The sequence below is a fragment of the Legionella feeleii genome (assembly GCF_001467625.1).
Classification (GTDB): Bacteria; Pseudomonadota; Gammaproteobacteria; order Legionellales; family Legionellaceae; genus Tatlockia; species Tatlockia feeleii.
Map to the genome: position 1 here is coordinate 231,776 of NZ_LNYB01000085.1, position 57,671 is coordinate 289,446.

Consider the following 57,671-nt stretch of genomic DNA (forward strand, 5'->3'; position numbering starts at 1 on the left):
TCTAAAGAAGCAAAACGCTGTGCATCAGTACTAATTGCCTTCGTTAACAAGTCAGTTAAATTGATTACTGGCAGCATGGTGGGATGTTTTTGTCTTTTAAGATGTTTTATCAATACAGCGAGATTATGTTGTGTGGTTTTAACAGCCGTCTCCAAATGCACCTTATCCTCACTAGTTAAATAACAAGCCAACCAGCGATAAGCCTCGGTTAAACCAGCAACGTACTGGGTAGAGAAAGCCATGTGCATCAGTAGGGAATTAAACTCCTGTCGACTAAGACGATGAAAAAGTACTTCGTAGCGAATTGCAATTGCTTGCTTGCGGATAGTTTGAAAATCAGCATACAGATTTTGATTACTGATTACTGGGCTGCTTTGCTGTTGGCTAGTAAAAGTCAATGTTAATGCAGCATTCATTTTTTCCAGATAACCAATGAAAATATCGATTATATTGGTTCTTACTGGTAAAAAAATACAGCCAACAAAAATAGCGATTAACGCACCCAAAACCGTATCTAAAATACGCTCCCTCAGTAAAAACAGTGTCCAATCACTAAGTAATGCAAAAAGAAATACCACAAACCCGGTTAATGTAAACACGCCAAGAAGATGATTAATTGGCAATATGTATACAGTAAAAAATACAAAGGTTAAAAGTAAAACCAGAATGAGTGTGTCGTTAGCAGGCAATAAAAAATATAATCCCGTTCCACAAAGACCACCTAAAATCGTCATACTAACCCGCTCAATAGAGCGCTTAATACTTTCCCCCCAAGTCTGCGTCGTTAGAGCCATCGCCGTTAAAATAATCCAATAGCCACGCTCCATCTGAAAATACCAATTTATAACTTCAGCAATCGAGATGGCCATCGCTGCTTGAAAGGCCATTTTTGTTGTATTTCTAATCTGCATTCTCACCCCGCTGTAAACGCAGTATATTTTCATGCAGCAAATTAAAACTAAGCTTTAGATTGAGAAAAACCATCACTAAAGCAGGATCCGTTAGCGGTTCCTGACTTAGTTTTTCCGTAATTTTTGCCATCGAAATTCGACAAGTTTTCGCCGTAACAGAATAATCTTTGTTCATCGTTAATGACGTCAACAACGCTGCAAACTGCCTGTTTATTGAACTCAAAGCAAGGCGTTTCGAGGGCGACAATTGATAATTTTTTACCAGAATAGTCTTATAAGAATCCACCATCATATTAAAAGCATGGATTAATGCATATTCCTGAATCATTATCCCATCAATTAACTTCTCACGCTCATTGATTGCCAGGCCTTGCACTATGGTCTGATTACTGTCTAATAGGCGATGCAACATGTCTCGTACCCGTACAAAAGAAAGCCGGGCAATGTTTCGCGGCGGAACCGGAAACAAAATAGGTCGTCGGCAGGCATTCATGCCTCGCGCTAACGCTTTAAATAATCGATTAGAGTTATTAATAAACAGTTTGGAGTAATTTTCAGGGAAAACAAAAAGAAGAGTCAGTGCACCTGCCACTAAACCAATAATAAATCCATAAATATGCGTCCACCACTCTTTTGTTTGCAACGGTATAACAATAGCCAAAAAACAAAGCGTCCACACTTTCATTGGCGCAACACTGTTACTTAAACCAAAACGCCGCATGTAATTGACTGTAAAACCAAGAACCACTAAAACTATTGGGCATAAATGAGGAAAATCCCGTACCCATAGGCCCATGATAAACGCTGTAAAAAAAGCCAGATCAAACAGGATCACTTGCACAACGCGCGAAATAAACGATTTAGCTATCATCCCTTGCATAGACATACCGCAGGCCAAACCAGTCATTGCTTTGGTAAAATGAGTTTCATCACGGACAAACCATAATGCAATGACAATGGCTAAAACCGTTTTAAAGGCATGCTTCACCCGAAAATAGCCAGGATCAATGTTCCAAAAGAAAATTTGCAGTCGTTTAAAATGATTCACGCTTTTACAAGTACTTTGCTGTGGCAGGTGATTTCGTATTATCCTAGGCTATTTCTTGAAATGATCGCAATCATGACCAAGGTAAAACCTGCAAGCCAATTTATCTTTAACGAAGAAAACCATAGCTATCAATGCGAAGGCTCTTGGTCAGTTCTCCATTTGGATGGATTGGTTGACCGTTTTAAACAAACACCACTGCCCAAGGTAGAAAAAATTACCGTTAGTGGCAGCGAGCTTACCCAATTTGATAGCGCAGGTGCCTTAGCCTTACTCCAGTGTGTGGAGATCCTGAAATCCGATGGTAAGGAAGTAGAACTCGTAAAATTTGCCAAAGAACAAGATTCACTAATAAAGCTCGTGGCTGAAAAGAAAACCAGTCTGGATTACAAACCACCAACCCCGAAGAAAAAAAATATACTGGCGCGACTTGGTGAAGAAACTGTTCATAAATTGCGCCAGGCCGATGGATTCGTCATTTTAATTGGCGACTTAAGCTCCAAACTTTTTGAAGCCTTCGGCTATTGGAAACGTTTTCAATTACCCAGTATTGCTTCCAATGTTGCTTCTGCTGGCATTCAAGCTCTGCCGATTCTTGCTTTGCTGTCTTTCCTAATCGGTATTGTTCTCGCTTATCAGATGGGTTTACAACTACAAACCTATGGAGCCAATATTTTTATTGCTTATTTATCAGGCATGGCTATCTTTCGTGAATTTGCTCCGCTCATTACAGCGATCATTGTGGCAGGAAGGACTAGTTCCGCATTCACCGCCCAGATTGGCAGCATGCAAATCAATGAAGAAGTGGATGCCCTTAAAACAATGGGGCTATCCCCTACAGAATTATTAGTCTTGCCTAAGGTTCTTGGCTTGCTGCTTGTTTTTCCACTGCTAATTTTCTGGGCAGACGTTTTTAGTATCATCGGTGCTATGCTCATGTCCAAATGGATATTGAATGTCGGTTACTTTGATTTCATGGCTCGTTTGAAAGATTCCGTGGGATTAGATCAGCTCCTGTTAGGTTTGTATAAAGCCCCTGCTTTTGCCATTTTGATTGCTCTGGTAGGCTGTTTTCAAGGATTTAGAGTAGAAGCAGATACCATTGGCAGCCAAACCACAAGAAGCGTTGTCCAGTCGTTATTTTTAATTATTGTTGCTGATGCGGCATTCTCCGTTGTTTATAGCTGGATGGGGCTTTAAAAATGAGTGAGCCAGTCATTGAAATTAAAGGATTAAAAAATTATCTCGGTGGGCAGTGGGTGCATTCAGATGTTAATCTCACGGTGAAAAAAGGTGAAATCTTAGCGATTATCGGCGGCAGTGGTAGCGGTAAAACAACCATTTTGCGCAGTCTTCTTATGTTGTTAAAACCTACAGAGGGTTCTCTAAAAGTTTTTGGCCAAGATATTGCAAATTTAACCAATGCAAAGGCAGATGCACTCCGTCGGCGATGGGGCATGTTGTTTCAACACAGTGCTCTTTTCTCGGCAATGACCGTGTTAGAAAATATTGTTTTTCCTATGCAAGAATTCACCACCCTTGACACAAAATTTATGGAACATCTCGCCATGCTTAAGATTTCCTTGGTAGGATTACCTAAAGAGGCTGCCGGAAAATATCCCTCTGAATTAAGTGGTGGAATGCAGCGGCGTGCGGCAGCAGCACGCGCAATTGCCATGGATCCAGAATTATTATTCCTGGATGAGCCCACAACAGGACTTGACCCCCGCAGTGCCAGACAATTTGATGAGCTGATTCTTTTTTTAAGAGACTCGTTGGATCTGACTATTGTGATGATTAGTCATGACGTGGAGTCAATAAAACGAACTACAGATCGAGTCGCCTTTATCGGTGAAGGAAAAATATTAGCTGTCGAGCCAATAGAAGAATTGATAAAAAATCCGCATCCTTTGATTGCCGAATACTTCAGTACCTTTTAAACTGTTTGAGAACGAAAGAATAGGAGTATGTTTATTGGAAGCAAAAACCAACTACACAATAGTCGGCCTGGCAGTGCTAATCCTTCTCGGAGGGCTTATCGCGGCTGGTCTATGGCTATCTGTTGGCTTTGATCAAAAACAATACCGTCTTTATGTGGTTTATATTCATGAAGCAGTTTCAGGATTAAGTGAAGAATCACCTGTTAAATATAATGGTGTGAAGGTTGGCTTTGTAAGAAAAATTACCCTCAATCGCCGCGATCCACAACAAGTTAAAATTCTGCTTAATATTGAAGAAGGAACACCTATCACCACCAGCACCTCGGCTACTTTAATTTCCCAAGGAATTACAGGAACAACTTATGTAGGACTGTCAGCAAGTTCTTCCGATTTAACGCCTTTGGAAAAATTGCCCAGTGAACCTTATCCAATTATTCCAGCTAAACCTTCTCTTTTTAATCAACTCGACAAAGCACTGAAGGATGTATCCGAGAATGTGAATAAAGTAAGTTTGGAAATTAGTCGGATTTTTGATCGTGAAAATGCAAAGTACATCAAAAAGACCTTGGCAAATTTAGAGAGTTTTAGTGGCGTTATCGCCAAGAATGGTAAACACATTGACCAAAGCCTGGAAAATGCCGATATCCTCATAAGAAATCTTACTGACGCAAGTCATCAACTGCCTGAGGTCGTTAGAGATTTAAAGGTTACTGTGAATGCGATGACCAAGGCCGGAGATAAGGTATCCTCCGCAATGGATGCAGGTAAAACAACAATTAACCAAATTTCACAGCAAGCCTTGCCACCCACTATAACACTCATACGTCGTCTTGATACAATTGCTGCTAATCTGGAAAAAGTTAGTAACCAAATGCGCCAAAATCCTGCTGTAGTAATCCGTGGTACAACACCACCTAAACCTGGACCAGGAGAATAATTTTGAACAAATTTGGTCTTATTCTTCTTTTCTGTGCTCACTGTTTACTGACAGCTTGCTCGCCGATTAAAACACCCATTACTAATCAATACAAATTGGCAGCTTTTAGTAATAAGCAATTAGCCGCGAATGCTGCTCATCAATCTATACTTGTTACTACTCCCGATGCCGTTGCAGGCTATCAAACTGAGCAAATGCTTTATATTCAGCAACCGTTTGAACTAGGTAGTTTCGCAAAGAATGCCTGGATTGATCCTCCAGCGGACATGTTGTTTCCACTCATTGTACAAAGTTTACAACGTAGTGGTTATTTTTATGCAGTCGCTTCAACACCGCATTCCGAACAAACCGATTATCGTTTGGACACACAACTCATTGCCTTACAACAAAATTTTTTAAGAAAGCCCAGTGTATTGGATTTAGTTGTTAAAGTAACATTAACCCATGTGAGTGATAATCGAGTGGTCGCATCAAAAGTTATTAGTCAACATGTCTGTTGCCCTATGGACACTCCCTATGGTGGTGTGATTGCCGCCAACCGAGCAACAGAAAATCTTACGGCTGAAGTAACCAATTTTGTTGTAAACCATGTGAAACAGGATCATAGCCATCGATAATTGGCTCATAAGCAGTAGAGACAATAGCGAAATAGACAAAACAATTGTACAATGAGCCGCCATTGCGGCGCTTTAATATTAGTAAACTACGAATAAAAAAAAGGAGATAAGAGGATGAAAGCCAGATCGTTTTTAAAAATGGGACTTGTTGCAGCAAGCATTGTGCTGCTCGCATCCTGTTCGAAAACACCAGGTAGTGCTGACGGTGCAGGTATGAACGGGGGCGCGTCTGCCCATGGTCTGGGACAATTAGGTCGTTTTGCTGGTCAAGAGCCTGGTGAATCCTATACTACTCAGGCACCTCATAACCAAGTTTATTTATTTTCTTATGACGACAGTAGTTTCAATCCTAAGTATACGGCTTCGCTCAACGCGCAATCTGAATACTTAAAAACACATCCAGGCGCACGTGTTCTGCTCGCCGGTCACACTGACGAACGTGGTAGCCGTGAATACAACGTAGCACTGGGTGAGCGTCGCGCTAGTACAGTCGCTGATTTGATGAGAATGGCAGGTGTCAGTAGAAGTCAAATCCGTGTCGTCAGCTATGGTAAAGAGCGGCCTGCAAATTTCGGCCACGACGAAGCTTCTCATATGCAAAACCGTCGTGTTGAATTCACTTACGAGGCTACACGATGATTAAATCCCATCGACTTCTATTAAGTTTGTGCTTTTCTTGTCTTTTGCCGTTACAAGCATTTGCAGAAGCACCTGTAGTTGATGACAGCGAAAATTTTGCAATTCTTGATGAACAACAGGCCGCCATAGAGCAGCCTGTTGCCAAAGCTCAGCTTGAAAATATTGACAATGAGGAAGAAGTTGCTCTCGCAAAAGATAACCGTGACAGCAATGACGATAATGCCGGATTGTTGGATAAAGTTCAGGGTTTGCAACAGGAAATCCAAGAGTTACGCGGTCAATTAGAAGTACAAGCCCATGATTTGAAATTATTACAACAACAACAATTAGCTTTCTATAAAGATTTAGATGCGCGTCTGCGCAATAATGGTTCCGTCAAGCCAGGCCAATCAGCCCAAGCTGAACAACCAAACCAACCAACCGAGTTATCACTTGGCTCGCAAGTAGCTACTCCTCCCAATAATGTGAGTGAAACACCTATAAAGGCTACCCAACAAGAAAAACCAGGCTCGAAAATTGCTGTAACGCCTACTGCTACTCCTGCCCGAACAAATCCCGCTGATGAGCAAATCAGCTACCTCGCGGCCTACGATCTGGTAAAAAACAAGCGCTTTGACGAAGCACTGACTGCGATGCAAGCCTTTGCCACACAATATCCCCAGGGTGGCTACACTGCAAATGCTCATTATTGGCTGGGTGAGCTTTATATGGTTAAAAATAATTATCCCAAAGCAATCGAGCATTTTGAAATCGTATTGCAGCAATTTCCCTCCTCAAGCAAAGCAGCTGCCAGCACGCTCAAAATTGGCTATGCACTGGCTGCCTCAGGTAAAACAGATGACGCAAGAGTGCGTTTACAACAAGTACTAAAAAACTACCCTGATACCCCTACCGCGCATTTGGCAATGAAAAAACTGGAGTTATTAGGCGTCTCATGAAGCAAGTTAGTTCTCAATTACGCATTACAGAAATCTTTTATTCTTTGCAAGGTGAATCAGTTACCGTGGGATTACCCACGGTATTCATTCGCCTCACAGGCTGTCCCCTTCGTTGCCAATACTGTGATACAGCCTATGCTTTTAGTGGTGGTGAGATGCAAAGTTTAACCTCTATCCTGGAGAAAGTGACTTCCTACAATTGTAAACAGGTTTGTGTAACCGGTGGAGAACCTTTGGCACAACCAGGTTGTATCGATTTATTACGTCAACTTTGCGACGCTGGTTTTAGTGTGTCTTTGGAAACAAGTGGGGCACGAGATATTGCTCAAGTTGATAAACGAGTCATGGTCATTATGGATTTGAAAACCCCGGACTCCGGGGAAAGCAAAAAAAACCTATTTGCCAATTTAGCTCATTTAAAGCAAAGTGATCAAATCAAATTTGTATTGTGTAGTCGCGAGGATTACGACTGGGCTTGCCAAATTATAATTGAACACAACCTGTCAGAGCGCGTACAGATTTTATTTTCACCCAGCTGGAATGAATTAAACTCGACTACTCTCGCTGACTGGATAGTAACAGACCGACTACCTGTGCGCTTTCAGCTGCAATTGCATAAAATTCTTTGGAATGATGCACCAGGCCACTAAATGTAAGGAGATTAGGCTATGCAATGGTTCGCCCAAGCACCTGCTAACATTGCCCTGATAAAATACATGGGTAAAAAAGACAATGAGAAAAACATACCGGATAATCCATCATTATCCTATACGCTAAACAACCTCTTAAGTAGTGTCGTACTTGAAAGTCATAGCGGAAAAAAAGATTTTTGGGAACCTTTAGATACCCCGGGCGCTACCCCCTTTGTTTTGTCCCCATTGGGGCAACAACGCTTTCTAGAGCATTTGGCGCGAGTGAAAGCTTACTTTGGTTATAAAGGTGCCTTTATTGTACGCTCAACCAATAATTTTCCACACAGTAGTGGCTTAGCCAGCTCTGCATCAAGTTTTGCAGCATTGACCAAATGTGCTGTACTTGCCTTAAGTGAACTTAGCAAGAAGCCTTTGCTTTCTGTTGAAGAACAAGCGCAATTAAGTCGCCTGGGTTCTGGTTCATCCTGCCGTTCTTTTTTCTCACCCTGGGCTCTTTGGGAAGGGGAAACTGTCGAAGCAATTAATTTGCCTTATACAGAGTTAATCCATCAAGTGATTGTGATCAGCCACGATGAAAAACCTGTGCCTTCCAGTGAAGCTCACGTTCGTGTGAAAAGTAGTAGCCATTACACAACGCGCTGTCAACGAGCGACAGAGAATTTAAAAGTTTTGCGTCATGCGTTAGAAACACAGGATTGGCCAAGTGCTTACCAAATTTGTTGGCGTGAGTTCCAGGATATGCATCAATTATTTACCAGTTGCAAGCAGCCTTTTTCGTATATAACGGAAAAATGTCAGGAAGCATTACGCAGCCTGCAAAACTTCTGGAACCATAACGGGGACGGTCCTATTGTTACGATGGATGCAGGGCCTAATATTCATTTACTCTATCGTCCAGATCAAAGCAAAATGGCACTGCAATTTCAACATGATCATTTAATTGGCAATTACGATGTCTTATGATTTTCAAACAACGACGTATGGCAAATGGATTTTAGCAGGAGAACATGCTGTTTTGCGCGGTCATGGCGCACTTGTTTTTCCTATTCAGGAAAAGAAGCTGACTCTCAGTTACAACTCATCCAACTCTGAACTTAGCGCTGACTATGAAGGTAGCAGTGGCTCAGATATGCACTTGTTGTTTTGGTCTGTACTTGAACAAGGACAGCAGCTGTTAGGTAAGTCACTTAACAGCCTCTCCGGCCATTTTCATTTATATAGTGATATACCCATTGGTGTAGGGATGGGGGCTTCGGCTGCACTTTGTGTGGCTGTAGCGCGCTGGTTTGAAGCGCAACAGGTATTGAGCACGCAATCCATTTATTCTTTTGCAAAAAATCTGGAAAATTTATTTCATGGTCAAAGTAGCGGCCTTGATATTGCGGGTGTTGCTACTGAGACTGGCGTTTATTTTCAGCAAGGGCTATTAAAGCCTATTAAACAGGCTTGGCACCCCCACTGGTTCTTATCCTCTTGCGGACAAATTGGCATCACTTCTCATTGTATCAATCAGGTGCGGGATTTGTGGCAAGCAGATGCCGCTTACGCTGCACAAATTGACAACAAGATGAATGCCAGCGTTATAAAAGCACAACTAGTCCTGGAGCAAGGCGGACCCAACGCCCTGGCAGACCTGGCGCAAGCTATACAACAAAGTGCCGATTGCTTCCGGCAATGGGGGCTTGTCAGTGAAACCTTACAACAACATATGCAGATGTTACTTGACTTAGGCGCCCTGGCTGTTAAACCGACTGGTTCGGGAGGCGGGGGTTATGTAGTGAGCTTATGGGATAAATTACCCCCCATTATGCCGACAGAATTAATTGCTGTTTAACCCTAGAACTCTATTTTCTCATCCTTCAAAGAGAGGGATGAGATCTAACGCATCTTGTAGAACGAGCCCTTAATCAACAAACTGATAATAAACTTCGTTATTCTTAACCATACCTAATTCAGAACGTGCCTGTTCCTCAAGAGCCTGATCACCGCTTTTTAACTCAAGAATATCTGCTTCAATCGCACGATTACGCGCGGCAAGCTTCTCATTTTCCTGCTCTTGGATAGCTAATTTTTTTTCTAAATTAATCCATTGCGATACGCTACCATCACCCAACCATAATTTATATTGCAGGCCGATTAACGCCAATATCAAAATAATAATGATAGATCGCATAGATTAACCAGAGAGAATTGTTTCTTTCCATTATTATATACCGGGCACGATTCGTTTTGCGAACTCTATCGTGCATACCCCATTAGAACTTATTCGGAAACTCCTGAATAACAAGGAGCTGCCGAAGGTAACCCAAGAGTATCAGACTCGTCGGGTTACCAAAACGAATTGACGCTTCAAGCTCGAACTAAAACTGCTTTTCCAGCATAAGGAAGAGCAGCCAACTCATTAATCCTTAATAATTGATTGTATTTGGCTATTCGATCTGTGCGACATAAAGAACCAGTCTTAATTTGACCACAACCGGTCGCAACAGCCAAATCAGCAATAAAAACATCTTCTGTCTCGCCTGAACGATGTGACATTACACAGCGGTAACCATTTGTCTGTGCCAAACGAATAGCCTGTCTGGTTTCGGTTAAAGTTCCAATTTGATTGGGTTTAATCAATATGGCATTTGCCATTTTTTGGCTTATACCTTCTTGTAAAATACGGGTATTCGTTACGAATAAATCATCACCGACTAATTGTATCCGCTCTTTTAGATCAGCAGTCAATTGCTGCCAACCCTGCCAATCATTTTCATCTAAACCATCTTCGATACTGACAATTGGGTAATTGGTTGCCAATTCACGATAATAAGCGATCATTTGCTCGCTACTAAGTATTTTGTTTTCAGAGGCCAGATGATATTGACCATCATGAAATAATTCAGAGGCTGCAACATCAAGAGCAAAAACAATGTCTCGCTTTAATTGATAACCTGTCTGTTCGACTGCCTGGGCTAATATATCAAGAGCCTGACGATTTGATTTAAGATCCGGTGCAAAACCACCTTCGTCACCAACCGCTGTATTTAATCCCTGCTTTTTCAGCACAGACTTCAAGACGTGAAAAATTTCTGTCCCCATCTTCAGCGCTGTCGCAAAATCTGGTGCCCCTACAGGCATCAGCATGAATTCTTGAATATTAACATTATTATCCGCATGTGCCCCACCATTTAAGACATTCATCATAGGCACAGGCATGGTCATCGCTTCGCCTTGATTGAGCGAAATAAATAAAGGTTGTTTACTCGCATTAGCATAAGCTCTGGCACAGGCTAAAGAAACAGCCAAAATTGCATTGGCACCCAGCCGGGACTTATTATCCGTTCCATCTAATTCACAAAGACGTTTATCAATTAATTCCTGTTCTTTGACCGAAGCGCCCTTTAAAGCCTGGTTAATCTCATGATTGATGTATCCCACTGCCCGAGAAACTCCTTTACCAGCATACCGAGTGCTGTCTTCATCACGAAGCTCACAGGCCTCACGACTACCCGTTGAGGCTCCAGAAGGAACACTGGCTCGTCCACATACACCACTTGTCAAAAACACATCGGCTTCAACAGTAGGATTTCCACGTGAATCAAGAATTTCACGCCCTTTAATACTGGCTATTTGCATTTTTTATCCTCAAGGCACTCTACCAACCTTGTTGGCAGAGTAATATTTAGAAAGGAGCTATTGTTTTGCTATAGAGAAGTGTTGTCAAGGTAATAGCCCATGAAGAGGCAAAAACCATCTCTTTATTCTTTATTAATACCGGAAGACTCTTTTTGTACAATCCGAACCTTAATGTATAAAGTAGAGTTTTGTGTATATTGGTTTCCAGCACGAATCACTATTGTATTGGAATCCGCAGGTGCATCCCCCTCTGCGCTAGCCAAAGGGACCCACTGATTTAGAGGCACCATGACCGTTGTATTAACCTGCTGTTCATCAAATTGCTGATTGACTACTTGATTATCTTGTTCGCGAACTCGGCGGACGGTTAATTTTACCCTCTGCCCCTGCAGCACAGGTTCTACTAGCAAACCATTTTGTACTAAACGGCGATCATAAGAAACACCCGTTCCCCAGAAACCGATACCAACAGAACTCAGTACAGGTTGATCTTCCCCTGTACTTACAAAAGCTGACTCGCCATTCATAACAGTGACCGATTGGCGACGGCGTTGCTGGCTCTGAGAAGACGTACTGATAACCATATCATTATCGTTCTGCTGGTTAAGCCAATCTGGATCACCTTGAAAAACTGTGATTTCAAACGTTACGGGTGGTTGATCGAGTTTGTGTAATACCGTACGTAATTGAGTTAAGGTTTGCGGTGTGACTTTTACAACCAAGGTCTGACCAGAACCGGTGATTTGCTCACCCTCTTGGAGAAGGGGTTGAACTAAGCGGATGACGTTATCGGCATTTTGGTAATTTAATTCAATGACTTTCGTGATCATTTGATCAGCCCAAACATTCATTGCTAAAAACAACAAACCAATAAACCATTTTTTCATGGCAACACTCCTTGTTAGCCGATCTTCATCATGAATACCAGACTTCTTTGAAAACTCGCTAGAGAGCGTTGTGCAAAGGAGACACGGAGCCCAGAACCGGCCTGCACGCATAACCAGCACCGTATCGACGAAGCAATTCCCCTCTGTAGTAGAGTTCCGAAGAAGTCTACTTTCAAGTGTAGCAGACTAACAATTGCAGGCTAAATTTTTAAAAAAATAATTTGAACAACAACTTATCAGACGTCTTTCGAAACACGCTGCAGTGAGAGCGGAGCGAGGGGAAATGCCGCGCAGAAATGCAGCGTACAGGCCAATACATGTGGATTCGAGCACTGCATCGGCAAAGCTATGCTCCAATGTAGTTAGAGTTTCGGGAGATGTCTATTTCAGGTTATTTTGCTGATTTTACTTCCTGACAGCAGGATAGCTTATGTAAAACAATTGTTTTGTTCCTGTAAAAGTTTAGTTATAATCGCCCTAATCTTTTTCAAAGATTCATACTTTATGGGTAGCATATTTAACATGTTCGGGCCCTCACCTATCAGGCCTATTGAACAACACATGCGTAAAACACATCAATGTGCAAAACAGCTCTATCCTTTTTTTGAGGCCGTTTTGCTACAAGATTGGGAAACAGCTAACGCCATTAAAGAAAAGATATCCAGCATTGAAAAAGAAGCGGATAGAATTAAGCGGGATTTGCGCTTGCATCTGCCAACTGGCTTGTTTCTACCAGTATCGCGTACTGATTTACTTGAATTGCTTAGTGCCCAGGATCGAATAGCCAATAAAGCAGAAGATATTGCCGGACTCATTATCAGCCGCACAATGGTTATCCCTGAAGCATTAACTGCTGTCTTTATGCCCTTTTTGAATCGTTGCCTGGATGCGTCCAAACAAGCTTGTAAAGCGATTAATGAACTCGATGAACTACTCGAAAGCGGCTTTCGTGGCAGCGAAGTAAAAATCGTTGAAGAAATGATTGTCACTCTAGATGAAATTGAACATGATAGTGACGACATGCTTGCTGATATCAGACATCGTATTTTTGAGCTGGAAAAGGATTTACCTGCCATTGAAGTAGTTTTTCTCTACAAACTGGTCCAATGGATTGGTGACTTGGCTGATCATGCCCAAACGGTGGGTGGTCGGCTACAAATTCTTATTGCTCGGTAGTAATTCCTATGGATTATCCTTTTATTCTGCTTCTCGTTGCCATCGCTTTCTGTTTTTTCATGACTTGGGGAGTTGGCGCAAACGATCTGGCCAATGTAATGAGCACAACGATGGGCTCCAAAGCCGTCACTGTACGGCAGGCAATGATTATTGCCATTGTCTTTGAGTTTGCCGGCGCCTTCCTTGGTGGCAGCGGCGTAACAGAAACCATGCGGGACGGCATTATTACTAGCAGCCAGCTATCAAACCAACCCTTAATTCTGATTGAGGGGATGTTAGGTGTTTTATTAGCCTGTACTGTGTGGATGAATCTTGCAAGTTATCTCGGTGTTCCTGTCTCCATTACAAATGCCCTTGTAGGTTCAATGGTGGGCTTCGGTTCTGTCGTCTTAGGTCCAGACTCGATTCAGTGGCGCCAGGTTTATCATATTGCCATTGGCTGGGTCACTTCCCCTCTGATTGCCGGATTTACTGCCTACGTGCTTTTTATTAGTATCCAACAAGCCATCTTTGTAAAAAGCGACCCCCTCGAAAAAGCAAAATGGTATGTGCCTATTTATCTTTTCATAGTTGGATCGGTTCTGTCTTTTATTACTGTTTTTAAGGGCTTAAATCATTTCGATATCCACCTTAATTTAAAGCAAGATTTAGCGGTTACCCTTGCAACCAGTATTACCATCACCATCATTGGTATGCTCTTTATAAAACGAATCCCTGAAATGCCCCGAATTAGGCGGCGTGAACGTTTTCTTCAAGTGGAGAAATATTTTGCTGTACTTATGGCCTTGACTGCTTGTGCAATGGTTTTCGCGCATGGTTCAAATGATGTTGCCTTGGCTGTAGGTCCATTGAGTATTATTTATACTCTGGTTATGCACGCTGATCAGCCTGTGAGTGCAGCTAATTATCCCGCCTGGATTATCTTACTTGGTTGTGCAGGGGTAGTGATTGGCTTTCTAATGTATGGTAGAAAAGTAATTGAAACGGTAGGTAGTGCAATCACTGCTTTAACACCAAGCCGTGCTTTCGCGGCTACTCTGGCTGCGGCAACCACCGTAGTCGTTGCAACCAGTACTGGTATCCCCGTTTCAGCTACACAAACCTTGGTTGGAGCAGTACTTGGAGTTGGATTAGCACGCGGTATCGGCGCGTTAAACCTCATCGTAATTCGCAATATTTTTATGTCGTGGGTATTAACATTACCGGCAGCCTCGTTGCTGACAATTATGGCTTATAAGGCCTTACATGCTTTTATAGGAATGTGAATCACCGTCAAGCTGATTGCTATGATCCTCCCGCAATTCTGCCAGTTTCATATCAGTCAGTAAGCATTTTAATTCAATAGGCTTTAAAGACACTACTTCATCAACGGTAATTAAGCCTTCACGCAATGCGGCCAGTCCTTTAGGGGTAAGTAAAAATTCCAGGTGGGAAGGAGTTAACATAGTGAGCTGTTCACTGGAAATTAGTTGCTCCCGCAAAGCCTGTAAACCATGCTCCGAAAATAACCATTGCAGATGCGAAAAATCGAGCAATACGATATCTTCGAAAGCAATTAATTTCTCGATAAATAAGGCAATAAACCCTTCCTTTGTACAGATATACTTAAAAAAATCTTCTGGGACAATTTCCAAGTCTACCTTTACAATGATCCCTTCTAAATAAAGAGCCAAGCCATAATTGGAGAACAGGTATTTAGTCAATTTTTCATCCATTTCATCGGTAAGCTCTTTTAATCCCTGACGCTCCTCTTGAGATAACGACCATATTTTATGGAGGCGTTCGGCAAGCTCCAGACCAATTCTCTCATTTAAAACAAACTCCCTTAGTTCTGGACAAAGCTCTTCGATTCTTTCTTTAAAATCCTCAAAAGAAGAGGCACCGGCCTCTTTCCACGTCTTTGCCGATAGACATATCCGCTGCCAATCCTTACAGACAGAAAATACTGTCAGGATATCTTTGCGTGGTAACCAATTGAATAGAGTTAAGGTAATTTCCTCAGGGAGTGGCATTGAACTGCATTAATGATTGAGTTTGTTCAACCATACTTCTTTTTTAAAGAAAGATGCATGGGTAAATTTACCCATAGCAATTCTAGAAATCTCTCACTCCCCGCTCGAAAAAATATTCAAGGAGAGAGGGAGAGAAGAATACACTCGTCTAATTCTGGCAGGAGTAATGAAATTCATGGGAATGTTTGCGGGGACAAACCCACAGATTTTAGAATCCCCCCCAAATTTCATCATCCTTCTCATCTCGTTTGGCATTATCACGCAAATAGGCAATACGCTGATGCTTTTTGATTTCTTTGAGCTGGGAGGTCGATTTTTTATGTTGAGCATCAAACTCAAAAAGGAATTTGTCGTAAGGGCTTACGTAAGCTTTATCAATATCATTCTGGCTCATGACTAGTCCTGGATAGCATATAATAAATAACAGATGGCTAATTTTATCGGTTTTTACACTAAGTTGCCATTAATCATTAGATTTCATTCGAAATTCGCTGAATTTCAATAAAGTCTATTATAGCAATGGAAAGGAACAACCATGAGCATACAAAAAGCCGAGCTGCACTCACATTTGGAAGGAACTATTACCCCAACTCTTGCCAAAAAACTCGCCAAGCGCAATAAGCTGCCGCTTCCCCAAACGCTACTTGCGAGCGATGGAAAAGGCTACGCTTACCATGATTTTCTCGATTTTTTAAAAGCTTACGATGCTATTGCTGCACTGATTAAAACACCAAGAGACTATTATGATATTACTTTTGATTATCTGAAAACCAACGCTCTAGAAAATACTGTTTATATAGAAATGATGTATTCTCCTGATCATGCTGAGCAAGCCAGTGGCATTCCCTCATCCGAACATTTGCAGGCGATACAACAGGCCATTGATGATGCCGAAAATCAATTTAATATTATAGGCAGGATCATCATAACAGCAGTAAGGCATTTTGGAGCGGACGCTGCGATCCGCGTAGCAAAACAAGCTATTAAAGAGCAAGTTCCTTGTATTGTGGGGCTGGGTCTTGGTGGTGATGAAATTCATTTCCCCCCTAAACTATTCAAGAAAGCCTACCAAATCGCTGCCGAAGCAGGGCTTCATTGTACGGTACATGCAGGTGAATTTGCTCCAGCAAGTGGCATGCTTGAAGCAATGGAGTATTTACCAATCGAACGCATCGGTCATGGTATCCAGGCAATTCATTCCGCAGAAACCATTGCCCAATTGAAAGATCGTAATATCGCACTGGAAATTTGTCCTTCCAGCAACGTCGCTCTTGGCCTTTTTAAAGATTTGGTGAGTCATCCCTTGCCCCATCTAATAGATGCCGGTATTAAAATCAGCCTCGGTTCAGATGATCCGCCTTTTTTTCGCACTAATTTAGCTAAGGAGTATGAGCGAGTACAAGAAACCTATCATTACTCTGACAAGCAAATGAAAATGTTTACACTCAATGCCATTGATTCAGCTTTTGCAGATGAGGTAACAAAATTGAAATTAAGAAAATTATTGACCAGCGATGAACAACCTTAGTCATTTATTTCAATTGCACAAGAACGCTTGGTATCTTAAACCGTTTCTTCCATGTATTGGCGAAGTTTTTTCATGGCATTCTTTTCAAGCTGACGCACTCGCTCTGCAGAAACACCATATTTATCAGCCAAATCATGCAATGTTGCTTTGTTATCAGCTAACCACCGCTGTTGTAAAATATCCTGACTACGTTCGTCAAGGCGCTCTAAAGCAACAAATAACTGTTCTCTGCCTTGTTCCCCGCTTACTTCTTTTTCAATTAAATGGGCCGGATCACTATTCGCATCATGTAAATAATGGGCAGGGGCTTTAAAAGCGTCATCCTCATCATCACACAGAGGGGCATCATAGGAGGCATCCATCGCATTCAGACGCTGCTCCATAACGAGCACGTCCTCACGGCTGACACCAAGATCATTGGCAACAGCATCGACTTCCTCACTGTTAAACCAGCCTAGGCGGGTCTTCATTTGACGCAGGTTAAAAAACAATTTCCGTTGGGCTTTGGTAGTGGCAATTTTGACTATACGCCAATTACGTAGCACAAACTCATGTATTTCTGCTTTAATCCAGTGGACAGCAAATGAAACAAGGCGAACACCCATTTTAGGGTCAAAACGCTTAACGGCCTTCATTAAACCAACATTACCTTCCTGGATTAAATCATTAAGAGGTAAACCATAGCCTAAATAGCCACGAGCAACTCGAACTACATAACGAAGATGAGCAAGAACTAAACGACGTGCGCTTTCAAGGTCGCCTTCAGTATGAAGGCGCTCGGCACACTCATATTCTTCTTCAGCAGAAAGCATCGGTATTTGATTGACACGATGAATATAAGCATCAAGACTACCAATAGGTAAATTTAATGACGCTAATTGCAACTGCTGACTCATACTGCTCCTCCAGTTACCCACACCATAACAATTACCAAACCAATTCAGTATTAACCTTAACTATAGCACCCGTATTATACATCAACTATAGGGCTCAATAGAAGCCAGTTGTTGTTTTACTGACAATCTGGCACCTAGCCACCCTAACATCGTAGAAACGATTACCAATAAATAAGCTTGTTTAACTGACAGCCCCATAATCGGATAATGCATTTGGTAGGCAGCTGCCAGCTGCTTAACGGCAACAGCAACGCTAAGCATGAAAATATTGACAAACAGCACAGCCATGATTGCACCGGCTAAACTATACCACATGCCAGTATATAAAAATGGACGAGCAATATAGGGATCAGTTGCCCCAATTAGTTTTAGTACCTGAATTTCCTCATGGCGATTATGAATAGCCAGACGCAAGGTATTGCCAATTATCAAAACTACAGCAGAAGCCAATAGAGCCATTAATGCGTGAGCTATTTTAGTTGCAAAACCCAGGATTGCATGCAGTTTGGTTATCCATTGCATATCAAGTTTAGCTTGCTCAACTTGCGGATAGGCCTTTAAGCGGGCAAACAATTGCTCCATTTGAGCCGGGGTATTAATAGCAAGAGCTGGAATAACATCAACCATTGCAGGGAGAGGGTTTTCTGGCAGATAACGCATAATGTCATGCATGCCTTCTTGTTGCTGCAATTCAGCCAGTCCATCCTCTGAAGATTTGAGTATCACGTTACCAACGCCCTCTGTCGCACGAACACGGGCTACAAAAGCAGCCTGCTCAGCCTCTGATAGAGGAGATTTTAAGTAGAGAGAAATATGGCCCCCACGTTGCCAATTGATAGTTAATTGCTCCAAATTATCGGTAAACACCCAAAAAAGTGTCGGTAACGTCAAAGCAATCGCGATGACAATCACCGTCATCATGGTAGCCAGTGGCTTACGGCAAAGCAAATTAAGACTACTATTAGCCGCTTGCAAATGATAAGCACTTAAAGTACGCAGATTTTTTAACACATCCGGCCTCCTTTAAGCATAACAATACGATGTTTCATCCCCGCAATAAGGGCAAGATCATGCGTGGCGATAAGAATACTTACTCCAACCTGGTTAAATTGATCAAAAAGTTTCATAATTTCTGCAGAAAGGCTGGGGTCAAGGTTACCTGTAGGTTCATCAGCAAGCAGCAAAGCTGGCTTGTGTACTACAGCCCTGGCAATGCCAACTCGCTGTTGTTCACCTGCAGATAGATGAACAGGCAACATTTTTTCCTTAGTTAACAAACCAACCATATCAAGAGCTGCGTGCACTCGCTTGGCAATCATAACAGGTGCAAATCCTTGAATTTGCAAAGGTAAAGCAACATTATCAAAGACGGTTCTATCATTAAGTAAATTAGGCGATTGGAAGGTAATCCCCAAACTACTGCGATAGGCAGCAATATCCCGCTTTTTTAATTGGTTTAAACGAATACCATTCACAGCGAGTTGCCCTGAAGAAGGTATTTCCAGCATGGCAATTAACTTTAGTAAAGTACTTTTTCCTGCTCCCGAATGACCGGTCAGAAAAACCATTTCCCCTTTTTGCAGCGAAAAATTAACCTGGCTTAAGGCTTCAAACCCTCCAGGATAGCGTTTACTTACTTGGTCAAATTTGATCATCATTAAAAATTGCTCTGACAAATTGCTGGGCATCAAAAGGACGTAGATCGTCAATTCCTTCACCAATTCCCAGATAACGGAATGGTATCTCTAATTCATTAGCAATAGCAAACAGTATTCCGCCTTTTGCAGTACCATCAAGCTTAGTCATAGTAATACCAGTCAATCCAATAGCCTTATGAAATTGCCGTGCCTGGTTGAGCGCATTTTGTCCTATACTGGCATCCAAAATCAACATGGTTTCATGAGGGGCATTAGCATCCAATTTCTGTATAACACGCTTCACTTTCTTTAACTCTTCCATTAAATTGCCTTGCGTATGTAAACGACCGGCCGTATCAGCAATCAAAACATCTATCCCTCTTGCTTTTGCTGCTTGCAAAGCATCATAAATAACGGACGCACTGTCAGCCCCAGTATGCTGTGCGATTACAGGGATCTGATTGCGCTCCCCCAAAATTTGTAATTGCTCCACTGCAGCAGCTCGGAAAGTATCACCTGCTGCCAGCATGACTTTTTTGCCTTGCTGTTGAAACTGCTTAGCCATTTTACCGATAGAGGTTGTTTTACCAGCGCCGTTCACCCCAACTGTTAAAATGACAAAAGGTAATTGATCCGCTGTTTCTACCTGTAATGGTTTCTCCCTGATTAGCAAAATAGTTTCCAAACGCTTTTTAAGGGCCTCAAAAACAGCATCACCATCGGTTAGTTGCTTTCTTGCCAAATCTTCACCTAGTTGCTTTAAAATCGCTTGTGAAGTTTCGATACCCAGATCCGCACTGAGGAGCAACGTTTCCAATTCTTCCAATAAAACTGCATCGATCTCTTTTTTTCCTAATAATAAACGCCCAATACCCTCGCCAAACTGCTGGCGTGTCTTGGTCAGACCGCGTTTAAAACGAGCAAAAAAACCTTGTTTAGGAAGATCATCACTCACCGGATCAGAAACTATCTCAGTCTGCTGAGCAGGCATTTCTGGCTCTTCAATAGACGTAGATATTGATTTTGTTTCATCCTGATTTTTTTTAAACCATTTAATCATAAGGTATACAAAGCGAAGGAAATGTGGAATTCTATCACTTTTTTTGCTTTGGAGTTAATCCATGCGTACAGTATTAATGATTTTCTTGGCTGTATTAACTTGCCAATCCTATAGCCAAACACAAGAATTCACTCTTCGAAATGGCTTAAAAGTGCTGGTAAAAGAAGATCATCGCGCCCCCATTGCTGTATCTATGATATGGTATAACGTTGGTTCTGCGGATGAACCGGGAGGGATCACAGGCGTTTCTCACGCACTGGAGCACCTAATGTTTAAAGGAACCTCTAAATATCCTTTAGGTGTTTTTTCAAAAACGATTGCTGCGGTTGGTGGACAAGAAAATGCCTTTACTAATTATGACTACACCGCCTATTTTGAGAAAATTGCTGCATCCAAATTGCCTATTAGCTTCCAACTGGAAGCCGATCGGATGCAAAATCTATTATTTGATAAAGAAGAATTTAATAGAGAAATCAAAGTAATTCGTGAAGAAAGACGTCTACGTACAGATGATAACCCACAAGCACTGACTTTCGAGCGTTATTTAGCTGCAGCGCATTTGACCGCTCCTTACCATCACCCGGTCATCGGTTGGATGAGTGATCTCTACCAAATGACTGTTGACGATGTCAAAACCTGGTATCAACGTTTTTATGCGCCTAATAATGCAACACTTGTCGTCGTTGGCGATGTCAACCCAGAAGAAGTCCATCAACTAGCAATAAAATATTTTGAACCCATTGGCAAGCACGCTAGTTACAGCCGCAAAGCCCAAATAGAACCACCTAACTTGGGCCCTAAATTCGTTGAAATTAACGCACCAGCCAAATTACCCATGTTGATGTTCGGCTATACTGTGCCCAGCGTCAAGACTGCTAAGACAGTTTGGGAGCCTTATGCCCTGGAAATCATCGCCAATATCCTCGATGCAGGGGAAAGTGCACGCTTTGCCAAGAATTTAGTCCGTGGCAGCCATCTCGCCAGTGGGATTGATGCTTACTACAATCTATACTCACGCTACCAGACTCAGTTTGTTGTTTTTGGCACTCCCACTGAAGCCCACTCTATTGACGAACTCAAAGCAGGTATGCTCAAAGAAATCAATCGATTGCAGAATGAGCTGGTCAGTCCAACCGAACTAAAACGGATAAAAACACAGATTATTGCCCAAAAAACTTTTGAAAAAGACTCTATTTTTGGTCAAGCCATGGAACTTGGATTACTAGAAACAACCGGTTTGGGCTGGCAAACTGCCGATACTTATACTGATCGTATTAATAGCATTACGCCCGAACAATTGCAGCAAGTAGCTCGGCTTTATTTTCAGGAAAATGCCTTAACAGAAGCCCGATTAATTCCAGTATTAGAAGAGGAACAACAATGAAAACATTGTTTACATTAATTCTTTTAAGTATCAGCTTCGTATCTAATCTACAAGCCAGTACTTTTAAAACGCAGCAATGGCATACAAAAAATGGTGCCAAAGTCGTTTTTTATCAAGCCATGGAAGTACCTATGCTAGATATCAGCATAGCCTTTGCAGCCGGTTCAGCCTATGATGGCAAGCAATTTGGCTTAAGTGCATTAACATCCGATCTGCTTGCCCAAGGTAATGCCGGTATGGATGCAACTCAAATTGCAGAGAGAATCGCTGATACTGGTGCCCAATTTAATAATGAAATCAGTCGCGATATGGCGGTTTTGAGCCTAAAGACTTTGACGAACGAAGATGCTCTTAAACGGGCAATCGACACCTTCGAACTTATTGTAAGCAAACCCGATTTCCCTCAAGATGCTTTCGAGAGAGAAAAAAATCAGCAGTTAATGGCTATTGCGCAAACGCAAGAATCTCCTGATGATGTTGCCAATCAAGTGTTCTTTAAAACGCTTTACCAAACGCACCCTTATGCTCATCCTGTTCATGGCACAAGAGAAGGTGTCAAAGCACTAAAGCTTGGCGATGTGCACCAATTTTACCAACAATATTTTGTTAGTTCCAATGCAGTTATCGTATTGGTAGGTGCCATCGATCAGAAAAAAGCCCAGCAAATCGCTGAACAATTAACCCAAAATTTACCGAAAGGAAAACCAGCCGCAACCATCCCTAAAGCAAACCCATTAAAAAACAAGGAAAAAGTCAGCATTGATTTCCCCTCATCGCAAACGATGTTGCGCCTGGGGCAAATTGGCATTGATCATCATAATCCGGACTATTTTCCATTGACAGTAGGAAATTATATTTTAGGAGGAGGCGCGCTGGTTTCTCGATTAGCTTATGAGGTGCGAGAAAAACGTGGCCTGAGTTACAGTGTCGTCAGCCAATTCATGCCCATGCCCGGTGACGGCCCCTTTATCATTAGCCTATCAACACACAGCAAACAAGCTGCGACAGCATTGAAAGTGACCGAGGATACGCTGAACAATTTTATCACTCAAGGCCCTAATGCGCAGGAATTACAGGATGCAAAACAATATTTAACAGGCAGTTTCCCTTTATCACTAGCTAGTAATAGTAGTATTGCTAATATGCTGTTGAGGATTGCTTTTTATCATTTGCCCGATAATTATCTAGATTCTTATGTGGCACGTATTAATGCAGTAACAACAGAAGATATAAAGAAGGCTTTTCATAATCAAGTGAATCCCAATAAAATGCTTCTTGTTTCAGTAGGTAAGTTGTGAAACAAACTGTACGTATAATTGGGGGAAAATACCGGGGCAAAAAACTTCATTTCCCTGATATGAACGGTTTGAGACCCACCCCTGATAGAGTTAAAGAAACACTCTTTAACTGGTTAATGCATGATATACGAGGAGCGCGCTGCCTTGACGCATTTGCAGGTAGCGGCGCACTTGGTTTCGAAGCCTTTTCACGAGGTGCTGCAAGAGTAGTTTTTGTTGAAACTGCCAATAAAGCCTATGACAACTTGCAACAGATTGCTTCATCACTCAATGAAAATAATCTATTAGTGGTTAATATGAAAGCAAAAGATTATATTCGTCAGACAACAGAATGTTTTGATCTTGTGTTTCTTGATCCACCTTTTGCAGGAAACTATATTCCAGAATGTATGGAGTTATTAGCTCAATCTAATATATTACCAGTCGGTGGTTTGGTTTACCTTGAAGCTCCGGAAAAATTACCTCTGGATCCTAAAGTTTGGCAAGAAAGGAAGTCCAAGCAAGCAGGACAAGTCGTTTATAGCCTCTATGAAAAATGCTAGGGTCGGCTTAAATACTACTTCCGCTTGACAAGGCGTCATGCTCCTGTTTCAATCAAGGCAGTACTTAATCGATTATAAAGCCCGAAGATGATCAACAAGTTTGTCATGCTTATTCTTGTATCTACTCTATTGACTGGATGCATTCATTCATTCAAAAAACCACCTACTAATGATCCTAGTGACGATGCAACGATTAAACTGGCAGAAGCTGCTACCTCAGTAAGCGACTCCATGTTGGAGATGGCACGAGTAGAGAAGGTCATTACCCCTCCTACTAAAGATAACACCCTAACCATTCCCAATGCTTATAATTTGCAAGCTCGAGCATCTGTCGATTGGTCCGGCCCTATTGAAGAATTAACAGAGCGCATTGCGAAAGCAGCACATTTTCGCTTACGTGTTCTTGGCAAGGAACCTGCCGTTCCTGTTTTAATTAGTCTTACCAGTAAAGATGAGAGTTTAGCTGAGATCCTGCGAGATATTGATTATCAAGCTGGGAGAAAAGCAGACATCCATGTTTATCCTAACAGTCAGGTTGTTGAATTGCGCTATGCCAAAATTTATTCGTAGTATTTTTATAGTTTGTGTGGCTCTTTTGGTTGCTTGTACGCCAACCAAAAATGTGCCGCCCGGGGATACGACTTCCCTTAAGGGTTTGAAAGCCATGGTGAACACCAAGCGCTCCAAAGCCACCAAACAAACTGTGAATAAGATGCGTGAGATGGCTTTGAAAGAGACGGCTCTTAGTGTAGGAGCACAATCAGGCTTAGCTTGGCGCGCCAGAGTCATTGATGATCAACTAACCAAGCAGGCACGTCATCTGGATACGGTTTATGATTTCAATTCATTGATCCTGGAACATAATATTTTACCGCCAGTTTTGCTGGAAGGGCGGAATACGTTAAATTTGGCAGATACACAAACGATTCGTATTTCCGACAGAACTTATAAAGTTGCCAAACAAGCTCAATTTGTTACCACCCCGCCTACCTGGAGACAGTACTTGTGGATGGACTATAAGGTGCCTGAAAGACCTGATATCTCCCTTCTGCCTAAAACCAAAGTAGAGAAACAACTTTGGTGTTATTACGTAGAAAAAGGATGGCAAAATGGGATCGAACAAGCCTCTACTATTCTCGAAGAGAGTATTGCTCGCATTAAGGAAGATTATATTGGCATGATTCTTTATCGTAAATTACTCGCTATGAATATGGTTTCGCCCCCTTTTGTCTCCCACACTGACTTAGGAGTAACGGGAGATTCTTCAGAAATTCATATTGATGACAGGGTATTACGAATCACAGCCTTACCAGCATTGAATATTAATGCCAATGAGTGGCGAGCTGCGGTTACCAAAGATGAAAATGCATTAGAACAATTTAAAAATATGGAAAAATTGGCACAAAACACTAAAATTATTATTACGAATAAAGCGTGGCAACCTGTGATTGCCCCAGTTAACTTAGCTAAGTAAGACCTATGAGTAATATTAATTTAATGCCAGATGAACCAACCCGTTTTTCTCCTGTCTTTATGGATAAAATGTTGGAGCATGCAGAAAGTCTGAATGCGTCTGATATTACCATCCAAACAGGAGAACCTATTTTTGCAGAAGTATATGGACGGTTACTCAAGATTACTAATCGCCGTCTGTCCAATACCGAGCTTGGGGATTTAATTAACTCCATATACGGACCCAATGCGACTACTCAACTCTTGTCTGGTAAAGATATTGATACACACTATGAATTCCGTCCCAACCGTGGTGTTCGCTATCGTTATAGGGTGAATGCTACTTCCTGTCTGGTTGAAGGACATGACGCTATCCAAATAACTCTGAGAACTATCCCCACTACCCCACCAAAATTGGAAACAATGGGTTTACCAGAGAATATAGTTGAAGCCATTGCGCCTCAAGAAGGTATTGTTTTTATAACTGGTGCAACCGGTTCGGGTAAATCCACCCTACTTGCCTCTATCATTCGCGATCTTATCGAGAAGGAGGACTCTAATCGTAAGGTCTTAACCTATGAAGCACCTATTGAATTCGTTTATGACGAAATCGATACCATTTCGGCTGTAGTTAGTCAATCAGAAATTCCACGCCATTTACCTGATTTTGCTGATGGCGTTCGTAATGCGTTGCGACGTAAACCACGATTAATCATGGTAGGTGAGTGCCGTGATGCTGAAACAATTAGTGCTGCACTGGAGGCCGCACTGACTGGACATCCTGTTTATACAACACTGCATACCTCGGGTGTGGCTGAAACAATGCGACGTCTAGTGACGTCTTTCTCTGGCGAAGAACGCCTGGGACGAACAATCGATATTTTAGAGACTATTAGACTTTGTATTTGGCAAAAACTAGTACCGACCGTTGATGGCAAACGGGTAGCCCTCCGGGAATATCTGGTGTTTGATGAGGAAGCACGGGATATTTTATTGGAAGGGGATCCCAATGACGTGACATCCACAACACGTAAGCTTGTGCGACAACGAGGGCAATTGATGACTGTTGATGCCAAAAATAAATTTGAGCAAGGCTTAATCAGTGAACGAGTCTACAAACTTATTATTGCTGGCACGAAAGAGTATCAAAGATAATTCTGATTCCCTTTCAGGCAAACTCGAAAGACATTAAAAGCGCCATTACTATCCTTAAAAATTTTTTTACCTCCTCAAGGTATTATTAAGTACTTCCAAGAGCTTGCTATTTGCTTTGCTCTTGGCTCATTCAGGAATTGGGAGCAAAGCAGCAGAGTTAATACCATACTCAAACAGGGATGACAGACTACTATGAACGAAAGTAATTTATTGTTTCTTGATGACATTCAAATTGGGCAAACTTTTATTAGTCATACCTATACACTCAATGAAGAGCAAATTAAGTTATTTGCACATGAATTTGATCCTCAGCCGTTTCATTTGGATGAAAACGCTGCTAAAAAAACAATTTTTCAAGGATTAATAGCAAGCGGTTGGCACACGGCGGCTATTACTATGCGTCTTTTAGTTAAGGGCATAGGACATCGTTTTGCAGGGGGAGTCATTGGTTTAGGAGGAGAAATCAGTTGGCCTAATCCGACACGTCCGATGGATACACTCTATGTTAGCTCAGAGGTAATAGAGGTTAATTCTTCTCAGTCCCAACCTGGACGTGGCATCGTTAAAATTCGTAATCACACCCTTAATCAAGAAAACAAAATTGTTCAAATTTTTATTGCCAACATTTTGGTAAACAAGAAAAATCGATAATCACCTACACCAGAGCACAGAGTAGCTATACCTATCTTAATGATTGTTACTATAAAAAAAGGAACAAGCTATTGTTAACTTGTTCCCTTTCCGAATTGTTAGGTTACTTGATAATTATTCAGGAGCCGCACCCTCCGGACCAGGGGTCGCATCGCCGCCATCAGAACCACGTTTACCACCGGAAGCCTTGGCTTCTGGTGCTGGCTGACTTTGACCTTTAAGTTTAGAAAGCCCTTTCTGAGCATAACCACCCAATTGTTGATCCATCTGTTGAGAGCCTTTAGTAGTCGCAGATCCACCTTCACTTACTTGTTTTTTGGCTTCCTCACCCCATTGGGCAGCTTCCTGGCCAATACTTTCAGGTTGACCACCAATCCAACGCAGTACCTTATCTGGCAGATACGTAATCAAAGTAAATGCTTTCTGCACCACAATCAGGTACATGGTGGTATAGATCAGGACAGAGAAGAAGAAGCCATAAATACCCGCCCAACCACTATAACCGGTACCCATTGAGCTCATATTACTTGCCTGTTGATAAGCGGATTGAGCGTCACCACTGTATGAATAATTCCAGTTCACACCACCACTGCCAGAAGTCGCCCCCTGGATAAACACTAGAGCATTCGCGAAACCAGAATTAATTATCCATACAGAAACGTAGGACAATGAAATAGCAGCAATATAACCAATAATCATCATTGCTGGTCTCAAAAAGACATTCAACAATATCATGATCGCATGTTCACCTTTACCAAAGGCCTCATTGCCTTCAGGATGAGTCACACCTAATGCAACAATGGGTGCGGCAACCATGGCTTCAATGACAACCATCAGCCAAGCGATTGATCCGAAAGTAAAGATCATATAGGGCAACATGGGAATGTAGTAAGCCGTAACAAACCCAATACTCACCATGACCCCTAACCAGGCAATAATGAGAGGGAGTACCAACATGATTAAGGCTACGACAAATATACCAAACCAGGGAATCATGATGGTAGTTACTGACAAACCAACCAAGGTTATCCATAATTCATTCGCATAGTTAATATAGGCAACCCCCATATTAGCTAAAGCAATAACAGGATTTACGGTGGGCTGTTGAATGATCGCCACACCCTCCCTAAAGATATTCGCCATACCATATAAAGGTGCCGCAAGGAAAGTCATTACGACCACATTGACAACCTGCGCCATCATATTGAGGAAGAAGTTAAAAATATTCTTCAAAATCAGGTTATAGAAAATATTCCCCATCAGTTCCCCTAAACAGAAACTGAAGAACATAATTTTAACTTTTCCGCAAGGAAAGTCTTGTGAAGGCAGATTAAACTGGCCAACTTGAATATTCATATTAAAATTCATTGCGAATTGGGGCGGTGTCATACCGGGCTGGCCGGGTAAATTGACGAGTATCGAGTTAGTAATAAATCCGTTTACTGTAGAAGAACCTGGCCCAGATATAGCAACTAACCCTGACGTATTGGGATCCACAGTCGGAGGAGAGTGTATTATCTCTTTAGAGGGTAGAAAAGTAGACCCATTAATCAAACCAATAACCGCTTTTATGGGAGAGGAATCGCCATCCAGCCACTCGCACAAAGTGGCATAAGTTCCAACACACGAGCCATTGCTGAAAGGAGTTAGTGGCAGATTTTCATCAAAACTACTCTCGTTTAAACCTGAACCGGTATCAACCAAATTCGAATTGGTTGCACTTGGATTCGATGAATTGTTAGCACTCGTATTGCCCTGATTTAGTTTTACTAAATTAATGAAATAACTTCCAGCCAAAATCCACCCATATTGATTTGCCTGTTGAATAAAGGCCCGGGCAGCGTTTGCAGCACTGGCATTCTGTGCTTGCTGAACCAAATTGAGTGTTGGCAACATAATCCCATTATAATCCGCAACTGCTCCCTGGAATTCGGTACCGTTAAACAAGGGCGCGGAGGTGTTGTTAGCCAGTGTCGTATCCTGTCCCCAGCTAACGCAAGCTGGCTGGGCAGTGGGGGACGTAGGTCCAGGACAAGCTACTCCAGTCGTTAAGTAAGGCACACCAAATTGTTGGGTAGCAACATCAGGTGCAGCGGGGGTTTGGTTATTCGAACTGTCTCCTGATGCCGCAGGAGGATTAAGCAATTTATAAGGATCATTACCTATCATCACTTGAGCAACCGCTGATAAATCAATATACATTTGCTGAATCGCTATTGCTCTCGACGATTGAGCGGTTTGTAACTCACTGGCAGTAATCGATGTGATTGACTTTTGTATATTATCAGCCCCAGTATAATCCACCCAATTAATAGTGCCACAAATACCATTGAGGAATTTATAGGGGCCATCCTTAAAATTGGGCATTGGGAGAGCATAAGGCGAGGGATTATGGTTTTGGTAATCGGTGGCGTTGACTGTACCTAGAAAATCAGGTACCGCCGTGTTACAGAAAGTTTGCACATTATCTGATGGTGAGCCAGCGCAAATACCACTATTCTTTTGTTTACTGTTGAGTGAATTAGTGCGCGTGTTTTCCAATACCGTTTGAATACCCAACATACAAACCTGGCCATTAAGAATGGCGGCGGCGCCTTTAGCAATCGCATCAGAATCGCTCCCCAATGATACACCTGGAGACATTTGTGCCTGGACAATCACCCCTCCACGATTCAGATAACTTAATGCAGCAGCCCATACCTTGTCCGCCGCCCCGACTCCCTGAACGACGATCCACATAACAAAAATCTGCATCAAGCAATAACCAGAGGTTTTGGGTATTAATAAAGCAAGACCCAGTGTTGAACGAAGTGGTACCCAAATAGAAGACCATTTTTGACCAAGCATTTGCCCTTCATGGGCTGTATTCATAGTTGACACTAGAAGGGTATATGTAATAACTATACCGCCAATAGCGAGAACAGCGGAGTTGAATACCTCGAACATGGCACCCATAATCTGGCTGCCAGTACCATGCAAAACCCCATCCACTACCCCAAAAATATTCCCCAAAAATACGACAGAAATATCGCTGGGTGGCGGTGCGAAACTCAAGCCAGGACCGCCGGTGGGATTATTGCTAGACGCAAATGCCAGAAGCGGGACCAACCAACCTAGTAATGCAAAAAATACTTTATTCATCTTTTTTCACCCATCAAGCCTTGCCTGTACCACTCACTGATTGAGCAGCCCAACTTTCGCTCTTTGATTTGGAAGTACCAAAAGTGATAACGAAATGCTAAAACTAAAGCAATCATCATGATTACCAGACTGACTATTACAGCTCTATAGCTGCCGTAAAAGAGGTGATAAACAGCGTAGGCAAAAATAAATAATGCTGCGCCGCACATCAAAATACTCAACCGGTGTAGTGCCGATTGTTTGGCAATTAAATCTTTTTCACTTAAATTTAAGCGTGCCATTGCATTCTCAAACGATTCGCCTTTGGCTTTTTCCTGAGGCACAAACATACGCTTAAAGCCATTCGCCAAATACAGAGTAAATGACTTTAAACGATCGTAGTCCAGCCACCAGCGAACATTGAAAATCCGTTTAAAAATGGTTACAAATCTTGATTTCGATTGTTTTTTCATAAAATTTACTTTTCGGGCAATAGACTTTTACTCTTCATACTATACTATAGTAATTATAGTGTGTGCCGTCTATCAATCAATTACACCGTAAAAAAAGAGTAAAAAATGCCCGATCTTAGTCACGAAGCCTCTTCGCAGTATTGGAATGATTACGTAGACCCGATGATTTATCGAGTAATTACCTTCATGGAAAGCGTTGAAGACTGGACCCTCGATGGGAATCCTGTGTTAGAGGAAGTCATTTCTCGCTTGGGTAAGGAGTTAGATGATATCGAAAAAATAGACATGGGAATGCTAGGTCAGGAGGATGTCTTTATTCGCTTGGTAGGCAATATAAAATCTGGCCGCGGCCTCCGCCTTTTGCAAGCCATCGATACAGTTCATCCTGGCAGTGCGTCACGAATATTAATTCATGCAGAAGAAACAAGTACAGGTAGTCATGATCCAGCTGGATTTTTTCTTAAAAGGAATATAGTGTTTGAAAGATTACGATTATTAGCTCGCGTTTTTTCTGAGTATCGCTTAAAACTTGTAGCTCGCGCTCTTGAAGGGGAAGAATGATGAAATTGATTAGTCGTGTTTTACCGGGCCTTTTACTTGCTGCAACTACCTCTACGTATGCATCAAGCACGGACAGTGACTCATTGAGTGAGATCGCAACCTATTTACTGAATTTAGGGCAATATCTTGGTTATAACGTTAATGTCAGCCCATCGGATCCCAATAATAATCCACCTGTTACCGTTAGCCAGACTTTGTTGAATGAATCAGGCCTGCAAGCATCCTATGTGGTTTTGTACGATACTTTTTTGGCCGCCATTCCAGTCAATTCCGCTAACCAAAATCCAGTGCTCCTGCTAGCGAATAACTTCCCGGGTGCCGGAACAATCAATACTTTCGCAAATCTTATTTATGCCGCGTACTCGTCTGTTGATTCAGCCACACAACCATCCGTCTCCAGGCTTATCGACCAACAGACCTATCAAAATGATCCGGTCAGCCAGGCTGTACTGAATATTTTAGGAACCCCTGATTACAGTTATTGTTTGAAAAATGATAATGTGACAGTTATCAATCCTTGTAATTATCCTTCTACTGTTTTTAACCAAAATCAAGTCATGGCCAACGTACTGGGTGGAACACCGGGAGCTATCGGCGATAGTAGTGGTATCCCTGATCCAGAAACCTTTTTTTCCTATGACTACAATCAACCATTTATATCTCAGCTCAATGCAAATAGTCTGATGGGTCCCTTAGTGTACTCCACTACCAACAGTGATAGTGCTTCTACTTCATCGGGTGAGGGCAATACACAGAATCAAGGCTTAACCGCAACGAACCAGGTTCAACAGGCAGCCAATTTCATTCGTTATGCAACAGGTGCCGTGGCTCCGGCATCCCTTCCTAACTATAGTCAGTATAGTTCGCTGTTTTCACAAGCCCAGGTTCCTCAAAACACAACTCCCAATCTCCAACAACTGCAAGCACAGTCTGCGTTGAGCTCTTATTTGATGAATCTGCGTATCTATGCTGCACAAACATCAGTGGGTATTAGCAATCTTTACTATATTCTCGGCAAAAGAATACAGCAAACGCCCCCAACTGCCACTGGAGGTTCTAACACCGCCCCAACCAGTCAGGCGCTCACTGAATTTAACATGGCTACTTGGCGCCTTTATAATCCTGATCAAAGCGTGAATACAATGTGGACAGCTCAGATTAGCAACGCATCTGCAGCGACAGTACAAAAAGAAATTGCCACATTATTGGCTGAAATCAATTATCAATTGTACCTGAGTCGTGTACAACAAGAGCGCATCCTGCTTACTAATACCATGTTGCTGATTCAAAATGCTCGTGCCGCTCAACCTTCATCATCCCTCAGCACCTCCGGCTCATCAACATCGGCAACAGACAATTAATCCTATTCCCGGGTAGTGATAGCAATCACTACCCTCTTCTCTTTGTCAGGACTTACAAAAAGTCCGGTATCTTCGTTAAAATTAAATTTTTTCTCGACCTCGGAGTTTGGTGAGTTCATCATGCATATAGATTTTTTGGCGAAGAATAAAAAGGCTCATTATCTGTCTATGTTATTAGTGAAAAATAAATTCAATATCTGTTAAAAAAAAGAAGCCTATACTCGCAAAAAAAACATTTTATTTCTGCCCCTATTTCACTAGAAGGAAAAGTAGAGCATCATTAAAAACTTTCTTAGTATTTGTATTGTTTAGTATCATTTACTCTGTATAAAAGTATGCATTATAGCGTATAGTAGAGAAGGCTATCTTGAATTGTATTCAAGTTAAAAAACTACGGAAAAATAAATATCTGCAGTCACTACAGACTTGTTTCTAAGAAGGAAAAACGGATGTTAAAACGCGATATCTCACGCACGAATGTTTTGATTGCCGCCGCAGGGGGCATGATTGGTTCTGGCTGGTTGTTTAGCCCTTTTATCAGCGCTCAAATGGCAGGAAGCAATGCTTTAATCAGCTGGATTATTGCAACAATTTTTATGTTATTTATTGCCCTGCCTCTCTGTGAATTGGGTGCAATGTTCCCCATTTCAGGCGGAATGACCAATTACCCTAGCTTTACTCATGGAAATGACGTGGGCTTTTTATTCGCCTGGACTTCTTGGTTATCTTATGTCGTCATGACACCCATCGAAATTCAAGCGATCCTGCAATATTCAAGTCATTTTTTTCCCAGTCTGCTTGTAAAAGATGCTATGACTTTTACGCTATCCGGTGTGGGTTATTTATTTGCAACCGGCATTATGCTGTTTGTCGTGTTGCTAAATTCCTATGGCATTCGAATATTGGCAGAATGCAACAAAGTGGCCAGTATTATCAAATTTCTTGTGCCTAGTATTGCCATTGTCTCCCTTTTATATACCGCACCGTCAATGAGTAATATCAATATCCATCTGACTGATAAAAATTCCTGGATACAAATATTTACAGCGCTTTCCGCAGGCGGGGTAGCCTTTGCTTTTACCGGATTTCAGAATGGCCTAATGTTGGCTGGCGAAGTACAAAATCCACAACGCAATATTCCTATTGCTATTTTAGGCGCTGTTTTAATTGGTTTTGTGTTGTACTTTATGTTGCAACTCAGTTTCCTGGTAGCCATTCCATCTTCTTATTTAACGCATGGTTGGCAAAATTTGAGTTTCCCTGGTGATAGCGGTCCTTTAGTAGGCCTGACCTTATTAGTTGGTTTGGGTGGTGTTGCTATGTTGTTAATGTTTGATGCTGCCTTTTCACCCTTTGGCACCACGCTTGTCTATACAGCAGCTACCTCTCGCATTTTATATGGCATGGCTTTAAATAATCATTTGCCTAAAGTATTTACCAAAGTCAACCGCCATAAAATCCCTTATATTACTCTCTACGCTAATTTTTTAGTGGGTCTTTTTTCTTTTCTACCTTTTCCCGGGTGGCAGAAAATGGTTGCGTTCCTGTCATCATGCAGTATTTTATCATACGGCATAGGGCCTATCTGCTTATTAGCCATGCGTAAACTGCAACCCAATCGTGAGAGACCCTTTAAACTGTCTGCTAGCCTGTTTTTTTGCCATGCTGCTTTTTATGCATGTAATTTAATGCTTTATTGGTGTGGTTTTGACATACTTTGGAAACTTGATTTAGCCCTCTTGATTGGTTTTGCTATCAATCTCATTTATCAAAGACGCCGAATCACCGATTGTAGTCCCAGCTTCTATTGGTTTGTCTTCTACATGAGTGCCATGTTGTTCCTATCCTACCTGGGCGCTTTTGGCGGTATCCACTTACTTCAATTCCCATTTGATATGGTTGTCATTCTGCCGCTAAGCATCATAGTACTTCATTTTTCACAACGTGTACTTGTTGACTCCAAAGCCCATGAAGAATTGACCGCACATATACTGGTTGCTGAAGTAATAGAGCAACCTGCTTTAGTAAGACAATAACTCTCTGTTTACCGCTGTAACTTTGATCTTGTTTTATCAAAGTTACGGCAACGCTTCTTAACGGCTAACTTTTAGAAGAAAACGCTTTACACTGTTGTAACCAATACCTTGCAATATCAATACGTCGCGTTATCCAAATATCAGGGAATTGTTTGAGATAACTTAAAAATTGCTTTAATGCTAGACAACGACCAGGATGTCCACTAAAACGTGGATGTAAACCTATCGTCATCATAGTCGTTCTATTTTCTTGATATAAGAAATCCAACGTATTTTTTAGATAGACGAAAAAATCATCAGCCTGACTAAAACCCGGTGAGGTACCAAACCGAAAATCATTACAATCTAGCGTATAGGGAATAATTAAATGATGGTGATTAGCAGCAAAATAGGGCAAGTCATCAGCATAACTGTCTGAATCGTAGACAAAACCACCTATTTCCAATAATAAATCACGCGTATACTCACTACGCCGTCCAGTATACCAGCCCAGAGGTCGTTGTCCTGTCAATGTTTCTATGGTATTGATACACAGAAGAATATGTTCCTTTTCTTCTTTCCGGGGCACTTGTGCATAATCTATCCAGCGCCACCCATGCCCAGCAGCTTCATGAGCTGATTTTTGCAAATACTGACTTAATTCTGCATTGAGGGTTAACGCTAAACCCGTTATGAAAAACGTGAGTGGAATTTGCTCTTGCTCAAATAAATGGATGAGACGCCATAAACCTGTACGGCTACCATATTCAAATAAAGATTCCATACTCAAACTACGCACTCCTTCCGGTTTAGCTGCCAAGGGAAACTCCCCGCCATAAATCTCGGAAGAAGCATCGCCATTGACTGGTGTTAATTCCGCTCCTTCTTCATAATTAATCACAAAATTGAGGGCTACTTTGGCCTGATTTGGCCATTGAATATCAGGAGGCTTTCTTCCATATCCAAGCATGTCTCGTAACATTGTTTATCCTAACTCAAAGGAAGTAATTCCATAAATATGTTCCATAGGTAAAGAAGGTGTCTCCCTTAAATACATGCGGGCAGTTTCAAAAACCCTTTCCAGCTGGTAACGCTGGACCAAGGCTTTAGCATAGGGATTGTTTTCAGGAATATCCAGGTAGATAGGCTTACCTTGGGCATAACTTGCCAAGGCAATAAACAGTTCATCAGCTATCGCCGCATTATCAGCAAACAGAGGACCAATTTTATATCCCTGCCGACAGGTTCTTATCACACCATAACCAGCAAGTTTACTATCGTCGTTAAGATAACCCACTCCAAGACTATCGGGTTGATTAATCCAACATCGCAAAAAAGCAGCACGCTCAGCAGGGAAGTGTTGGCGATCATAATGAAGCAACCAATTAAAATCTATTTCCTTTAACAGAACCATAGCCTGATTGCTTTTAACGATCGGATGAAATCCAGAACAACTATAACGAGCATTATTATGAGCAAATTTATATCCTAACTGCGCGTATTTATCGAGCATATTAGTCACACCATCAAGACCAACATTACGTTGCCCTATAGAAGCCAGGCGCGCTTTTGTGAGTGCCAGACCATAACCTTGCCCACGATAAATTTTATCAACAATATAGAAACCACAAAAAGCAAAACGCTCATCATAGATTACCGCAGAACCTACGGCGATGATCTTGCCATCCAACTTCCCAGCAAAAAAACCATGGGGATCTGCTTGGTAAAAACACTCTGCATCATGTAATCCTGGATTCCATCCTTCATTGGCGGCCCAGTCAATGGCAATATTAACCTCGTCTTTGTCCATCCGCTCAACAAGGTAATTCTTCTTCATGGTTAATCTCCTTAACATGATTGAAGAATGAAGCCATCGAAATATTGTCTTGTGCTTCCAGCTTGGCAAACTTACTTATAACTATTAACTTCCCACTACCTATTTTAGCCCGCAACAGGTAATTACCCATTGCGAGAGCCTTTTTAACCCGAGCCAGCTGTTTATTCCTCAGAAGTATTTGAAGCGGCTTTGTCAGATTTGACTTGAGGTGAACAAGCCGCTGCTATACTATTAATTTCGTCTGCGTATTGTTTATCAGTCATATTATCAGCTTCTTTAATGAGCCCCATCAATTTAGGCTTAGCACATTCACAATAAGCTTGAGTTGCCTTTTTGCCGTTCTCACTTAATTTGGGATAAACAAGATTCCAGCGATCAAGACAATATTCAGAGATATCATCGTCTGTTGCTTCGCTTAATCCTATTTCTTCTTCCAAAGAATCCATAGTATCGTGCAATAAAGTTTGTGACATACAAATCTGAATCGCCTTGTTCACAGCCTCATCTGAATCCAAAGGTTGAGTCGCAGCACATTCGCAATATTTTTCACCAAAATCTTTATAGTCTACTTTATCTTTTGCTTCATTTACCCGGTTCATCCAAGTATTAACACAGGTTGTTTGAAAAGATTCCGCGCTTTGACTTTCACTCTCAGCAGCACAAACAATCAGCGGAGAAAAACTAACTATCACAGCAGTTGCAATTGATTTTAAACAGAAATTCATAGTGCGTCACTCCATTGAATTGATAGGATGCCTTCACATTCAGCATAGCTTAAGCATAACAACTTCGCGAGTTGATATGAAGATAAAAGCCTCTTAACGCCGCATAAAATATTCCAAATGCTCATCTACTTACAATCGAATCGATCAAATAATAATCAAACTTATCAAATAACAGTCTAAAATAAAAAGGTACCGCTTTATTTGAGTTTCGCATGATTAAGAGCAGTGATATCAAAGCCTCAGCAACTGTAGCATCTGAGTTTAAAGGCCCTATCCTGCTGCACATGGTTGATCAAAATGGTTATGGTGATGTTTCTCTTGCTATCAAAGTAGCAAAATTTCTCTTTAAAAAATATCCGCAAGCCGTGATTTGGATTAGCGGTAAAATGGAATCTTTTGAAAAAATACAGGAAATTGATCCTGAATTTCTGGATCACAACCTTAATCCCCGCTTAGGGACTGTTCTATTTGAATCCAGTGCTTTTTTTACCCTGCGCGATGAAACCGATATACCATTGGAAATTGAGACAGCGATTTTTAATAATTCGTTGCGGAAAGCTAAACACCCACAAATTTTTATTGGTGAATACGGCTCCTATTTAACTACCCCTTATGCACTAATTAATCCTGACGTCATTGATATGAGTGGTAATCTAGGTAAAGAATACCCGGGAATACTTATTGAACAAGATTTAAAAAAATTTTCGCAATTAACCCCGAATGAAAAAATGCAGGCAAGGGCAAAAATCTTAGAAGGTAACGCTCTCGATAAAGATGACCAACTATTAAAAAAGCAACTCTTGCAGGATACAGATCCCACCAAATTTGTAGCACAAAACGGCTGTGCATTTGCTTATTACAACTGGCCAGTCTCCTATAAAAGAGCAGCAATAGTTTTTGCCGCAAGCAATGATAAAGATCATGCTAATTTTTTTGTCAGTGCAAATGATAAACAAAATAAAGCCCAATCAATTTTTACTATGTTAAAAGACAAAGATTTTCAATTAGCACTAAAAAACTTAGGCTATACAAAAATTCGCTTTTATGATGAGAAAGGGGAAGAAGATAGTATTGTATTAGACAATAACAAACCGAATGAAAGAGAGTTCAGGATTTTTCAACGAAGCAGGTTCCACCATGATTTGATGCTTGATCTCATGCGTTTATCTGATGTTTGCGGAGTAGCAGGTGACCAATCATTGACGGAAGCGATTTCACTAGGAGCGATACCAATACCGGAGGAATGGCATTGCCAAGTTACTATAATCGGACAAATGGCAGAAGAATATTACAATCACACCGTGATGGCAGGTTTTCACAATTGCTTATGGCAGGTAAGGCGAGAAACAGACATCGACAGATGGCTAGAAGCAGGAAAAATTTTAAAAACCCATCGCTCAGAAGCAACGGTCGTCATTAAGAAAATTCAAGAAGAAGCCAATCTCTATAATGCCCTGGACTACCGGCTAAATGGCCTATTCGACAAGGCACAACAGGAAAAAATCGATCATTACAATCAGTTATTCATTAAGGAATTAGAAGGTTATACATCGACCTTAAAAAAAGACAAGAAAGTTGTTTTTTCCCTCGCGACTGAGGTTGCCAAATATCTTTGTCAAACCAAGCCTAGTGAACCGTTAACAATGAATAAAATATTACTGATCCTGGATACCCATATTGGCAAAAGAATTGCTCATATCGATAGCATTCAGTACCACACTATAACGGCCAATGATACGCATTTGATAAGAGCGCAGCAAAGCCATAGTTTTATAAAGCGGAATATTTCTCATCAACCATCTGGCAATAGTGCCTTGGCAACGAGGTTACAAAACCTGTATCAAGAGTCTTTTAGTTCGGAAACTGAATCGTGGTTGACAGCAGAACAAAGTAATCCTGTCACTGCAAAAATACCTCAACAATAGTATTGCACTCTAAGCATGATGCAGCATTCTTAATTGTTCTTTTAATGCCCCAAAGGCAGACTCGATATTAATATAATTCTTTTTGGCCAGATAAAAGGATAAAGACCCATCATCAGTAGCGGAATTTGATTGCAAAGCAACGTTAAACTTTAGTTTCTTTAAACGTCTATATTCTTCTGATTTAGTAACAAAATAGAAATTTCTATAATTACTCTTGGCTCGATAATTGAGTGCTTTTATATCTTTTGCCAAAGGATGTTTAGGAAAATATTCTTTTATGGAATAAGTTCTATTATTATGGACTGCAACAACTGTCTCGTTTTTAGGTAGTAACCTTTTAATTTTATCGGCAAACTTTCTAACTTCGGTATGCGCTGCCGGCGAATAAGAACCGTATTGTTTCAGTGTCTTCTTAATCCCTCTATCTGTAAAAATACGATTTGGATCAAATTCATAACGCACCCGACGTAAATGAAAAACGATATTGCGTGTTCCTGAATGCCGCAGCGTTATTAAACTACCACCCTTCGCTTTAATAAAAGTTTTGGCTGCTGCTAATGCTGTTTTTTCATTCTCATGCAAGTGAACAAAGGTTTTTCCTTTCCCATGCTGTTTTATAATTTCCACCTTGGTATTACCCAGCATGACTGGATACGTTGCAGCATAAACCAGGCTATGGACTATGAGATAAAAAAAGATCAAATATTTCATTTTGAATATCAAAAACACAAAATTGCGTAAATTTTACCCTTTATCGGAGCTAAATTCATCCTTTTTATCTTCAGCACTCAGATAATCAAGATAATAAAATCCAATTAAACGGCTATTCTTAAAGAAGGAGGAAATAAAGCTAAATTTAGCCATCAGGTCTAAGGAGTATACTATGGCTACCTTAAGGGCAAAAAAAATTAGTGCCATTATTGATAGTGAACAAGAACTAGAAATCATTATTACGGAATTAAGTGAAGAAGTTGTAGGACGCCAGGATATTAGTGTTCAAGGAAGTCCAGGTGAGCTAGATGAACAGTATGGTACCCCTTTTCCAGATCCCGATATCCTGCAACATAGCGCTCATCCACCTAAAAAAGAGCCTTTCATGATAGATGACTTTGGCTGGGTACTGGGCTTTTCTCTTGCTATCCCAATTTTTATTTTTGTTACTATTGGCATTTTTCTCTTAGGCGATTTTCGCTCTCTGGAAGACAATTTATTTTTCGGGGGGATAGGAGTTATCGTAGGAGCTATTATTGGCGCAATCCTCGCGGGATTTCTTAAACTTTATCGCAATATGGTAATAAAAAAACAAGAAAAGAAAGGCGGTTTTGTTTTATGGGTCAATGCGACTTCGCAAAAGCAAATGAGTCAAATAATTCCTATTTTAGAAAAACATCATGCCAAACAAATTACCTTAGACTAGGAAAAATCTACTCCCTATAAAAAATGGCTTGAGCACTTATACCCTGATTTTTCGAGCATCGCAGCGGAGCATACATGTTGGTATGTGAGCAGCGAAGCGCAGAAAATCGAGGCATAAGTGACAAGATAGTAAAATACTAAGGGCTGTTTATCTTTCGCTAGCTTGAGTGTTTATGCCTCGATTTTTCGAGCATCGCAGCGGAGCATACATGTTAGTATGTGAGCAGCGAAGCGCAGAAAATCGAGGCATAAGTGACAAGATAGTAGAATACTTAGGGCTGTTTATCTTTCGCTAGCTTGAGTGTTTATGCCTCGATTTTTCGAGCATCGCAGCGGAGCATACATGTTAGTAGGTGAGCAGCGAAGCGCAGAAAATCGAGGCATAAGCGCCAAGATAGTAGAAAGATAAATAGCCCGGCTTAGTTACATACACTTTTATAAGTAGCAACCAAACTATCAGGATTGGCAACAGGTAGATCGGTATCAGCACTCCACATGATCACTCCCTTTAATTGTTTGGTTTTGATAAATTCGCAAACTGATTTAACTACAGCAGGCGATTGATAACCAATAAATTGTTTAGCCACTGGATTATAAAGATAAGCTCCAGTAATAAAAGGGATGCCGGCAACCTCATCTGCCGTTTGAATTTGATAACTTTTATAACCCAATTCATTCATCACTTTAGTCACAGAATTATAGGGTAATAGGCCATCTTGTTTCGTATAAGCCGCTGTGAAATGGCTGGGGCCACTCCAAGGTTGTTCAAAACCCGGATAACTGCTGTCATCACCTCGCTCAACACCGGAAAAACCCCGACCATAGGCAGCAAGACCAACCTGTAGTTTTTCCTTCGGCATACCATAGGCTAAAACCTGATCGGTTATTGCGTCGGTTGCGTAGTTGATCGCAAACTCATCTTTACGACTCGTAGCTGGGTGTTTGAGATAAGCGTGAATAGATGTGTAAGGATCACCGCTTTGATTCCAGGGACCATGCAAATCATAAGTCATCACATTCACACTATCGACATAAGCTGCAATTTGTTTAAACCATCCGCCTTCCACTGATTGATTAATTTTTTCTAAATAATCTTTATTTGCTGTGATGGTTACGGAAATATAAGCTTGATTCCCTAAAGTTTTACGACTGGCCTTGACTAAATCAAACAAACGTTTGTAATCAGTACTCGTTTTTGCATCTGGAGGTAATTGACCACCAGTCTGCAAATCGATAGGCGGTTCAAAATCATAATCCACGCCCTTAAGATTTTTAAAATGATTCATCCAGGCTTTGAACTGCGTTAAAAATTTATCCTGATTAGCAAAAATGGCATCAAAAGTGGCTGTACTAATTCCTTTGTTTTCAACAGTGTTAGCCCCCCCAATTGCAATAATGCGCTTCGCTTTATATTTATTCGAATTAATAAAAGCACCAAAACTATTCAACTGGCCAACTCCTTTTTGATCAGTGTAATTAAACAACTCTTTCTCGCCAGTATTGCCATTGATCTGTACGGAAGCACAAGCCCCTTGATTCGCTTGACAGAAGGTTAAAAAATCCTTCGTTTCCGGTGGTAAAGGTGATATCCACGAGCCCTCTAAAGGTAACTCACCCCATAAATCATCGAAATGTAACAAACCAGACCACTCACTGGGAATCTGATAAAAGGCTTGATTTGGATCATTACTGTTCCATACCTGTAAAAAACTCCAGGCAACAACATCTGCTTTATTAAATTGGGCGACCATTGCAGGATTACTGACATAAGATAATTGACCATAGGGCTGGCCATTTTTATAAGCACCATCATATTCATAGGAATTTTCGCCATACATGGACCAGCTCGTGGTATATAAGGTTAAAGATGCTTGTGCCGCTACGGGTAACAGCGCAGAAATACATGCCAGCAAAGCCACTTGTTTAAACATTTGCATAAACTCTCCAACATTTATTGGTGGTCAAATTTTAACTTTCCTACCAACTCTCTAACCACTGTCATTTTTGACAGGGGTCTATAAAGTAAGTAATTGCTCCCCTATCGCTTTTGCTAGCGCTTGATACTTATTTTTAACTGCCAGTTTTTTATTTATTTTTTGAATGTGAAAATTAATCGTCCTTTCACTTAACTCAAGCTGTTGGGCCATCTCTTTCACGGAGTATTCTTTAGCAATCAGCAACAAACATTGAATTTCTCGCTGTGTTAGACGAAACAGCTGATTGGCAGATACATCCTCAAGAAGATGTGTCTGGATGTAGTGGTAATAATGATGCGCCGCCACGAAAAACTCATACTGCGCTTGAGCTTGTTGCAGATTACATTGTTCATTTTGCATCTGCACCAGTAATAAAACAGCAAAATTATTATGTGGACCATGAATTGGTATAGATAAACCCGATTCAGCTCCAAAGGCAATCGAATCCAACCGCATTTTTCGTTCTAACTCAGAGGAGGCTTGAGCAAGTTGTTGTTCTAAATTCCAATAAATAGGTAAATGGTTGTTATAAACAAAGCTTAAAGTGCTATCAATGTCGTTATACTGCTCTTCAAGATAATGTCTATGCCAGACTTTAAAATTGACAGAAGACATATCGTATTTTAATTTATTGGCTGAATTGGGGTGATAAGCATAATAGGTAAAGGAAAAGGTATTAATCCCTTTACTGGCTAAATAACGACCTAAAGCCTCATCACATTCAGTAATGGTATTCGCTCGCACCAACTGATTTTCCAATTGTATAAGCAAATCATCCATGCTGATTCATCCGCCAGCAAGTCATCACGACAAGAAGAATATTGGCGATAAAGATATAAAAGAAAAACCAGCTATAACCCAGTGCCTGTTCCAATAGTCCGCTGAGAGCACCGAAAAAAGCATAACTCGATGCCATGACGGCTGTGCAAATACTATACATTGACATGGGGTAAATACCTTTATTCGCAGTAGCTAAGAGGTATCCCATATAGCAACCATTCACTAAGCCAAAGACTAGTTGATTAACCAGGATGGCTGCATAGATAAAATAAATATTGTGCTCATCGAAGGATAGAAAAAAGAATAATAAATGCCCCATCAGTAAAAGGATTGTCGTATTTTTCAGGCAATCTGCCAACGTATAACGGCTAATTAAAAGGCCAGAAATAAAAACTCCACTCATTAAAGCAAGCGAGCCACCAATACCATAAATTGTTGCAAATTGAGATAAAGAAAGAGCCATTCCTAGTTTATCAAGTAAAAATAATGGAATAATTTTTTGCATTTGAGCATCAGAAAAATTATATAAAAATAAGAACCACAACGCGGGATATAATTCACGCTTACAAAGCAAGCTCTTACAAATAGTTAGGTAACTGCTTTGAGACGCCTGGTGCGTGTGGTCTGTTTTTTCTGGTATTTTTACCCAATGATAGAGAGCAAATAATAAGACAATTAGACAGAGGCTAGAAAAAAAGAGACTCCAGACATTAACCTTATACTCTATAGCCAGTCGACCAGCTAAAACCAATAATCCTCCTTTTACAAACAGACGTCCAAATTGATAAAAGACAGTACGTAATGGCACATATTTTTTTTGCTTATGCCCATCCAAATTAAGCAAATAAAGGCCATCCGACACAATATCATGCAGTGCTGCAAAAAAAGCTAAACCAATAAAAAGTAGCGTACTAATCACTATAAAATGAGTTTCATTACTAATTGCCAAGAGCAAGAATACAAAGGCCATCAATAATTGATTGAAGATAGTTAATTTTTTCTTACTTGCTTTTTGTTCCAAAAAAGGCGCCAGTACTGGCTTAATAGCCCAGGGTAGGATTAATAGACTACTGATTAATGCCGCATGGCAATTATCCATACCCTGTTGTTGATAAACCAGTATGGCAATCACAGTCACTACAAAATAGGGGATACTTTGTAAAAAATATAAACTTGCTATCCATTGATAAGCTTTTTCCGGGTGTACAGGCACGTCCAACTCATAGATGGCTATAAAACACCAAATTGTACATCATATGGACAAAATTGGAAATATTAATGCTTTCCTATTTATCTGATAAGCGATGTATTGATAGCCATCTTAAATTTCCATTCAAGGATAATCTCCCCCATTACAAAGCTGGTAAACTATTTATATTGACTAAAATACCAAAATTTTGGTTTGCTGGTTTTAAATTTTAATTGTTGATAACGAGGCACTATGAACTGGATAAAATTTGGTTCTTCTATCTTATTAGTTGTTGGACTCATTGCCAGTGCCGCCTGCCTTGCTGTCACATCCTCTGCTACAGCAGTGTTTGTAACCCGTATTGACCAAGACGACCTAAAGAGATGGCAAAAGAAATGGGGAAATCCAGAGGATTTTACTGTTCTCTTTTATAGTCTGGTATTAGCGAATGAGATTCTTGATCAAAAAGACGATTACCAACTTAAACTTGCCAACATTTTTTTTACAGCCGACTTATACAGAGGCTATGAAAATGCCTATCAAATCAATAAAGAACTGCAAGATAAAACAAAGGAAATTGGCTGTCTTGATTTTCGCGTTTTAGCAGGCGGCAATGATACCGTTAACGGTTTTCAGGTAAAACAAGCCTGGACTGAAGGAAAATACACCGTTGTACCTGTAAATGGCGGGATAAAAGCATTAGTTCTACTTAAAACCGACGCAGGCTGGCGAGTAGATGATCTTGTATATACCTGGGAAAAAGCGAGAAGCTCTGTAAAAAACATAAAGAGCGGCTTACGCTCTCAATTGATTTACTGTAATAAACAATCGATTTCTTCCCAGAATAAAAACTAGCTGAGTTGAGCTGAAAGACCCGGCAATTAACCTGCTTGGTCAAAGACTTCCGCAAGCTTAGCTAATACGGCATCCACCTTAACCAATTTCATTGTGTCCTCACCATGAGCATGAGTACCCCATACATTCGTTTCCGGTGTTTTTTTCAAAATAGTAGTTACTGCTTCAGGATAACAATCAACTGCCAAGTGCCTATAGGTATAAGGCCCGGATACCGAGGAAGAAGTAACAGCGTGTAAAGCAACTACAGGCGTACCAACTGCCGCAGCCATATGAGAAGGTCCCGTGTCAGGACACAACAATGCTTGCGCTTGGCTGATTACCGCAAGCAATTGCTTGGGTTTTGTTTTGCCTACTAAATCAATGCAGGGGACTTCCTTGATGATTGCGTCGGCGAGCTCTCTGTCATACTCACCCGGCCCCCCCGTTAGAACCACTTGCACCCGCCAACGCTTTATCGCTTCTTTTATCACGTCAATATAGCGTTCAACCAGCCAACTTCGCTCTGGTTTACTGGCAGCAGGGTTAACTAATAAAATAGGTCCTTGAGCTGGCAAATGAGCGCGTGCCCATTCATAGTCAGCTTCACCGATTGGGAGATCCCAACGCAAGCCACTTTGCTCCAATCCAAGTGCCTCAGCAAATTTTAGAAATCCGTCTAAAGTATGATCATTACCAGGCTTGATGGCTTCATTAATAAACCATCCATGTCCATCTTTAGCACGTAGTTTGTCATAGCCGATTTTTCGCGTTGCCCGAATTAGTGGGTATAGTAGATTTGCTCGAAAACTTGCCTGAGCAGCTAATAAAACATCGAACTTTCTACCTGCCAACCTCTTCTTGAAATGCCAATAATCGGCCAGATTATTGGGTTTATTGATAACAATAAACTCAACACCCTCCATCCCTTCCACCAAATCATAAGCGGGGCGCGAAATAACCCAGGTGAGCTCGGCATCAGGCAATTTTGCCTGCAAGAGGCGTATCAAGGGAACAAGCATCAACACATCGCCTAATGCAGACAAGCGTACAATGCAAATTGATTTAATCATTTTTTAATACAAAGCGTGAGCCACAATAAGGACAAACCTCGGTACCTGTTTTTTCAATTGGCAAATACACTTTCGGATGGGCATTCCATAATGCCATTTCATCAGTTGGGCAACTCAATGGTAAATCTTGTCGACGCACAACATAATTTTTTTTAGCGCACGCGAGTTGTTCTTTTGCAGACATCGTTTTCTCCCCTACAAAACTCAATCATTTTTGTGCCCTATTATCCAATATTTCATTAATGAGCGCTATGATTTCACTAACAGTTGATGGATTTTCACAAGCAAAAAAAATTGCTTCTTGCCAATGACGTAACCAAGTTAACTGTCTTTTGGCAAGCTGGCGTGTTGCTACAACTCCCTTATAACGCAGTGTTTCGAAATCAAAATCACCTGCCAGATAATCAAATACCTGGCGATAACCCACACTGCGCATTGCAGGACAAGACGGTGACAATTGCCATTTTTGAAGCAATTGTTCTACTTCATTCACAAAACCTTGTTCAAGCATTTGCTCAAAACGTAAGGCTATTCTTTTATGTAACCAGGCTCTATCCTCGGGAAACAAAATCAGGTTCACAAATCGATAAGCTAATGCCTCTTTCTGTTCAGACCAAAACGATGATAAAGGTTTTCCGCTTATCTGATAAACTTCCAAGGCGCGTTGAATGCGCTGGGTATCATTAGGATGAATTCTTGCTCCCGATAAAGGATCAATTTGCATCAATTGCTGATGCAAGTATGCCCAGCCGTACTCTTCTGCCTGTTGTAATAGTGAGGCACGAATCGTTTCATTCGCCTGAGGTAAAGTCGATAAGCCCTGCTGCAAGGCGTTAAAATACATCATTGTCCCCCCTACAAGTAAAGGGATCTTTCCTCGCTTAAAAATCGCTCCGCACAGGGAAAACACATCGGTACAAAACTGAGCGGCAGAATAACTTTCTGGCGGATCAATGATATCAATTAAGTGGTGTGGTACCTGTAATAATTCTTCAGGGGTGGGTTTGGCAGTACCAATGTTCATTTCCCTGTAGATCATTGCGGAATCAACACTGATAATTTCAAAAGGAAAATGCTTTATTAATTCACTGGCTAACGCTGTTTTTCCAGAGGCTGTTGGCCCCATTAAACAAAAAAGAATTTCAGGCATTTAGCAAACTCTCACACAGTGTAGTCGATAACTGCCTGCACCAAACAGGCAATTCCTTTGCATTATACAAGGTTTGCAGATAGGCACTTAAAGTCTCTGTTTCTTCTGGTAAGGCTTGGTAGGCATTAAACAATTGACATAAACTCAATAACTCAATCAATTGCTGATTGGTAGGCGAGTTCAACTTAAAAACGAGTGCAAGAAAACGCTTAATATCAAGATGTGGTACAGCAATTGGCAAAGAGCGAACCAACATCGCGTTTTCACCAGCCAAACCCAATTCTACTCCTACTTGATTCAATGCTTGGCGATAATGATTGATCCTATCTGGGCTAAACTCCTTAACAGGGTAACTAATAGGCACCAGAAGTGGGCGGCTGGCCAAGGGCAATGATTCCTGCGCCAATATTGATAATAACCAATGGCGTTGCAATTTCTCGATATCGACTAAATAGGGCTGTTCTTGTAAAAAGATTAATGCGTAAGCGTTATTTAAAGTGATCCAGTGACTTGTCACCACAGCACTTTGTTCAATTTTCTTAATCGAAAGGGGTAAGGATAGATAGTTTTCGTGAATTTGCTGCCCCGTTGTGATTTCTTTCACTGATGATTGCTGGTAACCACAGGATGTTCTTGGTACCGCCAAAGCCTGCTGAATTTGAGAAGTAATAAAATCGTGTACCAGGCGTGGTTGCTGAAAACGCACCTCATGCTTAGTAGGATGAACATTAACATCTACCTCTGCTGGATTTAATGTCAGGTACAACAAACAAGCGGGATATCGACCTGGATACAGTAAACTTTCATAGGCTCGTTTAATCGCATGATTTAACAATTTATCTTTAACCATGCGAGCATTAACATAGACCCACTGTTTATCGCTCTGACTACTCTGATACTCACTGTTGCTAACCCAACCATGCAAACGCATTCCAGCGTGCTCTACATCAAGATATATCGCTTGCTCAATAAAGGTTTTTCCTAATAATTTCCGTATACGCTGCAATCTGGTTTGAGCACAATGTGCAGCCGGTAAATTTAATCGTTGTTTTCCATTATGAGTTAAGTTGAGCGCTATTGCAGGAGCACTCAAAGCGAAACGCTTAACCACTGTCTCTATTGCCTGAAATTCACTTTGCTCGGTTTTTAAAAATTTTTTCCTGACTGGTGCATTAAAAAAAATATCGCGTACATCAACAGTCGTTCCCTGATTACGGGCACAAGGTGTCATATGAATCGCATGGCCATCACTGGCAAGCATCATGGCATGTTCTTGGCTCTCAGGCCTGGAACTGATAGTCAGCCTCGAGATGGATGCGATACTCGCCAGGGCTTCACCGCGAAATCCCATACTGGCAATAGAGTATAAATCACTAAGCTGTTTAATTTTACTTGTAGCGTGGGCAGCAATTGCCAAGGGTAGATCCTCAGCAACAATGCCAATCCCATTATCGGTGATTTTAATTTGATTCAGGCCGCCATACCCAATATCAATACTAATTATGTCAGCCTGGGCATCCAATGAATTCTCTAATAACTCTTTAACCACAGAAGCAGGGCGTTCAATCACTTCCCCTGCGGCAATTTGATTCGCGACGGTTACTGGTAATTGCTGAATTCTCATCATGTCAACGCAGGTATAACAAGTTTTTGCCCTATTTTTAGCTGCGAGTTTGATAAATGATTTGCAGCTTGTAACACTGCGACTGACATATGATATTGCGCAGCAATTCTAGGCAATGATTCTCCACTACGCACTATATGGATTTTACTATTGCCAGCCAAAGCTTCTATACGTGTGCCGTGCGGAGGGTAATCCCAGAAATAACGTTTCAAACCTTGGAAAATCGCCTGAGTTAAATGAGTCTGGTAGGCAGGATTTGTTAGGTTACTTTCTTCGCGAGGATTAGAGATAAAACCTGTTTCAATCAAAATGGAAGGAATATCCGGTGATTTTAATACCATAAAACGAGCTTGCTCAACTTTATGATTATGTAAATTGGTTATTCTATCGAGATCACGTAATACTCTTTCTCCCATATGTAAACTGGCACCAATGGTAGCTGTTTGCGACAAATCAATTAATACCGTACGTACTAATCCACTTTGATCATCTAGTTCCGATAAATTGACACCGCCCAATTCGGAATAGTTTTCCTTCTCGGCTAGCCATCGAGCTGCCTCACTGGTTGCCCCCGATTGTGATAAAGCAAAAACAGAAGCGCCATTAGATTGCTGATTGATGAAAGCATCTGCGTGGATAGAGACGAAGACATCTGCATTATATTTCCGGGCAATGGTCAAACGCTCACGTAAGCCAATATAATAATCGCCGTTTCGGGTTAATACAGCGCGCATACCAGGTTGTCTATCGATGATTTGTTTCAACTTTTGCGCGATTCTAAGAGTAACATCTTTTTCCATCGTGCGTCTTGGTCCACTAGCCCCGGGATCTTTACCACCGTGGCCGGGATCCAGTACGACAACAACATCACGCAGCGTTTTCCCGGGTTCATGACGAGCCGATACAGGTACTTTCGCTGTATTTGTTGCTCCGCTTCTGTTGACAGGCACAGTGGATGAAATTGCACGGCTCGGCAAATTACCATTTGTAGAAAGATCTAATGAAAAGCCGTGTTTTGATGCAGCTGAACGATGCATAGGATTCGTCCTGGTCATGACAGCCTGACTGACCTCAAAAACCAGACGCAGGGTTTGTGGATTTGGGCGGCCACTGCGAATGTATTTGATTAACTGCCTGCCCAAATTAACTCGATTCAGGTTCACCGCCAAATCAGTGCTCTCAAAATCAATCACCACACGATTGGGATTTGTGAGCGTGAATACTCTGTGCGCAACCGCTTCATCCAGAGTAAAAAGTACAGAAGGATTCCCTGACTGTTGCTTAATCTCAATAGATAACAATTTTGCTGCCATCAAAGTCGAACACCAGACTATCAATAAGCAAATACTAGCTATGCGTATCTTCATTGTTTACCTGCAAGGCAAGACAAAATTAGTTCTCCAGCAGCAGTTGTTGCGGTTAAAGTCAACAAACGGCCACTCCCCTCAATAGTAAAGGCAAAATTAATATCAACATGTCCCAAACTTTGACCGGCTCGTTCAGGCCATTCAATACAACAGATTGCATCAGTCAAAAAATAATCTCTAAAACCAATATACTCCAGCTCTGTTTCATCGTGAATACGGTAGAGATCAAAATGATGTACTTGTAAATACTGGCATTGGTAGCTTTCAAGCAATGAAAAAGTCGGGCTTTTAATAGCTGACTTAACGCCTAGAGCTCGCAACATAGCGCGGATAAAAGTTGTTTTTCCTGCGCCTATCTCGCCACTAAAGGTCAACACTAAAGGAGCAGTTAAACAAGCTGCCAAGCGTGCTGCAAGCGCTTCGGAATATTGCACATCAGGCAAAGCAATGCAATCAACTTTGACCATAAAAACTCATTTTATTCTTGATAAATAATTAACCTGACGACGTAGATAAGGCATTAAATCACTAGCCAACAATCCACGTTCACCCATTACAGCGGCTGCGGCATCTGCGGCACTGGCATGTATCCATACACCCAATTTGACAGCCTCGGCAAGTGCCAGGCCTTGGGCAATTAAGCCTGCAATAACACCACTAAGGGCGTCCCCCATTCCTGCGCTCGCCATACCGGGATTACCATCAGCACAAAGATAAACACCAGGCTCATCGGTACACACCATTGAACCTACCCCTTTAAGGACAACATTTCCCCCATATTGCTGTTGTAACGCCAATATTGTTTGATACCTATCTTTTTGAATCTCTGCATTAGAACATTGGAGCAAGCTGGCTGCTTCTCCTGGATGAGGCGTCAAGATCCAATTATCATCATGTTGAGGATTCTGAGCGAGCAGCCGTAGGGCTGAAGCATCAATAACCATAGGTAATTGAGAGGCAATTGCCTGGTTAAATAAAACCTTTGCCCATTCATCCTCACCAAGGCCAGGACCAATGATACAGACGGTTGCCCTGGCAATAAGCGGCAAAAGCTCAACAGATTCTTCAATGCCATAAATCATTGCTTCTGGTAATAAAGGTAAAACTTGCCCTGCATATTCCGGTCTGGTAGCAATAGTTACCAAACCCGCACCAACTCGTAAAGCAGCATTTGCAGCCAAATAAACTGAACCCGGCATCCCATGCCCACCACCAATAACCAAGACATGGCCAAAATGGCCTTTATGAGAATTTTTTAAACGTCGTGGAAGTAAAGCATGACCTAAATTTTCATCCAAGAGATAGGCAGCGGGTTTAATCTTTAGCAAACAAGATTCAAGTTGCAGACTATGACAAACTAATTCACCACAATGATCAGGTCCATCCAAGGTCATTAATCCAAGCTTGCAAGCGATGAATGTCACTGTAGCATTGGCTTTGACAGCTACCCCCTTCACGCAACCTGTATCGGCATTTAAACCAGAGGGGACATCCAGGGCCAATACTGGCAAACCACTGTCATTGATCTGATTAATAGCGGTCGCTATTGGACCATGTACATCACCTTGCAAACCAATTCCTAATAAGGCATCAACAATTAACTCCGCCTCAGGGTCTATAGCGTCATCAAGGCACTGGCAGGAAACACCAGCAGCAATTGCAGCTACAGCTGCTCTGGCTGCTGGTGGTGGCAAATCCTCTATGGTTTTGTGTTGATTAACAACAACCGAATAACCTTTTTTGTGCGCCAGGCGTGCAAGAACATAACCATCACCAGCGTTATTACCACTGCCACAGAAAATAGCTAAAGTACGTACTGTGGGATATAGCATGGATAAGGTAGAAAAGGCGCTGGTTCCCGCGCGTAGCATTAACTCATCTTCAGACAATCCTAAATCATCCGTAGCCATCTCTTCACATAAACGAATGTGTTTGGCCTGATAAAGAGCAACCTTTGATGTAGTCATGGCCTTGTTACGCTCCGTTAGCTAGCAGGAATTGACTTGTCAATTCTTCTGGACTTACGAAAAACGCCGATCTCTTCGTTAAAATTTACTTTTAATTCGGTCTTTTAGTTAGGCTAAACCCTCATTAGAAGTAAATTTTGCCTCAACCTCGATGTTTTTCGTAAGTCCTGTTCTTATCTTTGAGGCAGGTGATTTGCTAAAACGCTCACAAATCACCTGCCTCAGGAATTGACAGCTTAGGCTTCTAATCTTTTTTTACAAGGGTTAATGAAGGTTTACTACGCCCTTTTATTTCAGTTTTTGCTGTCGGTGGTGGCGGGGGTTCACCGGTATCTTCACCAAACTCCATTCCCCTGCCATTTTCTTTGGCATAAATGGCAAGTACTGCAGCTGGAACTATAAATATCTGCACACTATGGCCAGAAAATCGCGCAGTAAATACTATTCTATCGTTTTCAAGGTGCAAACCACGACAGGCTTTGGGTGAAATATTTAACACTATCCGCCCACTATTAACATGCTCCTGTGGAACCTGTACTCCGGGATATGTTGCGTTTACCAATATATATGGCGTCAGATCATTATCAACAATCCAATCATAAATGGCACGAATCAGATAAGGCTTATTAGAGGTCATATTCATCATTAGGCCGCCCTTAATTGCCTCTCAGCGTCTGTCAAGCTTGCCTGGAATGAATCACGTTTAAATAAACGTTGCATATAAGCATGCAATCCCTTCATCTTGGCAGGTATTTCTATACCCAGCTGGGGTAGACGCCACAGTAATGGTGCGAGAGCACAATCTAGTAAAGAAAATTCATCGCTTAAAAAGTAAGGTTTATCTGCAAAGACCGGTTCCAAACTTACCAGACTATCAAATAAATGTGTACGCGCTTCTTCTTGCTCAACACCGGCTTTGATGCGTTGAAGTAAATAGTACCAATCTTGCTCAATACGATGCATCATCTTTCGTGTTTCTGCGCGAGCAACCGGATATACAGGTAAAAGTGGTGGATGAGGAAAGCGCTCATCTAAATATTCCATAATAATGCGGGCTTCATACAAAACCAATTCGCGATCGAGCAGGGTAGGAATAGTACCGTAGGGGTTTACCGCAACTAATTCATTAGGAGCTTCCCCTTGTTTAGCGTGAAGAATCTCAACATTTACACCCTTTTCTGCCAATACAATACGAACTTGATGACTATAAATATCATCATTATCAGAATACAAAGACATAATCGTGCGCTTTGCAACAATAGCCATCAGCAACTCCTCATCAATCGTTAAACCATACTTTACAGAAGGTTAAAGAGCAGCATTTTACCACAATTTTACCCAGCATGATGAACCTAGTATGACAATTTGTCATTTCGCTATAAATAAGTCAATTTTGTTTTGCAAATCAACGCAGGAAATCCCTGTTACAGCCTATGACCAGAAAAATCCTGTCCAATTAGCCATGAAGAGTCAATGAAGCTTTTTCCAGTATGCTTTCTTGAGTTGATAAGCTACGACTAAGAATATACTTAAAAAAATCAGCACAATTATCCCTAGATGATAACGTACCAATTTTACAGGTTCGCCGACATAGACAAGAAAAGTCACCAAATCTTGCAAGGCGCTATCGAACTGCTGCTGAGTTATTTCTCCATTTTCTACAAGAACCAAATGAGAGATCGCCGATGTTTTAGGATCGCCCTCCCTTACCGCAATCACTTTTCCGGCAAGTGGTGCCAAAACATTCGGCATTGCCACCTCTGGTACCAATAAATTATTAGCGCCAAAAGGTCTTGAGTCATCAGCATAAAAACTCTTCAGATAAGTATAAATCCACTCTGGACCACGTTCGCGTGCTGACAAAGACAAATCTGGGGGGGTAATACCAAACCATTGCCGGGCATCAGTAGCCGGCATACTAATATGAATCGGATCGTAGATTGCAGCACTGGTAAAAATGAGATTATTAACTAACAAATCTTTATCCAGTTCACCATCAAAGGTCGTTAACCCAAGATCTTTGGCCATACGGCTATAACGCATATACCGCAACGAATGGCAGCCAGAACAATAATTCATAAATAATTTTGCGCCCCGCTGTATTTTGGCTTGATCATGGATGTCTATATCGATTGACGACATCTCAATCTTGCTAACAGTAGCCGCCTGTAGCAAAGAACTCATTAACAAACTGAGTAAGTAAGTAACTATCCGATCTTTGCTCATCCATCTATCCTCTCAGGTACTGTTTTATGCTGCTCATAACGACTGTAAAAAGGCATCAATAGAAAATAAGCAAAATAAATAACTGTGCAAATTCTAGCTAAATACTGTTTTAGCGGGGTCACTTGTACTGTCCCCAAATAACCTAGAATGCAAAAACTAATCACAAAAGCAACTAAGGCATATTTCGAATAATTTCCCTTGTAACGCATGGCTCGGACAGGGCTTCTATCCAACCAGGGTATAAATAATAAAATTAATATTGCCGCTCCCATAGCAATTACACCTGTTAGCTTATGGGGGATAGCGCGCAAAATGGCATAAAAGGGTGTCATATACCATACAGGAGCAATATGTTCCGGCGTTACCATTGGATTTGCCGGAGCAAAATTAGCATACTCCAGAAAATACCCACCCATTTCAGGGATAAAGAACACTACCGCAAAAAAACCAATCAAAAAGACAATGACACCTACTAAATCCTTCACAGTAAAATAAGGATGAAAAGGGATTCCATCAAGCGGCTTACCGTCTTCATTCAGATGCTTCTTGATTTCGATTCCTTGTGGATTATTAGACCCAACTTTGTGGAGGGCAATAATATGCAAGAAAACCAGTACTAGCAGTAAAATAGGAATACCAACAACATGTAAAGCAAAGAAACGTTGTAAGGTCGCATTAGCAACATTGAAATCGCCGCGTAACCAAGTTGCCAAACCATCACCTATATATGGAATTGCCCCAAACAGGGAGGTAATGACTTGTGCCCCCCAATAAGACATCTGTCCCCAGGGAAGTAGATAACCAAAAAAAGCCTCCGCCATCAGTAGAATAAAGAGCGCCATACCCAAGAGCCAAATCAGCTCTCTTGGCTTTTGATAGGAACCATACAATAATCCCCTAAACATGTGTAAATAGACAACTATAAAGAAAGCGGAAGCACCTGTTGAGTGCATATAACGCAGTAACCAACCATAATTGACATCACGCATGATGTACTCAACAGAAGAAAAAGCCTGTTCAGAGGTTGGCGTATAGAACATCGTCAGCCATAAGCCAGTGACTAATTGATTGACCAATACCACCATGGCCAGGGAACCAAAATAATAGAAGAAATTCAGATTTTTGGGCGCATAGTATTCACTGACATGGCTTTTCCATGTATTAAGCAGTGGAAAACGGGCATCCACCCAATTGATCAAAGCCTTCATGCTATTATCCTTCTTCTTTGTCCTGCCCAATTACAATGACATGCTCGCTGATAAACTGGTATGGAGGTACCTCCAGATTAATAGGTGCTGGAACACCTTTAAATACTCTGCCGGCCAGATCAAATGTTGAACCGTGGCAAGGACAATAAAAACCACCTGGCCAATTAGGACCAAGTTCATTGTCGACAGGGGTATATTTTGGCGAGCAACCTAGATGCGTACACACCCCTACCAGTATTAAATATTCCGGTTTTATCGAACGATATTGATTTTTCGCATAAGTTGGTTGCTGATCAACCAATGAATCCGGATCCCGTAATTGCTCATCGTGACCGCTAAGCTGCTGTAACATTTCCTTGGTACGTCGAATAATCCAGACGGGTCTTCCCCGCCATTCAACCGTCACTTGCTGCCCCGGCTCTATCTTGGAGAGATCAACCTGCACAGGTGCACCAGCCGCTTGTGCTTTTGCACTAGGGAACCATGAAGCAACAAAAGGGGTTAATGCACAGGCAACACCCACGCCTCCTAATACACTAGTCGTCGTCACTAAAAAATGACGTCGTTGCTCATCAATTTCTTCCTCACTGGGAATATCATCACTACTAGGGTTGGGATCAACGTTATCAATCACGGTCATTTCGTCCTGGTTTCTGTCCCTGAGTCCATCCTCCTGGCAGACACTCTCTTCTGACAGGAAAAAATATAAATCCAGTTATAACAAAGAATTAAGTATTTGAAAACGCCCATGTAAAATACCTGAGCAATCGTCATGGTATTTTTAACTAAAGTTACACCGGGTATTGAAATAGGCGATATTAGACTTTCTTCGGAAACTCGCTACAGCGAGAGAAATGCGAGTAGACACAGGGCGCAGAATCGGGGTGTATGCATGAAATACATGAGTATTCAAGCACCGTATGGACGAAGCAATTCGCTCGCTGTAGTAGCGTTTCCGAAGAAGCCAATTTGAGAATACGACTGCAGTAGGAGCAACCCTGAGCAGAAAACCGACAGGATACCCTAAAAGGTACCATTTTTAATGTAATTCAAGAAAACATCTAGAGGATAAAAAAAAACCCTGCTTCTGCAGGGTTTTCTTAGAACAATTAACGCTTGGAGTACTGTGTTGCACGACGTGCTTTGTGCAAACCGACTTTCTTTCTTTCCACGCGTCGAGAATCTGTTGTCATCAAGCCGCGAGCACGCAGTTTTCGACGGTAAGAGTCAGGATTAGGTTCTGCACCTTCAACCAGATCGGACTCATCATAGGCAACTAACGCACGGGCTATACCCAAACGAACGGCGCCTGCCTGGCCAGAAATACCGCCACCAACGACTGTCGCATAAACGTCGAATTTGCCCATAACATCCACTGTTTCCAGCGGCTGGCATACAACCATGCAAGAAGTCTCGCGACCGAAATAATCTACTAAAGCACGATTATTGATCACGATTTCACCTTTACCAGGGCGTAAAAACACTCTGGCTGTTGAGCTTTTTCTACGGCCAGTACCGTAATATTGCTGTCTTTCAGCCATAATACTTATTCCTCAATCTCAAGTTGCTTAGGTTGCTGTGCTGTATGCGGATGCTCATTACCGGCATACACTTTCAGTTTACGGTACATTTCTCTACCTAGAGGATTCTTTGGAAGCATCCCCTTCACTGCCAGCTCGATAATACGCACAGGGTTCTTTGCCTGTAATTTATCGAAAGAAATTGATTTGATACCACCAGGAAATTCTGAGTGATGGTAATAAACCTTTTCTTTGAATTTGCGGCCAGTGACAGTCACTTTCTCCGCATTCGTTACAACGATATAGTCCCCTGTATCAACATGAGGGGTATACTCAGCCTTGTGC

Annotated in this window: 60 protein-coding genes (1 of these 60 cut by a window edge); 25 read left to right on the top strand and 35 right to left on the bottom strand. The window is 41.5% G+C overall.

Features of this window, described 5'->3' with window-relative positions; all coding sequences use genetic code 11:
- Positions 1-911, bottom strand: a 911-nt coding sequence (locus Lfee_RS13345; protein WP_193786965.1) for an FUSC family protein, incomplete at its 3' end; no start/stop codon positions are given.
- Entirely contained in the window at positions 901-1,959 is a 1,059-nt protein-coding gene (locus Lfee_RS13350; RefSeq protein ID WP_058447496.1) for a hypothetical protein, read from the bottom strand. The genes Lfee_RS13345 and Lfee_RS13350, both read right to left, overlap by 11 nt.
- A 72-nt stretch (positions 1,960-2,031) precedes the next feature.
- Between Lfee_RS13350 and Lfee_RS13355 the strand changes: the two genes are divergently transcribed.
- The 9 genes from Lfee_RS13355 (at position 2,032) to Lfee_RS13395 (ending at position 9,514) form a co-directional block, all read left to right on the top strand.
- Positions 2,032-3,156: an MlaE family ABC transporter permease gene (locus tag Lfee_RS13355; RefSeq protein WP_058448025.1), complete on the top strand. Its 1,125-nt coding sequence runs from the start codon at positions 2,032-2,034 to the stop codon at positions 3,154-3,156.
- A gap of 2 nt (positions 3,157-3,158) precedes the next feature.
- Entirely contained in the window at positions 3,159-3,896 is a 738-nt protein-coding gene (locus tag Lfee_RS13360; protein WP_058447497.1) for an ABC transporter ATP-binding protein, read from the top strand.
- A 34-nt stretch (positions 3,897-3,930) separates the two neighbouring features.
- Positions 3,931-4,833 carry an MlaD family protein gene (locus Lfee_RS13365; RefSeq protein WP_082646660.1) on the top strand — a complete coding sequence of 301 codons (903 nt, stop codon included), beginning with the start codon at positions 3,931-3,933 and terminating at the stop codon, positions 4,831-4,833.
- A 2-nt stretch (positions 4,834-4,835) separates the two neighbouring features.
- Positions 4,836-5,450, top strand: coding sequence for an ABC-type transport auxiliary lipoprotein family protein (locus tag Lfee_RS13370; RefSeq protein ID WP_058447498.1), 615 nt, complete (start codon positions 4,836-4,838; stop codon positions 5,448-5,450).
- A gap of 114 nt (positions 5,451-5,564) precedes the next feature.
- Positions 5,565-6,089: a peptidoglycan-associated lipoprotein Pal gene (gene pal / locus Lfee_RS13375; RefSeq protein WP_058447499.1), complete on the top strand. Its 525-nt coding sequence runs from the start codon at positions 5,565-5,567 to the stop codon at positions 6,087-6,089.
- Complete coding sequence (gene ybgF, locus Lfee_RS13380) at positions 6,086-7,027, top strand: tol-pal system protein YbgF (protein ID WP_058447500.1); 942 nt, start codon at positions 6,086-6,088, stop codon at positions 7,025-7,027. Before pal ends, ybgF begins: the two co-directional genes overlap by 4 nt.
- Positions 7,024-7,677: a 7-carboxy-7-deazaguanine synthase QueE gene (queE, locus tag Lfee_RS13385; RefSeq protein WP_058447501.1), complete on the top strand. Its 654-nt coding sequence runs from the start codon at positions 7,024-7,026 to the stop codon at positions 7,675-7,677. The genes ybgF and queE overlap by 4 nt, the downstream gene beginning before the upstream one ends.
- An 18-nt stretch (positions 7,678-7,695) precedes the next feature.
- Positions 7,696-8,643, top strand: a complete 948-nt coding sequence (locus Lfee_RS13390; protein WP_058447502.1) for a GHMP family kinase ATP-binding protein — start codon at positions 7,696-7,698, stop codon at positions 8,641-8,643.
- Positions 8,633-9,514, top strand: a complete 882-nt coding sequence (locus Lfee_RS13395; protein WP_058447503.1) for a mevalonate kinase family protein — start codon at positions 8,633-8,635, stop codon at positions 9,512-9,514. Before Lfee_RS13390 ends, Lfee_RS13395 begins: the two co-directional genes overlap by 11 nt.
- 69 nt (positions 9,515-9,583) lie before the next feature.
- Here the strand turns inward: Lfee_RS13395 and ftsB are convergent, their stop codons facing one another.
- From ftsB to Lfee_RS13410, 3 genes are all read right to left on the bottom strand, one after another.
- On the bottom strand, positions 9,584-9,853 hold the full coding sequence (gene ftsB, locus Lfee_RS13400) for a cell division protein FtsB (protein WP_058447504.1): 270 nt from the start codon (positions 9,851-9,853) through the stop codon (positions 9,584-9,586).
- 176 nt (positions 9,854-10,029) lie between these two features.
- Positions 10,030-11,301: a phosphopyruvate hydratase gene (gene eno / locus Lfee_RS13405; protein WP_058447505.1), complete on the bottom strand. Its 1,272-nt coding sequence runs from the start codon at positions 11,299-11,301 to the stop codon at positions 10,030-10,032.
- Positions 11,302-11,423: 122 nt separating this feature from the next.
- Positions 11,424-12,188 carry a type II/III secretion system protein gene (locus Lfee_RS13410; RefSeq protein ID WP_058447506.1) on the bottom strand — a complete coding sequence of 255 codons (765 nt, stop codon included), beginning with the start codon at positions 12,186-12,188 and terminating at the stop codon, positions 11,424-11,426.
- A gap of 504 nt (positions 12,189-12,692) precedes the next feature.
- On the opposite strand from Lfee_RS13410, the gene Lfee_RS13415 reads away from it, so the two are divergent.
- Together Lfee_RS13415 and Lfee_RS13420 are read left to right on the top strand one after the other, a co-directional pair.
- Positions 12,693-13,364 (top strand): TIGR00153 family protein, encoded by a 672-nt coding sequence (locus Lfee_RS13415; RefSeq protein WP_058447507.1) that lies wholly within the window; start codon positions 12,693-12,695, stop codon positions 13,362-13,364.
- Between the two features lie 8 nt (positions 13,365-13,372).
- Complete coding sequence (locus Lfee_RS13420) at positions 13,373-14,629, top strand: inorganic phosphate transporter (RefSeq protein ID WP_058447508.1); 1,257 nt, start codon at positions 13,373-13,375, stop codon at positions 14,627-14,629.
- Here the strand turns inward: Lfee_RS13420 and Lfee_RS13425 are convergent.
- Positions 14,606-15,376 (bottom strand): F-box-like domain-containing protein, encoded by a 771-nt coding sequence (locus Lfee_RS13425; protein WP_058447509.1) that lies wholly within the window; start codon positions 15,374-15,376, stop codon positions 14,606-14,608. The genes Lfee_RS13420 and Lfee_RS13425 overlap by 24 nt on opposite strands.
- Before the next feature lie 208 nt (positions 15,377-15,584).
- The gene (locus Lfee_RS13430) at positions 15,585-15,770 is read right to left on the bottom strand and encodes a CBU_0585 family protein (RefSeq protein WP_058447510.1); all 186 of its coding nucleotides are present in this window, start codon (positions 15,768-15,770) and stop codon (positions 15,585-15,587) included.
- Positions 15,771-15,911: 141 nt separating this feature from the next.
- Here Lfee_RS13430 and Lfee_RS13435 point away from each other — a divergent pair, with 141 nt between their 5' ends.
- Positions 15,912-16,904 carry an adenosine deaminase gene (locus tag Lfee_RS13435; RefSeq protein WP_058447511.1) on the top strand — a complete coding sequence of 331 codons (993 nt, stop codon included), beginning with the start codon at positions 15,912-15,914 and terminating at the stop codon, positions 16,902-16,904.
- Positions 16,905-16,939: 35 nt separating this feature from the next.
- On the opposite strand, the gene rpoH is transcribed toward Lfee_RS13435, so the two are convergent.
- From rpoH to ftsY, 4 genes are all read right to left on the bottom strand, one after another.
- The gene (gene rpoH / locus Lfee_RS13440) at positions 16,940-17,800 is read right to left on the bottom strand and encodes an RNA polymerase sigma factor RpoH (RefSeq protein ID WP_058447512.1); all 861 of its coding nucleotides are present in this window, start codon (positions 17,798-17,800) and stop codon (positions 16,940-16,942) included.
- Between the two features lie 81 nt (positions 17,801-17,881).
- Complete coding sequence (gene ftsX / locus Lfee_RS13445; protein ID WP_058447513.1) at positions 17,882-18,811, bottom strand: permease-like cell division protein FtsX; 930 nt, start codon at positions 18,809-18,811, stop codon at positions 17,882-17,884.
- Entirely contained in the window at positions 18,805-19,455 is a 651-nt protein-coding gene (ftsE, locus tag Lfee_RS13450) for a cell division ATP-binding protein FtsE (RefSeq protein ID WP_058448027.1), read from the bottom strand. The genes ftsX and ftsE overlap by 7 nt, the downstream gene beginning before the upstream one ends.
- The gene (gene ftsY, locus Lfee_RS13455; protein ID WP_370447017.1) at positions 19,442-20,428 is read right to left on the bottom strand and encodes a signal recognition particle-docking protein FtsY; all 987 of its coding nucleotides are present in this window, start codon (positions 20,426-20,428) and stop codon (positions 19,442-19,444) included. The genes ftsE and ftsY overlap by 14 nt, the downstream gene beginning before the upstream one ends.
- A gap of 130 nt (positions 20,429-20,558) precedes the next feature.
- Between ftsY and Lfee_RS13460 the strand changes: the two genes are divergently transcribed.
- From Lfee_RS13460 to Lfee_RS13490, 7 genes are all read left to right on the top strand, one after another.
- The gene (locus Lfee_RS13460) at positions 20,559-21,881 is read left to right on the top strand and encodes a M16 family metallopeptidase (RefSeq protein WP_058447515.1); all 1,323 of its coding nucleotides are present in this window, start codon (positions 20,559-20,561) and stop codon (positions 21,879-21,881) included.
- On the top strand, positions 21,878-23,179 hold the full coding sequence (locus Lfee_RS13465) for a M16 family metallopeptidase (protein ID WP_058447516.1): 1,302 nt from the start codon (positions 21,878-21,880) through the stop codon (positions 23,177-23,179). Before Lfee_RS13460 ends, Lfee_RS13465 begins: the two co-directional genes overlap by 4 nt.
- A complete protein-coding gene (rsmD, locus tag Lfee_RS13470) occupies positions 23,176-23,721 on the top strand; it encodes a 16S rRNA (guanine(966)-N(2))-methyltransferase RsmD (RefSeq protein ID WP_058447517.1) in 546 nt (181 codons plus the stop codon). The genes Lfee_RS13465 and rsmD overlap by 4 nt, the downstream gene beginning before the upstream one ends.
- Positions 23,722-23,808: 87 nt before the next feature.
- Positions 23,809-24,291, top strand: coding sequence for a type IVB secretion system lipoprotein DotD (gene dotD / locus Lfee_RS13475; protein ID WP_058447518.1), 483 nt, complete (start codon positions 23,809-23,811; stop codon positions 24,289-24,291).
- Entirely contained in the window at positions 24,272-25,195 is a 924-nt protein-coding gene (locus Lfee_RS13480; RefSeq protein WP_058447519.1) for a type IV secretion system DotC family protein, read from the top strand. The genes dotD and Lfee_RS13480 overlap by 20 nt, the downstream gene beginning before the upstream one ends.
- 23 nt (positions 25,196-25,218) lie before the next feature.
- Entirely contained in the window at positions 25,219-26,328 is a 1,110-nt protein-coding gene (gene dotB / locus Lfee_RS13485; protein ID WP_058448028.1) for a Dot/Icm type IV secretion system ATPase DotB, read from the top strand.
- A 192-nt stretch (positions 26,329-26,520) separates the two neighbouring features.
- Positions 26,521-26,979 (top strand): MaoC family dehydratase, encoded by a 459-nt coding sequence (locus tag Lfee_RS13490; protein ID WP_058447520.1) that lies wholly within the window; start codon positions 26,521-26,523, stop codon positions 26,977-26,979.
- 114 nt (positions 26,980-27,093) lie between these two features.
- Here the strand turns inward: Lfee_RS13490 and dotA are convergent, their stop codons facing one another.
- Both dotA and icmV read right to left on the bottom strand, forming a co-directional pair.
- Positions 27,094-30,120: a type IVB secretion system protein DotA gene (dotA, locus tag Lfee_RS13495; RefSeq protein WP_058447521.1), complete on the bottom strand. Its 3,027-nt coding sequence runs from the start codon at positions 30,118-30,120 to the stop codon at positions 27,094-27,096.
- On the bottom strand, positions 30,117-30,572 hold the full coding sequence (gene icmV, locus Lfee_RS13500; RefSeq protein WP_058447522.1) for a type IVB secretion system protein IcmV: 456 nt from the start codon (positions 30,570-30,572) through the stop codon (positions 30,117-30,119). Before icmV ends, dotA begins: the two co-directional genes overlap by 4 nt.
- 105 nt (positions 30,573-30,677) lie before the next feature.
- Between icmV and icmW the strand changes: the two genes are divergently transcribed.
- From icmW to Lfee_RS13515, 3 genes are all read left to right on the top strand, one after another.
- Complete coding sequence (icmW, locus tag Lfee_RS13505) at positions 30,678-31,133, top strand: type IVB secretion system protein IcmW (protein ID WP_058447523.1); 456 nt, start codon at positions 30,678-30,680, stop codon at positions 31,131-31,133.
- Entirely contained in the window at positions 31,130-32,494 is a 1,365-nt protein-coding gene (gene icmX, locus Lfee_RS13510; RefSeq protein ID WP_131753146.1) for a type IVB secretion system protein IcmX, read from the top strand. Before icmW ends, icmX begins: the two co-directional genes overlap by 4 nt.
- Positions 32,495-32,943: 449 nt before the next feature.
- A complete protein-coding gene (locus tag Lfee_RS13515) occupies positions 32,944-34,530 on the top strand; it encodes an APC family permease (protein ID WP_058447525.1) in 1,587 nt (528 codons plus the stop codon).
- Between the two features lie 64 nt (positions 34,531-34,594).
- Here the strand turns inward: Lfee_RS13515 and Lfee_RS13520 are convergent, their stop codons facing one another.
- The 4 genes from Lfee_RS13520 to Lfee_RS13530 are packed head-to-tail and all read right to left on the bottom strand — an operon-like array spanning position 34,595 to position 37,071.
- Complete coding sequence (locus Lfee_RS13520; RefSeq protein WP_058447526.1) at positions 34,595-35,491, bottom strand: polysaccharide deacetylase family protein; 897 nt, start codon at positions 35,489-35,491, stop codon at positions 34,595-34,597.
- A 3-nt stretch (positions 35,492-35,494) separates the two neighbouring features.
- Positions 35,495-36,346 carry a GNAT family N-acetyltransferase gene (locus Lfee_RS13525; protein WP_058447527.1) on the bottom strand — a complete coding sequence of 284 codons (852 nt, stop codon included), beginning with the start codon at positions 36,344-36,346 and terminating at the stop codon, positions 35,495-35,497.
- On the bottom strand, positions 36,324-36,476 hold the full coding sequence (locus tag Lfee_RS17115) for a hypothetical protein (protein WP_156413401.1): 153 nt from the start codon (positions 36,474-36,476) through the stop codon (positions 36,324-36,326). The genes Lfee_RS13525 and Lfee_RS17115 overlap by 23 nt, the downstream gene beginning before the upstream one ends.
- A gap of 31 nt (positions 36,477-36,507) precedes the next feature.
- Positions 36,508-37,071 (bottom strand): hypothetical protein, encoded by a 564-nt coding sequence (locus tag Lfee_RS13530; protein ID WP_058447528.1) that lies wholly within the window; start codon positions 37,069-37,071, stop codon positions 36,508-36,510.
- 212 nt (positions 37,072-37,283) lie between these two features.
- Here Lfee_RS13530 and Lfee_RS13535 point away from each other — a divergent pair, with 212 nt between their 5' ends.
- On the top strand, positions 37,284-38,996 hold the full coding sequence (locus tag Lfee_RS13535) for a hypothetical protein (protein WP_058447529.1): 1,713 nt from the start codon (positions 37,284-37,286) through the stop codon (positions 38,994-38,996).
- Positions 38,997-39,005: 9 nt separating this feature from the next.
- Here Lfee_RS13535 and Lfee_RS13540 read toward each other — a convergent pair whose 3' ends face one another.
- Positions 39,006-39,707: a protein tyrosine phosphatase gene (locus tag Lfee_RS13540; RefSeq protein WP_112854770.1), complete on the bottom strand. Its 702-nt coding sequence runs from the start codon at positions 39,705-39,707 to the stop codon at positions 39,006-39,008.
- A gap of 172 nt (positions 39,708-39,879) precedes the next feature.
- Here Lfee_RS13540 and Lfee_RS13545 point away from each other — a divergent pair, with 172 nt between their 5' ends.
- Positions 39,880-40,413, top strand: coding sequence for an AtpZ/AtpI family protein (locus tag Lfee_RS13545; RefSeq protein WP_058447530.1), 534 nt, complete (start codon positions 39,880-39,882; stop codon positions 40,411-40,413).
- A gap of 418 nt (positions 40,414-40,831) precedes the next feature.
- Here the strand turns inward: Lfee_RS13545 and Lfee_RS13550 are convergent, their stop codons facing one another.
- The 3 genes from Lfee_RS13550 to Lfee_RS13560 all read right to left on the bottom strand — a co-directional run bounded on the left by Lfee_RS13550 (position 40,832) and on the right by Lfee_RS13560 (position 44,381).
- Positions 40,832-42,349 carry a glycosyl hydrolase family 18 protein gene (locus Lfee_RS13550; RefSeq protein WP_058447531.1) on the bottom strand — a complete coding sequence of 506 codons (1,518 nt, stop codon included), beginning with the start codon at positions 42,347-42,349 and terminating at the stop codon, positions 40,832-40,834.
- Between the two features lie 78 nt (positions 42,350-42,427).
- Positions 42,428-43,168 carry a helix-turn-helix transcriptional regulator gene (locus Lfee_RS13555; RefSeq protein WP_058447532.1) on the bottom strand — a complete coding sequence of 247 codons (741 nt, stop codon included), beginning with the start codon at positions 43,166-43,168 and terminating at the stop codon, positions 42,428-42,430.
- A complete protein-coding gene (locus Lfee_RS13560; RefSeq protein ID WP_058447533.1) occupies positions 43,161-44,381 on the bottom strand; it encodes an MFS transporter in 1,221 nt (406 codons plus the stop codon). The genes Lfee_RS13555 and Lfee_RS13560 overlap by 8 nt, the downstream gene beginning before the upstream one ends.
- Before the next feature lie 228 nt (positions 44,382-44,609).
- Here Lfee_RS13560 and Lfee_RS13565 point away from each other — a divergent pair, with 228 nt between their 5' ends.
- Complete coding sequence (locus tag Lfee_RS13565; protein WP_058447534.1) at positions 44,610-45,212, top strand: hypothetical protein; 603 nt, start codon at positions 44,610-44,612, stop codon at positions 45,210-45,212.
- A 26-nt stretch (positions 45,213-45,238) separates the two neighbouring features.
- Here the strand turns inward: Lfee_RS13565 and Lfee_RS13570 are convergent, their stop codons facing one another.
- The 14 genes from Lfee_RS13570 to rplM form a co-directional block, all read right to left on the bottom strand.
- On the bottom strand, positions 45,239-46,264 hold the full coding sequence (locus Lfee_RS13570; RefSeq protein WP_058447535.1) for a glycosyltransferase family 9 protein: 1,026 nt from the start codon (positions 46,262-46,264) through the stop codon (positions 45,239-45,241).
- Complete coding sequence (locus Lfee_RS13575; RefSeq protein ID WP_058447536.1) at positions 46,257-46,448, bottom strand: zinc-finger domain-containing protein; 192 nt, start codon at positions 46,446-46,448, stop codon at positions 46,257-46,259. The genes Lfee_RS13570 and Lfee_RS13575 overlap by 8 nt, the downstream gene beginning before the upstream one ends.
- Positions 46,449-46,472: 24 nt before the next feature.
- The gene (gene miaA, locus Lfee_RS13580; RefSeq protein ID WP_058447537.1) at positions 46,473-47,414 is read right to left on the bottom strand and encodes a tRNA (adenosine(37)-N6)-dimethylallyltransferase MiaA; all 942 of its coding nucleotides are present in this window, start codon (positions 47,412-47,414) and stop codon (positions 46,473-46,475) included.
- A complete protein-coding gene (gene mutL / locus Lfee_RS13585; protein WP_058447538.1) occupies positions 47,407-49,041 on the bottom strand; it encodes a DNA mismatch repair endonuclease MutL in 1,635 nt (544 codons plus the stop codon). Before mutL ends, miaA begins: the two co-directional genes overlap by 8 nt.
- Positions 49,038-50,351 (bottom strand): N-acetylmuramoyl-L-alanine amidase, encoded by a 1,314-nt coding sequence (locus tag Lfee_RS13590; RefSeq protein WP_112854768.1) that lies wholly within the window; start codon positions 50,349-50,351, stop codon positions 49,038-49,040. Before Lfee_RS13590 ends, mutL begins: the two co-directional genes overlap by 4 nt.
- Positions 50,352-50,401: 50 nt before the next feature.
- The gene (tsaE, locus tag Lfee_RS13595; protein WP_058447540.1) at positions 50,402-50,872 is read right to left on the bottom strand and encodes a tRNA (adenosine(37)-N6)-threonylcarbamoyltransferase complex ATPase subunit type 1 TsaE; all 471 of its coding nucleotides are present in this window, start codon (positions 50,870-50,872) and stop codon (positions 50,402-50,404) included.
- A 6-nt stretch (positions 50,873-50,878) separates the two neighbouring features.
- Positions 50,879-52,372 (bottom strand): bifunctional ADP-dependent NAD(P)H-hydrate dehydratase/NAD(P)H-hydrate epimerase, encoded by a 1,494-nt coding sequence (locus Lfee_RS13600; RefSeq protein WP_058447541.1) that lies wholly within the window; start codon positions 52,370-52,372, stop codon positions 50,879-50,881.
- A gap of 244 nt (positions 52,373-52,616) precedes the next feature.
- Entirely contained in the window at positions 52,617-53,015 is a 399-nt protein-coding gene (locus Lfee_RS13605) for a ClpXP protease specificity-enhancing factor (RefSeq protein WP_058448030.1), read from the bottom strand.
- A gap of 2 nt (positions 53,016-53,017) precedes the next feature.
- A complete protein-coding gene (gene sspA / locus Lfee_RS13610; RefSeq protein ID WP_058447542.1) occupies positions 53,018-53,638 on the bottom strand; it encodes a stringent starvation protein SspA in 621 nt (206 codons plus the stop codon).
- Between the two features lie 204 nt (positions 53,639-53,842).
- Complete coding sequence (locus tag Lfee_RS13615; protein ID WP_370447016.1) at positions 53,843-54,514, bottom strand: cytochrome c1; 672 nt, start codon at positions 54,512-54,514, stop codon at positions 53,843-53,845.
- Between the two features lie 80 nt (positions 54,515-54,594).
- Positions 54,595-55,806: a cytochrome b gene (locus Lfee_RS13620; RefSeq protein ID WP_058447544.1), complete on the bottom strand. Its 1,212-nt coding sequence runs from the start codon at positions 55,804-55,806 to the stop codon at positions 54,595-54,597.
- A gap of 4 nt (positions 55,807-55,810) precedes the next feature.
- The gene (gene petA / locus Lfee_RS13625) at positions 55,811-56,446 is read right to left on the bottom strand and encodes a ubiquinol-cytochrome c reductase iron-sulfur subunit (RefSeq protein WP_058447545.1); all 636 of its coding nucleotides are present in this window, start codon (positions 56,444-56,446) and stop codon (positions 55,811-55,813) included.
- 469 nt (positions 56,447-56,915) lie between these two features.
- Complete coding sequence (rpsI, locus tag Lfee_RS13630; protein WP_058447546.1) at positions 56,916-57,347, bottom strand: 30S ribosomal protein S9; 432 nt, start codon at positions 57,345-57,347, stop codon at positions 56,916-56,918.
- Positions 57,348-57,352: 5 nt separating this feature from the next.
- On the bottom strand, positions 57,353-57,671 hold the 3' portion of the coding sequence (rplM, locus tag Lfee_RS13635) for a 50S ribosomal protein L13 (protein WP_058447547.1). 116 nt of this gene lie beyond the right edge of the window; only the last 319 of its 435 coding nucleotides appear in the window; its start codon lies off the right edge, out of view; its stop codon occupies positions 57,353-57,355.

What these genes read in the sequence shown, in the direction of transcription:
- Lfee_RS13355 (WP_058448025.1), top strand. Translation starts at nt 2,032, where the DNA reads ATGACCAAGGTAAAACCTGCAAGCCAATTTATCTTTAACGAAGAAAAC.
- Lfee_RS13360 (WP_058447497.1), top strand. Translation starts at nt 3,159, where the DNA reads ATGAGTGAGCCAGTCATTGAAATTAAAGGATTAAAAAATTATCTCGGT.
- pal (WP_058447499.1), top strand. Translation starts at nt 5,565, where the DNA reads ATGAAAGCCAGATCGTTTTTAAAAATGGGACTTGTTGCAGCAAGCATT.
- ybgF (WP_058447500.1), top strand. Translation starts at nt 6,086, where the DNA reads ATGATTAAATCCCATCGACTTCTATTAAGTTTGTGCTTTTCTTGTCTT.
- queE (WP_058447501.1), top strand. Translation starts at nt 7,024, where the DNA reads ATGAAGCAAGTTAGTTCTCAATTACGCATTACAGAAATCTTTTATTCT.
- Lfee_RS13390 (WP_058447502.1), top strand. Translation starts at nt 7,696, where the DNA reads ATGCAATGGTTCGCCCAAGCACCTGCTAACATTGCCCTGATAAAATAC.
- Lfee_RS13395 (WP_058447503.1), top strand. Translation starts at nt 8,633, where the DNA reads ATGTCTTATGATTTTCAAACAACGACGTATGGCAAATGGATTTTAGCA.
- ftsB (WP_058447504.1), bottom strand. Translation starts at nt 9,853, where the DNA reads ATGCGATCTATCATTATTATTTTGATATTGGCGTTAATCGGCCTGCAA.
- eno (WP_058447505.1), bottom strand. Translation starts at nt 11,301, where the DNA reads ATGCAAATAGCCAGTATTAAAGGGCGTGAAATTCTTGATTCACGTGGA.
- Lfee_RS13410 (WP_058447506.1), bottom strand. Translation starts at nt 12,188, where the DNA reads ATGAAAAAATGGTTTATTGGTTTGTTGTTTTTAGCAATGAATGTTTGG.
- Lfee_RS13415 (WP_058447507.1), top strand. Translation starts at nt 12,693, where the DNA reads ATGGGTAGCATATTTAACATGTTCGGGCCCTCACCTATCAGGCCTATT.
- Lfee_RS13420 (WP_058447508.1), top strand. Translation starts at nt 13,373, where the DNA reads ATGGATTATCCTTTTATTCTGCTTCTCGTTGCCATCGCTTTCTGTTTT.
- Lfee_RS13425 (WP_058447509.1), bottom strand. Translation starts at nt 15,376, where the DNA reads ATGCCACTCCCTGAGGAAATTACCTTAACTCTATTCAATTGGTTACCA.
- Lfee_RS13430 (WP_058447510.1), bottom strand. Translation starts at nt 15,770, where the DNA reads ATGAGCCAGAATGATATTGATAAAGCTTACGTAAGCCCTTACGACAAA.
- Lfee_RS13435 (WP_058447511.1), top strand. Translation starts at nt 15,912, where the DNA reads ATGAGCATACAAAAAGCCGAGCTGCACTCACATTTGGAAGGAACTATT.
- rpoH (WP_058447512.1), bottom strand. Translation starts at nt 17,800, where the DNA reads ATGAGTCAGCAGTTGCAATTAGCGTCATTAAATTTACCTATTGGTAGT.
- ftsE (WP_058448027.1), bottom strand. Translation starts at nt 19,455, where the DNA reads ATGATCAAATTTGACCAAGTAAGTAAACGCTATCCTGGAGGGTTTGAA.
- ftsY (WP_370447017.1), bottom strand. Translation starts at nt 20,428, where the DNA reads ATGCCTGCTCAGCAGACTGAGATAGTTTCTGATCCGGTGAGTGATGAT.
- Lfee_RS13460 (WP_058447515.1), top strand. Translation starts at nt 20,559, where the DNA reads ATGCGTACAGTATTAATGATTTTCTTGGCTGTATTAACTTGCCAATCC.
- Lfee_RS13465 (WP_058447516.1), top strand. Translation starts at nt 21,878, where the DNA reads ATGAAAACATTGTTTACATTAATTCTTTTAAGTATCAGCTTCGTATCT.
- dotD (WP_058447518.1), top strand. Translation starts at nt 23,809, where the DNA reads ATGATCAACAAGTTTGTCATGCTTATTCTTGTATCTACTCTATTGACT.
- Lfee_RS13480 (WP_058447519.1), top strand. Translation starts at nt 24,272, where the DNA reads ATGCCAAAATTTATTCGTAGTATTTTTATAGTTTGTGTGGCTCTTTTG.
- dotB (WP_058448028.1), top strand. Translation starts at nt 25,219, where the DNA reads ATGCCAGATGAACCAACCCGTTTTTCTCCTGTCTTTATGGATAAAATG.
- Lfee_RS13490 (WP_058447520.1), top strand. Translation starts at nt 26,521, where the DNA reads ATGAACGAAAGTAATTTATTGTTTCTTGATGACATTCAAATTGGGCAA.
- dotA (WP_058447521.1), bottom strand. Translation starts at nt 30,120, where the DNA reads ATGAATAAAGTATTTTTTGCATTACTAGGTTGGTTGGTCCCGCTTCTG.
- icmV (WP_058447522.1), bottom strand. Translation starts at nt 30,572, where the DNA reads ATGAAAAAACAATCGAAATCAAGATTTGTAACCATTTTTAAACGGATT.
- icmW (WP_058447523.1), top strand. Translation starts at nt 30,678, where the DNA reads ATGCCCGATCTTAGTCACGAAGCCTCTTCGCAGTATTGGAATGATTAC.
- icmX (WP_131753146.1), top strand. Translation starts at nt 31,130, where the DNA reads ATGATGAAATTGATTAGTCGTGTTTTACCGGGCCTTTTACTTGCTGCA.
- Lfee_RS13515 (WP_058447525.1), top strand. Translation starts at nt 32,944, where the DNA reads ATGTTAAAACGCGATATCTCACGCACGAATGTTTTGATTGCCGCCGCA.
- Lfee_RS13520 (WP_058447526.1), bottom strand. Translation starts at nt 35,491, where the DNA reads ATGTTACGAGACATGCTTGGATATGGAAGAAAGCCTCCTGATATTCAA.
- Lfee_RS13525 (WP_058447527.1), bottom strand. Translation starts at nt 36,346, where the DNA reads ATGAAGAAGAATTACCTTGTTGAGCGGATGGACAAAGACGAGGTTAAT.
- Lfee_RS17115 (WP_156413401.1), bottom strand. Translation starts at nt 36,476, where the DNA reads ATGGGTAATTACCTGTTGCGGGCTAAAATAGGTAGTGGGAAGTTAATA.
- Lfee_RS13530 (WP_058447528.1), bottom strand. Translation starts at nt 37,071, where the DNA reads ATGAATTTCTGTTTAAAATCAATTGCAACTGCTGTGATAGTTAGTTTT.
- Lfee_RS13535 (WP_058447529.1), top strand. Translation starts at nt 37,284, where the DNA reads ATGATTAAGAGCAGTGATATCAAAGCCTCAGCAACTGTAGCATCTGAG.
- Lfee_RS13540 (WP_112854770.1), bottom strand. Translation starts at nt 39,707, where the DNA reads ATGAAATATTTGATCTTTTTTTATCTCATAGTCCATAGCCTGGTTTAT.
- Lfee_RS13545 (WP_058447530.1), top strand. Translation starts at nt 39,880, where the DNA reads ATGGCTACCTTAAGGGCAAAAAAAATTAGTGCCATTATTGATAGTGAA.
- Lfee_RS13550 (WP_058447531.1), bottom strand. Translation starts at nt 42,349, where the DNA reads ATGCAAATGTTTAAACAAGTGGCTTTGCTGGCATGTATTTCTGCGCTG.
- Lfee_RS13555 (WP_058447532.1), bottom strand. Translation starts at nt 43,168, where the DNA reads ATGGATGATTTGCTTATACAATTGGAAAATCAGTTGGTGCGAGCGAAT.
- Lfee_RS13565 (WP_058447534.1), top strand. Translation starts at nt 44,610, where the DNA reads ATGAACTGGATAAAATTTGGTTCTTCTATCTTATTAGTTGTTGGACTC.
- Lfee_RS13570 (WP_058447535.1), bottom strand. Translation starts at nt 46,264, where the DNA reads ATGATTAAATCAATTTGCATTGTACGCTTGTCTGCATTAGGCGATGTG.
- Lfee_RS13575 (WP_058447536.1), bottom strand. Translation starts at nt 46,448, where the DNA reads ATGTCTGCAAAAGAACAACTCGCGTGCGCTAAAAAAAATTATGTTGTG.
- miaA (WP_058447537.1), bottom strand. Translation starts at nt 47,414, where the DNA reads ATGCCTGAAATTCTTTTTTGTTTAATGGGGCCAACAGCCTCTGGAAAA.
- mutL (WP_058447538.1), bottom strand. Translation starts at nt 49,041, where the DNA reads ATGATGAGAATTCAGCAATTACCAGTAACCGTCGCGAATCAAATTGCC.
- Lfee_RS13590 (WP_112854768.1), bottom strand. Translation starts at nt 50,351, where the DNA reads ATGGCAGCAAAATTGTTATCTATTGAGATTAAGCAACAGTCAGGGAAT.
- tsaE (WP_058447540.1), bottom strand. Translation starts at nt 50,872, where the DNA reads ATGGTCAAAGTTGATTGCATTGCTTTGCCTGATGTGCAATATTCCGAA.
- Lfee_RS13600 (WP_058447541.1), bottom strand. Translation starts at nt 52,372, where the DNA reads ATGACTACATCAAAGGTTGCTCTTTATCAGGCCAAACACATTCGTTTA.
- Lfee_RS13605 (WP_058448030.1), bottom strand. Translation starts at nt 53,015, where the DNA reads ATGAATATGACCTCTAATAAGCCTTATCTGATTCGTGCCATTTATGAT.
- sspA (WP_058447542.1), bottom strand. Translation starts at nt 53,638, where the DNA reads ATGGCTATTGTTGCAAAGCGCACGATTATGTCTTTGTATTCTGATAAT.
- Lfee_RS13615 (WP_370447016.1), bottom strand. Translation starts at nt 54,514, where the DNA reads ATGTCGTCAATCGATATAGACATCCATGATCAAGCCAAAATACAGCGG.
- Lfee_RS13620 (WP_058447544.1), bottom strand. Translation starts at nt 55,806, where the DNA reads ATGAAGGCTTTGATCAATTGGGTGGATGCCCGTTTTCCACTGCTTAAT.
- petA (WP_058447545.1), bottom strand. Translation starts at nt 56,446, where the DNA reads ATGACCGTGATTGATAACGTTGATCCCAACCCTAGTAGTGATGATATT.
- rpsI (WP_058447546.1), bottom strand. Translation starts at nt 57,347, where the DNA reads ATGGCTGAAAGACAGCAATATTACGGTACTGGCCGTAGAAAAAGCTCA.